The sequence below is a fragment of the Rhizobium sp. C104 genome, assembly GCF_022354505.1.
GTDB lineage: Bacteria > Pseudomonadota > Alphaproteobacteria > Rhizobiales > Rhizobiaceae > Rhizobium > Rhizobium redzepovicii.
Genome location: NZ_CP092348.1, coordinates 4,477,562 through 4,535,232, shown reverse-complemented (window position 1 = coordinate 4,535,232; position 57,671 = coordinate 4,477,562). Strand labels below are relative to the sequence as shown.

Below are 57,671 nucleotides of genomic sequence, written 5' to 3'. Positions count from 1 at the left end.
TCGCCGGCGCGCTGCACATGTCGCCCGCCAATGTCTTCAAGCATTTCCATACCAAAGTCGCCCTGGTCGATGCGATCGCCGGACGCCATCTCGACAATGCTACCGAGCGTTTCGCAGCCTTCGACCAGAACCTGCCCCCGAAGGAGCAATTGCTCCGCTTCGTCCTGCGCCTGCTGGAAGGCCATCTGCAGGACATCCACAAAAATCCCTACATCTTCGAAATGGTGCTTTCGACGATCGAGGCAAAACTCGAGGCCGGCAACCGTTATCGCGCCCGAATCGAGTTGAAGCTGGACGAAATCATCCGAGAGGGTATCGCGGAGGGACGCTATCAGTGCCGCGATCCCGAGCGCGCGGCACGCACGGTCGCAGACCTCCTGGCCTGCGTCCTGCACCCGATCCTGATTGCCCGCGACGACAAGGAAACTCTGGTGCATCGCGCCGAGGACATCGTCGGCTTTGTCGATGCCGCACTGCAAAATAACGCTTGCTAAGTGATGATTGCTGACTTACGTCACTTCGTAAAGCTTTTGTTAAATTCGGATAAAGGCATTTGCAGCCAGATCAATCCTGACGCTTTTACAAGCCTGCGCTCGGCCCGTGCCGAGCCCGTGGATCGAACCGCAATTGCCACCGCACAGGAAATTCAGAATGATACGGCGTGCCCTTCTCATCTCCTCGGCGCTGGCGCTCGGCGTGTTGCTCGCAGCCTGCAGCGACAACGCCAGCAAGCCTGCCGGCAACGCAGGCGCGGCCCAGCCGGCCTCGCCGGTCGGCGTGATCACGCTGAATAAGGGTAGTTTTCCGGTCACCACTATCCTTCCCGGCCGCGCCGAGACCTTCCAGACGGCCGATATCCGGCCGCAGGTGAGCGGCCTCATCCGCGAGATCGCCTTCAAGGAAGGTGGCGAGATCAAGAAGGGCGACCTTCTCTACCAGATCGAGGATGCGCCCTATATTGCTGCCGTTGAGCAGGCCAAGGCGGCGATCTCCAAGGCCGAGGCGAGTGTGCCGAGCGCTGAAAGCAATCTCGACCGCTACCAGCGCCTCGTCGGCAGCGGCGCCACTCAGATCGAATTCGAAACCGCCAAGACGACGCTGCTTCAGGCCAAGGCCGAAGTCGAGTCGGCGAAGGCCGCACTGTCCGCCGCGCAGATTGATCTCGACCACACCAGGATCATCGCGCCCTTCGACGGCATCATCGACCAGACCGCCTATAATGTCGGCAACGTCGTCTCGGCCAATCAGACGACGGCGCTGACGACGATCCGCCAGCTCGATCCGATCTATATTTCGCTGACGGAATCGAGCACCAACCTCTTGAAGCTGCGCGATGCGATGGCCGCCGGCGACATCAAGGGTGCAGCCAATGTCGTCTTCCACCTGATCCTCGAAGACGGCAAGGAATACAACCAGCAGGGCAAGCTCGACATGTCGAAGCAGGTGGTCAGTGAGACCACGGGCACCTTCATCATCCGCGTGCTCTTTCCCAATCCCGACCGGGTCGTGCTGCCCGGCATGTATGTCCGGGCGACCGTCGAACTCGGCGCGGAGAACGGTTATGCGCTGCCGCAGTTGGCAACGAGCCGCGACGCCAACGGCCGGCTGACGGCGCAGTTCGTTTCGGCCGAGGGCAAGGTCGAGACCCGTGCTTTCGAAACAGCTCGCCCTCCAACAATTCCTGGCTCGTGACCGAAGGCATCAAGGACGGTGATCAGCTGATCGTCAGCGGTCTGCAATCGATCACGTCAGGCATGCCGGTGAAACCGGTCCCGATGAAGATCACCGACAACGGCGTGGTCGTGGCTGCCGATCAGCCCGCGGCCGGTGACGCGCAGAAGCCCGCAGCGAATTAATCGCTTCGAGCCCCCGACGTCACCGTTCAGCCGCACAGGAACAACCGATGGCCAAGTTTTTCATCCGACGTCCGATTTTCGCCTGGGTCATTGCGATCACCATCATGCTCGCCGGCCTGCTGGCGATCTTCACGCTGTCGATCTCGCAATATCCCGACATCGCTCCGACGACGGTCCGCATCAACGCCACCTATCGGGGTGCGAGTGCCGAGACCGTCGAGAAATCGGTGACGACGATCATCGAGGATGGCATGACCGGCCTCGACGACCTGACCTACATGACCTCGACCTCGTCGACAGGTTCGGCCAGCATCCAGCTGACCTTCGGAACGAGCGCCGACCCGGATATCGCCCAGGTGCAGGTGCAGAACAAGCTGCAGCTGGTTCAGTCGCAGCTTCCGAGCGACGTCATCGATGCCGGCATCAGCGTCACCCGCTCGACCTCGAGCATCCTTCTGGTCGGCTCGCTGGTTTCCACCGACGGCAAGCGCAACTCGGTCGACCTCGGCAACATTCTGTCGACCTCGATCGAGGATCAGATCCAGCGCCTGGAAGGCGTCGGCAGCATCAACGTTTTCGGTTCGGGATATGCCATGCGCGTCTGGCTCGATCCCTTCAAGCTGCTGAAATATCAGTTGACGCCCAGCGACGTCACCGCGGCCATCCAGGCGCAGAACACCCAGGTTTCCGTCGGTTCGCTCGGCGCCCAGCCGGCCATTCCCGGCCAGCAGATAAACGTCACCATCACCGCGCAAAGCCAGCTGACCACCGTCGCCGATTTTGAGCACATCATCCTGAAGGTCGAGAAGGATGGCGCGACGGTCCGCTTGAGCGACGTCTCGCGCATCGAGATCGGCCAGGAAAGCTATGGCGGCAATTCGCGTTACAACGGCCAGCCCTCGACCGGTTTTGCCGTCAATCTCGCGATTGGCGCCAACGCCATCGATACCGCCGCCCGCGTGCGCTCGGCGCTCGATGTTATCGGCCGCGGCCTGCCGCCAGGTGTGGAGATCACCTATCCCTACGACACGACGCCCTTCGTCGAGCTGTCGATCGAAAAGGTCGTGCACACGCTGATCGAAGCGATAGTGCTCGTTTTCGTCGTCCTTCTCATCTTCCTGCAGAACCTGCGGGCGACGCTGATCCCGACGATTGCCGTTCCTGTGGTGCTGCTCGGCACCTTCGGGGTGCTGGCGGTCACCGGCTACTCGATCAATACCTTGACAATGTTCGCCATGGTGCTGGCGATCGGCCTTCTCGTCGACGACGCTATCGTCGTCGTCGAAAACGTCGAACGCATCATGTCCGAAGAGAAGCTCTCGCCGATCGAGGCGACGGAAAAATCGATGGGCGAGATCACCGGCGCCATTGTCGGCATCGCGCTCGTATTGACCGCCGTATTCATTCCGATGGCCTTCTTCGGCGGTTCGACCGGCATTATCTATCGCCAGTTCTCGATCACCATCGTCTCGGCCATGCTGCTGTCGGCGCTCGTCGCGCTCGTGCTGACGCCGGCCCTTTGCGCCACGATGCTGAAACCGGTCGGCGAACACAGGAAGCACCGTGTCGGCGACTGGTTCAACCGCAACTTCACGCGCTCGACCAACGGTTATATCGGCGCCATCGGCTATCTGTTGAAACGGCCGATCCGCGTCATGGTGGTCTTCCTGCTCGTCGGCGCCGGCTGCGCCTATCTCTTCACCCGCCTGCCGAGCTCCTTCCTGCCGCAGGAAGACCAGGGCGTGCTGCTGACGATCGTCACCACGCCGCCGGGCTCGACCACCCAGCAGACCCAGGCAGTGGTCGAGAAGGTCGAGAAATATTACCGTGAAAACGAGAAGGACGCGGTCGAATCCGTGTTCGGCGCGCTCGGCTTCGGCTTCAACGGATCCGGCCAGAACAGCGCCATCGTCTTCACCAAGCTCAAGGATTTCGCAAAACGCACCGATCCCAAGCTCAGCGCCCAATCGGTCGTCAACCGTGCGCTCGGCAATTTCTTTGCGATCCGCGAGGCGCAGGTTTTCGCCCTCCTGCCGCCGGCGATCCAGGGTCTTGGCGTATCGAGCGGCTTCTCCATGTATCTCGTCGATACCGGTGGCCACGGCAATGACGCCTTGACAGCCGCCTCCAAGCGGCTGATTCAGATGGGCAACACCTCGGGCAAGATCGTGGCGCTGCGCACCAGCAACAAGGAAGTCGAGCCGCAGATGCGAATCGTGCTCGATCAGGAGAAGATCGGCGCCATGGGCGTCGACATCGCCTCGGTCAATTCGATGCTGTCGATCATCTTCACCGGCCGCGACGTCAACGACTTCACCCTGAACGGCGAAATCAAACCGGTCTACGTCGAGGGCGATGCCCCCTTCCGCATGCAGCCCGATGACCTCAACCACTGGTATGCGCGCAACAACGACGGCGAAATGGTGCCCTTCTCCGCCTTTACCAAGACGGAATGGGTGAAGGGTGCGCCCTCGCTTGCCCGCTTCAACGCCGTCAGCGCCATCCCGCTCGACGGGGCTTCGGCTCCCGGAGTGTCGTCCGGCGATGCGATGAACCAGATGGAAGCGCTGACCGAACAGCTCGGCGGCGGGTATACGGTCGCATGGCAGGGCATTTCCTATCAGGAGCGCCTTTCCGGGTCACAGGCGCCGATGCTCTATGCGATCTCCGTTTTGGTCGTCTTCCTTTGCCTGGCAGCACTTTACGAAAGCTGGTCGATTCCCTTCTCGGTGATCATGGCGGTGCCCGTCGGCATTCTCGGAGCGCTGACGGCAGCAACGCTCTTCGGTCAGGCGAACGATGTCTATTTCAAAGTCGGCCTGCTGACGACCATCGGGCTGGCGGCGAAGAACGCGATCCTGATCGTCGAGTTCGCCAAGGACCGCATGGAAAGCGGCATGGGGCTCTACGAGGCGACATTGGAAGCGGCGAGATTGCGCCTGCGGCCGATCATCATGACCTCGCTTGCTTTCATTCTCGGCGTTGTGCCGCTGGCGATCGCGACAGGCGCGGGTTCGGCGGCACAGAACGCCATCGGTATCGGCGTTCTCGGCGGCATGCTGGCGGCGACGATGCTCGGAATTTTCTTCGTGCCGTCGTTTTTCGTCGTCATCCGACGCATCTTTGCCACAGGCGGCAAAAATGCGGCAGGAGTGTGATATAAATGCACTGTGATAATGCTGTCGGCGTTGCTACATTGCGCCCGACTGCTTCGGAATGGTGTTTTTGGTAAAACGAGGCGCGGCGGCCGATAGTGAAGCATGAAGCTTCGGACAAGAATTGACTTGCTCGAGTACAGGATGAAATGAATGGTATCTCTTCGTTTTGCCGCTACACCGGCATTATTGTTATTGTTGTCGGGCTGCGTTGTTGGCCCGGATCATGTTCCTCCTGAGATGCCGCTGCCCGCTAAATTCGGAGAGGGCGGAACGAAGAGTGTAGGCGATGTTGCTACTGCCGCCTGGTGGACCGCCTTCAACGACCCCAAACTGAATGGCTATGTCAAGGCCGGCCTCGATCAGAACCTAACTGTCCAGCAGGCGATCGAGCGCATCAATGCGGCCTCCGCCAACGTCACCACCGCCGGTGCCGGCGCCCTGCCGAACCTGACGGTCGGCGGCTCGCACACGATCAGCGGCCAGAAGGGCGAGCTGCGCACGCAGTTCGACACGCGCAACACCAGTGCCGGCGACGTCCAGCTGAGCTGGTTGCTCGATCTCTTCGGCCTCTACAAGCGCAGCACCGAGAGCGCGCTTGCTTCGCTCGATTCCGCCTACGCATCCGCCGATGTCGCCAAGCTGACCCTGGTGCAGGATCTCGTCTCGAGCTATATCGACGTTCGCTACTATCAACAGCGCCTGGCGCTCTCGAGAGCCAACCTGAAGTCGCGTCAGGAAACCTACGAGCTCACCAAATTCCAGCTTGAAGCCGGCGCCGCCTCGCGTCTTGACGTCGTCCAGGCCGAAGGCCTGGTACAATCGACGCTCGCCGAAATTCCCGGCCTCGAAACCAACATCCGCATATCAGCCCATCACATTGCCACGTTGCTCGGCCTGCCGGCCTCGGCCCTCGTCGACGAATTGCTGAAGGGTCATGGACAGCCCGTATTCCGGGGCGGCATCAACTCCGGCATCCCGGCAGACCTGATCCGCAACCGTCCCGACGTTCGCGTCGCGGAGCGCGATCTCGCCGCGGCAACGGCCAATATCGGTGTTGCCCAGGCACAGCTTTATCCGAGCATCTCGCTCAGCGGTTCGATCTCGCCGTCCTACATCAACCAGCGCGGCATCCATGGCGGCCTGACGCCTTGGTCCTTCGGTCCGACCCTCAACCTGCCGATCTTCGATGGCGGCCGCCTGCGCGCCAACGTCAAGTCTGCACAGTCCGACGCCGCGACCGCCTACCTCAACTGGAAATCGACGGTGCTGACCTCCGTCGAGCAGGTTGAGAACGCGCTAGCCGCTGTCCGGCGTGACGCCCGCACGGTCTCGGCACTCCAGGCCCAGGTGAAGACCACGCAGGAAACCCTCGAACTGTCGACTGCATCTTACAAGGACGGCGCCTCTTCGTTGCTCGACGTTCTCGACGCGCAGCGCCAGGTTTCGCTCGCCCAGGCAAGCCTTGCCCAGGCAGTTCAGCAGATGGCCAAGGACTATGTCTCCCTCAACATCGCGGTCGGCGGCGGCTATGCCCCCGGCGGCAAGACGACCGTAGCCAACACCACTGTCGTGGTAAAGCCGGCCAAGACCTGATCGGCTGCCTTGTGCCGTCTGGACATACACAGCCCCGCGATCGTCTCGCGGGGCTTTTTTCATATCGGCCGAGTTTGTATCGCGGATAATGCGCAATAAGATGAATTGGGAATCGACAAGCGAAAAGAGCTGAGGTAAAGCTCTGATTAAACGATTAATCAGAGCGCCGTCGATCATGGCTTCATCGCGTTCGGGACCGAACCTCAGCAGGATAGCGACGTCTCTCGGCGTCTCCGTCGCCACCGTCTCCAATGCGCTATCAGGCAAGGGCCGCGTCTCCGGCCAACTGGTCGAAAGGATTCGCGAGCATGCCGCCGAGCTCGGTTATGTCCCGAGCCAGGCCGGGCGGGCGCTCCGGACCGGCCGCAGCGGCGTTCTCGGCCTGGTGCTGCCCGATATCGCCAATCCGCTGTTCCCAAAGATCGCCCAGGCGATCGAATTCGCCGCCTCTGCCGCCGGTTACGGCGTGCTGATCGCCGATTCCCGCGGCGAGGTCGCCACCCAGACCGAGGCGATCAATCGGCTGGTCGAGCGCGGCGTCGACGGCATGGTCGTCATTCCCCGCCGCGCCACCCGCATCTCTTCGGCCGTCTGTCCTGTCGCCGTCATCGATACCCCATCGACGTCAGGCAACACAGTTGCTGCCGACCATTGGCAGGGGGCAGCGAAATCGCCAGCCATCTCGCCGGCCTTGGCCATCGCCGCATCCTCATCATCGGCAACAATCAGGAATCCAGCGTCCAGAACGACCGCGCCGATGGCATCCGCTCCAGCATGCGCCCGGACATGCATGCGGAAACACTGTGGATCGACAGGCTCGAGCGGGATAGCGGCAGCGGCTGCCCGCTCGGTCTCGCCGAAAAAGTCAGGCAGGGTTTCACCGCCTTCGCAGCCCTCTCCGACCTGCAGGCGCTACGGGCGCTGACAGAGTTGCAGCAGGCCGGCGTCAACATTCCCGCCGATGTCAGCGTCACCGGCTTCGACGATCTCATCTGGTCGCCGGTCGTTACGCCGTCGTTGACGACGGTTCGTATGGACATGGACGCTATTGCCGGGATTGCCGTGTCGGCACTGGTGGATACCATAAGGGCGAGCAGCATCCGGCAGGGCATGCTCGTGACCGCCGAGGTCGACCGTGTCCCCATGCAGCTGATCGTCCGCCAATCATCCCGGCCTTGCGGACCCGGCACAAAAAACCTCAGAGATGGAGAACATGTAAGATGAAAAAAGCGCTCATTGCCTCGGCAGCACTCGCCGCCCTATCTCCGTTCGGAGCAACAGCAGCGGACCGCACATTGACCATCTCGGTCTATGCTTTTGCACAAGACGATTTCAAAACTCTGGTCTATGATCCCTTCGAAGCCAAATGCGGCTGCAAGCTCGTGGTCGAGACAGGCAATAGCGTCGAGCGTCTGGCCAAGATGGAAGCGAACAAGGCCAATCCCGTCGTCGACCTCGCCGCCGTTTCCATGGCCGATGCACTGGCTGCCTCCCGTGCAAGCCTGATCGACAAGGTCGACACCGCTAAGCTCGCCAATTTCGCCAAGCTCTACGACGTCGCCAAGGATCCGAACGGCGACGGCATGAGCGTCGGTTACACTTTCTATGCCACCTCGATCGCCTATCGTTCCGACAGGATGAAGATCGACTCCTGGGCCGATCTCCTGAAGCCGGAATATGTCGGCCACGTCGCCTTTCCGAACGTGACGACCAACCAGGGGCCGCCGGCGCTCTACATGCTGGGCCAGGCGCTCGGAAAGGACACGCCCGATCTGAAGGGTCCGATCGAGGCGCTGGGCGAGAAGAAGGACGACATCGTCACCTTCTACGAAAAATCCTCGCAGCTCGTACAGCTGATGCAGCAGGAGGAGATTTGGGCAGCGCCGATCGGCCGTTTCTCCTGGGCAGGCTTTACCAAGCTCGACGTTCCAGTCGCCTGGGCAACGCCGAAAGAGGGTCAGACCGGCGGCATGAATGTGCTGGTGCTGACGAAAGGTTCGAAGAACCAGGATCTCGCCTTGCAGTTCATGGATTTCTGGCTTTCGACCGACATCCAGACCAAACTCGCCGAAAAGCTGGTCGACAGTCCAGCAAACAGCGAGGTCAAGCTTTCCGAAGCCGCCGCCAACAACCTCACCTATGGCGAAGAAACGGCCAAGAGCCTCAAGCTGATCCCTTCGGCCGTCGCACTCGACAACCGCGCCGGCTGGCTGAAGTCATGGAACGACAAGGTCGGCCAGTAAGGCCTGCGTGAGAACCGGTCCCGGCGCCCTGCCGGGACCATCCTCTGTCCGCTCGAAAGGCGCCTCATGTTCCAGAACCGCGCAGAAGCCATGGCGCTGGCCTTGCCGGCAGCCGTCTTCGCGACCGTGGTCTTCCTGCTGCCCGTCGCAGTCTTGCTGTCGGAGGGCTTCCGTGCCGGCGGCGCCTGGACACTGTCGGCCTATGCCGGTTTCTTCTCCGAGACGCTGAACCGCACCGTTTTCCTGCGCAGCTTCCGGCTCGGCCTCGAAGTCACCGCCGTCTCGGCGGTCATCGGTTATGCCGCAGCCTTTGCTATTGTGAACCTGCCGCCGACTGGCAAGGGTCGCATGATCGGCCTCATCACCCTGCCGCTGATGATCTCGCCGGTGGCGCGCACCTATGCCTGGATCGTCATTCTCGGCCGCACCGGCATCGTCAACCAGGCGATAACGGGCCTCGGCCTCAGCGGCGAGCCGCTGCGGCTGCTGTTCACCGAGACCGCCGTGTTCATCGGCCTCCTGCAGCTCTTTCTGCCGCTGATGATCCTCTCCTTGATCAGTGCGCTCGAGAACATGCCGAAGGATGCGATTCCCGCTGCCCGCGTGCTCGGCGCCAACTGGTTCCAGGTCTTTTGGAAAGTCATCCTGCCGCTGACCAGGGAAGGCCTCGTCGTCGGCGGCACGCTTGTCTTCACCGGATCGCTGACCGCCTATATCACCCCTGCCGTGCTCGGCGGCTCCAAGGTGCTGATGTTGGAAACGCTGCTGTATCAGCAGGTTTCCGTCGCCAATGATTTCGTCTCGGCCAGCGTCATCGCCTTCATCCTGATCATCATGAGCTTTGCGGCCAACATCCTGCTGAAACGGCTTGCGACGGCAAGGAGCCGCCGATGACCCTGCGCCTGTTTTCGCCCATTGTGCTTTTCCTGCTGTTGGTCTTTCTGATCGGTCCCTTCCTGATCATCATCGCCGCGTCGCTGTCGGCAGGCGATACGCTGGCCTTCCCGCCGCAAGGACTGTCGCTGCGCTGGGTGATGAAGGTGTTCACCGTCGAGAGTTTCCGCGACAGCTTCGCCATGTCGATGTTCCTTGCCGTCTTCGGGACGCTCGCAGCCCTCGTCCTCGGCATCCCGGCCGCCTATGCCCTGTCGCGCTACCGGCTGCCGGCGGCCGAAACCGTCCGCACCGTCGTCTCGCTGCCGATCATCGTGCCCGGCATCATCGTCGGCCTGGCGCTGCTGCGTTATCTCGTCGTGCCCTTCGGCTTCAACATCACGCTCGCGCTCTTCTTTGCCCATACCGCCCTTGTACTGCCCTATGCCGTGCGCGTCGTCTCGGCGAGCCTCGACAATCTGCGCTCGGATATCGAGGAGGCCGCCGTCCTGCTCGGCTCCTCCAGGCTCGGCGCCTTCTTCCGCGTGGTGATACCGAATATCCGCGGCGGCATTCTTGCAGCCTTCATCCTCGGCTTTGTTACCAGCTTCAACCAGGTGCCTGTCTCCCTCTTCCTTTCCGGTCCCGGCGTCAGGACGCTGCCGGTCGACATGCTCGGCTACATGGAAACCACCTACGACCCGTCCATTGCGGCGCTCTCCGCCCTTCTCGCCTTTCTCTCCATCGGCATCGTCTTCCTCGCCGAACGTTTCCTGGGATTCTCGCGTTATGTCTGATGCCTATCTTCAACTCGACAAGCTGACGCTTGCCTATGGCGATACGGTTGCGGTCGGAAATCTCGACCTCGCGATCGGCAAGGGCGAACTGGTGGCGCTGCTCGGCCCCTCGGGCTGCGGCAAGACGACAACGATGCGCGCCATCGCCGGCCTGCTGACGCCTGCCTCCGGCCGCATCCGCCTCGACGGCGCCGATATCACCCGCGTCTCAGCCAACAAACGCGCCGTCGGCCTCGTCTTCCAGTCCTACGCGCTTTTCCCGCATCTGACGGTCCATGAGAATGTCGCTTTCGGCCTGCGTCTCAAAGGCATCTCGGGCGCCGATCTCGACGCCCGCGTCGGCGCTGGCCTCAAATCCGTCGGCCTCGCCGCCTTCGCGAGCCGCAAGCCGGCCGAACTCTCCGGCGGCCAGCAGCAGCGTGTGGCCCTCGCCCGCTCAATGGTGATGGAGCCGAAAGTGCTGCTGCTTGACGAGCCGCTCTCCAATCTCGATGCCCGGCTACGCCTCGAAATGCGCGCCGAATTGCAGCGCGTCCAGAAGGAAACCGGGGTCACCATGATCTTCGTGACTCACGATCAGGTGGAGGCTTTGGCGCTCGCCGACCGCATCGTCGTCATGCTGAACGGCGGCATTGAGCAGATCGGTACGCCTGAGGAGATCTACAATCATCCCGCCTCCGCCTTCGTCGCCGATTTCGTCGGCTTCGAGAATGTCTTTGCGCTGAAGGATGGAAAGCTTGCGACGCCGAACGGCCCAGTCGCGCTTTCCGCTCCGGTCGCAGACGCCGGGGCGGGCCTCGCCTGGCGTCCGCGCATGGTGAACCTTGGCTCCGGTCCATTCCAGGGCACCGTGCGCGGCACCTCTTTCGCCGGCAATACCCGCGAATATCTCCTTGATACGCCGCTTGGGCCCATCAAGGCCGAGATCGATGCACGCCTGCCGCCGCACGAGATCGGCAGCGCGCTCGCCTTCGACCTGCCGGTTGCCGGTGCGGCCAACCTCAAACGGTTCGGGTGAAGTCATGGGCGTCTGGATCGATACAGACATGGGCTTCGACGACATCGCCGCCATTCTGGTGGTGGCACAGTCGGAATTCGAAATCGACGGCATATCGCTGGTCTTCGGCAATGCGCCGCTGCCCCAGGTGAGAAGGAACGCCGCCGGCGCAGCCACTGCATTCGGCTGGAAGTTCCCCATCCACACCGGCCGCGCCATGCCGGTTCTCGGCAAGCTCGAAACCGCCCAGGCGATCCTCGGCGCAACCGGCATCCCGACGAGCGGCAGGAGCCTGCCGGAGGCATCAGCCCTTGCCGAAAGCGATGCCTTCTCAGCGCTTTGCCGCTGGCTGGAACGTGACGGCCAGCACCGCATCCTGGCGCTCGGACCGCTCACCAATATCGCCGCCGTGGCGCTCGCCCGCCCCGACCTCGCCGCCCGCATCGACGACCTCGTCTGGATGGGCGGCGGCGTCACATTGGGCAACCACACGGCGTCCGCTGAGTTCAACGCACTCGCCGATCCCGAAGCTCTGTCGATCGTCATCGCCCATGGCCTGCCGCTGCGCATGGTCGACCTCGACCTCTGCCGCAAGGTGCTGGCAAAGCCGGAGGATACCGAGCCGGTGCGCAATGCCGGCGGCACCAATGCCGAGCTGATCGCCGATCTATTTGCAGGTTACATTCGCATCGGCACCAGCCGCGGCCGTCCCGGTATGGCGATCTACGATCCTTCTGCCGCGGTCGCCTTCGTGGCTCCCGATATCGTCGGCTTCCGCCCCGCGCGCATCGACGTCGAGCTTCAGGGCAGCTTGACCCGTGGCCGCACCGTCGTCGAGACCCGCGCCACGCACGCGGCTTTCAATGCGCAATTCGCCGCCGAAATCGATGCCGATAGGGCGCGCGGGATCATTCTCGCCGCCTTGGTCAACGAGGCCCGCAAATGAACGCCACCCCTCGCCAAGAACCCGCCGATCTTAACGATCCCGCCTTGCGCGCCCGCGCCGTCGCGGCTGCACGCGGCGACGCCCCCTTCGATGTGCTGATTACCGGCGGCCGGCTGCTAGACGCGGTGACAGGCCTGATCCGGGAGGCCGATATCGGACTCGTCGGCGCGCTGATCGCAAGCGTCCATGCCCCGGCAAGCCGCACGGATGCGGCCGAGATCATCGATGCGGCGGGCAGCATCGCAACACCCGGCCTGATCGACACCCATATGCATATCGAAAGTTCGATGGTGACGCCGGCCGAATATGCGCGCGCCGTGCTGCCGCGCGGCGTCACCACCATCGTCTGGGATCCGCACGAATTCGGCAATGTCCATGGCCTTGATGGGGTGCGCTGGGCGATCGAGGCGGCACGCTCACTGCCGCTGCGCATGATCCTGCTCGCCCCCTCCTGCGTGCCGTCGGCACCGGGCCTGGAATTGGCCGGCGCCGATTTCGATGCCGCCGTCATCGCCGAGATGCTGCGCTCGCCGGCCGTAGGCGGCGTTGCCGAGGTCATGAACATGCGCGGCGTCATCGACGGCGATCCGCGCATGAACGCCATCGTCAATGCCGGTCTTGCCACTGGCAAGCTCGTTTGTGGCCATGCCCGCGGCCTTGGGGGTGCCGACCTCAACGCCTTCATGGCAGCGGGCGTCACCTCCGACCACGAACTTACTTCCGGCGCCGACCTCGCCGCCAAGCTTTCAGCCGGCCTGACGATCGAGCTGCGCGGCTCCCACGACCATCTGCTGCAGGAATTCGTCGAGGTGCTGAACGGTCTCGGCCACCTGCCCGCGACCGTGACGCTCTGCACCGACGACGTCTTTCCCGATGAACTCGATCAAAGCGGCGGCCTCGACGACGTCATCCGCCGCCTCGTGCGCTACGGCATGAAGCCGGAATGGGCGCTCTGCGCTGCGACCTTCAACGCCGCTCAGCGCCTGAAGCGCTCCGATCTCGGCCTTGTCGCCGCTGGCCGCCGCGCCGACATCGTGCTCTTCGAAGATCTTGAGGAATTCCGGGCGCGGCTGGTCATCTCAAGCGGCCGCATCGTCGCCCGCAACGGCAGCATGCAGGTCGACATCCAGCAGCTCGACACGGCGCCGCTTGAAAATTCGGTGAAGCTGCCGCAATTCACCGAGGATGATTTCCGCATCCCGTCGAGAGGCGAACGCGTCCGGGTCGCCACCATCGACCGCCCGCGTTTCACGCAATGGGGTGAGGCGGAGACGGAGGTCACGAATGGCTTCGTGGTACCGCCGGCCGGCAGCGCCATGATCGCCGTCGCCCATCGCCACGGCAAGGCCGACCGCATCCCGCGCCTCGGCTTCCTCACCGGCTGGGGCGACTGGCGCGGCGCCTTCTGCACCACCGTTTCGCATGACAGCCACAACCTCACCGTCTTCGGCGGCAATGCGCGCGACATGGCGCTCGCCGCCAACGCCGTCATATCAGCCGGCGGCGGCATGGCGGTCGCCAAAGACGGCGCGATCGAGGCAATCTTGCCGCTGCCGCTCTCCGGCCTGGTGACCGACGCATCGCTGAAGGACACAGCTTCGGCCTTCGCCGGCATCCGCAAGGCCATGGAAAAAATCGTCGACTGGAAACCGCCCTACCGGGTCTTCAAGGCCTGCTTCGGCGCCACGCTTGCCTGCAATGCCGGCCCGCACCAGACGGACCGGGGGATTGCCGATGTGGTGACGGGCAAGGTGCTGGAAAGCCCGGTGCTGGAGGTTTTGTAGGGTCGGGGCGCACAGACCGCAACCAAGGGATTGCGGTGCAGTCCCTCATCCGCCCTACGGGCCACCTTCTCCCCGAGAGGAGAAGAGGAGTCGAGACGTCGCAGCAACCCTCTTCTCCCCAGCGGGGAGAAGGTGGCCCGAAGGGTCGGATGAGAGGGTGCGGCAAACGCTTAAGTTTCCCTTTTCAACTCCCGCTCCACCAACGCCACCCAATAAGCCGCCCCATACCCAAGCGCCTCATCATTGAAATCGTAAGCGGTGTTGTGATGCAGCGCCCCGTCCACTGCCGGGCCGTTGCCGAGCCAGACGTAGCAGCCTGGCGAATTCTGCGCGAAGAAGGCAAAGTCGTCGCCTGCTGTCGACGGCGGAAAGCTTGTCCGCACCTTCCCGCCGAACACCGCGCCGGCGGCGGCAAGCGCTCGGGAGGTCGCATCCCCATCATTGACGACGGGCGGAATGCGCCGCTCGAAACGATAATCGGCCGATATGCCGTACATGGCGGCCGTTCCGCTGGCCAGCCGACCAATCTCGCTCTCCAACTGATCGCGCACATCGGGCGAATAAGCTCGCGCCGTCCCGCCGATCTCTACGATATCGGGAATGACATTCAAAGCCTTCGGGTCGCCCGCCTGCAGGAAACAGGCGCTGACAACCGCCGGCTGCAGCGGATCGACCACCCGCCCGACGATCGTCTGCAGCGATGACAGGAAGGTGGCGGCGGCCGTGATCGGATCGCGGCCGAGATGCGGCTTGGCGCCGTGCGTGCCGATGCCGCGAAAGGTGATGCGCCAGCTGTCGGAGGAGGCGAGCTGCGGCCCCTCGACCACGGCAATCTCGTCGACCGACAGTCCCGGCATATTGTGCAGCCCGTAGACAGCGTCGCAGGGAAAAGCTTGAACAGCCCCTCCTCCACCATGCGCTTCGCGCCGCCACGGCCCTCTTCGGCCGGCTGGAAGATGAAATGCACCGTGCCCGAAAAACCCCGCGTCGCCGCCAGATGACGCGCGGCACCCAGCAGCATCGTGGTGTGGCCATCATGGCCGCAGGCATGCATCTTTCCGGGTACGGTCGATTTATAAGCCCGCTCCGCCGTTTCAGGCATGGCGAGCGCATCCATATCGGCCCTGAGCCCGATCCTGCGCGTGCCGTTGCCGACTGTGAGCGTGCCGACCACGCCGGTGCCGGCCAGCCCGCGATGCACCGTGATATTAGCCTCCTCGAGAAGCCTCGCGACGATGCCGGCAGTGCGCTCCTCCTCGAAGCCGAGTTCGGGATAGGCATGCAGATCGCGGCGCAAAGAGATCAGGAACGGCAGATCGTCCTTGATCCGGGCGGGGATGCTCATGAGCCTGAATGTCCTGTCAAGCGTAACGGGCGCCCATCGGCGCCCGCGTCAGATCATCCTTTGTTCATCAAACAGGCCGCAAGTTCAACCATCAAGTCTCTTCGACGAACACCTCTTCGCGCTTCTTCTTGACGCTCGGCAGGAAGACCACGATCAGCACGGCGACCGCGATCGCCAGCAGCGTGGCGCTGATCGGCCGTGTGACGAAGGTCATCGGATCGCCGCGCGACAGGATCATCGCCCGCCGCAGGTTCTCCTCAAGCAGTGGCCCGAGCACAAAGCCGAGCAGGAGCGGCGCCGGCTCGCAGCGAAGCTTTGCCAGCACGTAGCCGATCAACCCGAAGAAGGCGACGGCATAGAGGTCGTAGACATTGGCGTTGACGCTGTAGACCCCGATCGAGCAGAAGGCCATGATGACGGGGAAAAGCACGTAATAGGGCACGGTTAAGAGTTTCACCCAGAGCCCGATCAGCGGCAGGTTGAGGATAACCAGCATCAGGTTGCCGATCCACATCGAGGCGATGATGCCCCAGAACAGCGCCGGCTGCTCGGTGGCGACATTCGGTCCCGGGACGATCCCCTGAATGATCATCGCGCCGACCATCAGCGCCATGACGGGATTGGCCGGAATGCCGAGCGTCAAAAGCGGAATGAACGAGGTCTGCGCCCCTGCATTGTTGGCCGATTCCGGCCCCGCCACGCCGGCAACGGCGCCCTTGCCGAATTCCTCCGGCGTCTTCGACAGGCGTTTCTCCACCGTATAGGAGGCAAAGGAGGCAAGGATCGCGCCGCCACCCGGTAGAATGCCGAGCGCCGAACCGATCGCCGTGCCGCGAATGATCGGCGCAATCATTTCCTTGAATTCCTGACGAGACGGTAAAAGGCCGGACACCTTGGCCATTAGTACGGTACGTGTCGACTCGCCTTCGAGGTTGCGGAGGATTTCCGCCACGCCGAAGACACCGACGGCGAGCGCCACAAAATTCAGCCCGTCGGCATATTCGCGGATGCCGAGCGTGAAGCGCGGCGTGCCGGTATAGATGTCGGTGCCGACCAGACCGAGCAGCAACCCGAGCGCCACCATCGCTAAGGCCTTGACGACGGAGCCGTGCGCAAGCGCGATCGACGAAACGAGGCCGACGATCATCAGCGAGAAATATTCCGCCGAGCCGAATTGCAGCGCAATCGCGGTGAGCGGCGGCGCGAAGATCGCAACGAGGAAGGTCGAGACCGTGCCGGCAAAGAACGAACCGAGTGCTGCGATCGCAAGCGCTGCCCCCGCCCTGCCCTTGCGCGCCATCTGGTAACCGTCGATCGCGGTGACGGCGGAGGAGGATTCGCCCGGCATGTTGATGAGGATCGCCGTCGTCGAACCGCCGTACTGGGCGCCGTAATAGATACCGGCCAGCATGATCAGCGAGGAGACCGGTTCGAGCTGGAAGGTGATCGGCAAAAGCATGGCGATCGTCGCCGTGGCGCCGATACCGGGCAGCACCCCGATCAGCGTGCCGAGCAGCACGCCGATCAGGCAGAAAAGCAGATTGTCAAGAGTGCCGGCTGTCGCAAAACCGAGCGCGAGATTGCTGAAAAGGTCCATCATCGCCTCCTAGAACCGGACCCAGGGGCCGAAACGCTCGAACGGCAGGCCGAGGCCATAGCTGAAAACCGCAACCGAAAAGACCGTCAGCAGCAGCGAAAGGATGATCGCGAAGAACACGTTCATCTTTTGCGATGCGAAGCAGGCGATGAACGCGGTAAAAAACAGCGCCGGCGCAAATCCGAGCCCGCGCACCGTCAGCCCGAAAAAGACGGGCGCTGGCAGGATGAAGAACATGCCGCGCCAGGCGAAGAGACCGATCGGCTCTCCCTCGACGCGCAACGCCTGAATGAAGATGATCGCGCCGAGAAGCACGAGCACGCAGGCCAGCACCAGCGGAAAATAACCGGGTCCCATGCGCACCGCCGTGCCGAGGTCGAGCCCCAGCGACTGGATGGCGAAGAAAGCGCCGGTCGCGACGAAAAGCCCGCCGCAGATCGCATTGGTCGTATCGAAACTGATGGATTTCATGGTGTCTCCTGGAGTTGGAGATGGAGCGTCGTTGCTGCAGCGATTTCCCCTCATCCGCCTGCCGGCACCTTCGCCCCGCAAGCGGGGAGAAGAGGATCCGCCGCCGGCCTCTGCCACTATTCTTCGGGCAGGTCCTCTCCCCGTTCAGGGTCGAAAGGACGGGTCGAGACCAGTGGCTCGACCCCGGTCGGGTTAGGGTGAGGGGCTATTCCTGGCACATCCCTCACTAGTCCGCATATTCCCCCGCAGCCTCGATCACGGGCTTCCAGCGGGCTATCTCGCTTTCAAGCTTGGCCTTCAGCGCAGCCGGCGTCGCATCGGCGTCGGAGGATGGCGTCGTGCCGAGCTCGGCGAAACGGGCACCGACATTCGGGTCCTTCAGAGCAACCTGCAGCGACTTCGACAGGCGTTCGTTGATGGCGGCCGGCGTGCCCTTCGGCGTGTAGATGCCGTGCCAGATGCCGACTTCGAAGCCTGGCAGGCCGGCTTCAACTGCGGTCGGAATGTCCTTCATCACGTCGAGGCGCTTCGGCGAGGTCACGGCATAGGCCTTGATCGTGCCGCCCTGGATCTGCTTGGTCGTGTTGGTCGTCTGGTCGCACATGACGTCGACCTGGCCGCCGAGAAGGTCGGTCATGGCAGGGCCGGTGCCCTTGTAGGGAACGGTCGTGAGCTGTGTCTGGATGGCGCTCATGAACATCATGCCGCACAGATGCGAGGCCGCACCGATACCGGCATTCGCGACCGTCACCTTGTCCTTGTTGGCCTTGACGTATTCGATCAGGGCCTTGAGGTCGGTCGGCTCGAAATCCTTGCGCGCGACGATCGTCATCGGCACCTCGGTGACGAGGCCGACATAGTCGAAGGCACCGAGCGTGTCATAGGCGAGCTTGCGGTAGAGCGTGGCGCTGGTCGCCATGCCGATATGGTGAAGCAGGATCGTGTAGCCGTCGGGATCGGCGCTCGCCACGCGGCCGGCGCCGAGCGTCCCGCCGGCGCCGCCGACATTTTCGACGACGATCTGCTGACCGAGATCCTTCGACATGGATTCGGCGACGAGGCGCGCGACGGTGTCGGTCGGGCCGCCGGCCGCAAAGGGCACGACCATGGTGATGGTGCGTTCGGGATAGGTCTGCGCCGAAGCGGCGCCGGCGAGAAGAGAGACTGCGGCAGCCGCGGTCAGGCCAAGCATGGCCTTCAGAATTTTCATCGTTTCCTCCCTGATGAAACAAGCAAGCCCGCCGACACATCCTCCGCGCCGGGCATGACCTATTTGCCGCCGGGAAAAACCGACCCGCAATCAGTGCGGCCACTTTTGACAGACGATTTTGCGTCAGTGCGATGCAGCATGGGTCGATTTGGAAACAAACGGCTTGTGCGATGGGTGGATTTCCACCCATAACGAACACAGGCAACCGCCGAGATTAGTCCTCGGTGGTCAGCATCCGCTTGTCGAGGCCATATTTCTGCATCTTTTCGTAGAGGGTCTTCCGGGAAATGCCGAGTGTCTCATAGACCGGCTTGAGGCTGCCGCCATGCGCCACCAGCGCGCTGGCAATGACACCCCGCTCGAATTCGGCGACGCGCTCCGCAAGCCCGGTCGCCTCGCCGGTCTGTGGGCCGCCATCGTCGAGACCGAGAACCAAACGGTCGGCCGCATTCCTCAGTTCACGCACATTGCCCGGCCAGTCGCGCTGGGCGATGTCGGAGATCACCTCGGGCGGCACGGCCACCTCGTCGCGGCCGTAGCGGGCGGCGGCTTCCCGCACCAACTGCAGAAAGAGCAGTGGAACGTCCGCCCGCCGCTGCGACAGCGACGGCACATGCAGCGTCGCAACGTTCAGCCGGTAGAACAGGTCGGCGCGGAAACGCCCCGCCGCCACCTCCGCCTCGAGATCCACCTTGCTAGTCGCGATAAAGCGCACGTCAAGTGCCACCGTCTCATTCGATCCCAACCGGGAAATCATCCGCTCCTGCAGCACCCGTAGGAACTTTGCCTGCAGGTCGAAGGGCATGGAGCCGATTTCATCAAGCAGAATGGTGCCGCCGCGCCCGTGTTCGAATTTTCCGTAACGCGGCCTTACCGCGCCCGGAAAGGCGCCGACCTCATGGCCGAAAAGCTCGCTCTCGATCAGGTTCGCCGGCAGGGCGGCGCAATTGATTGCGATGAACGGCCGGCTTGCCCGGCCGCTGATATCGTGGAGCGCCCGCGCCACCACCTCCTTGCCGGCTCCCGTCTCGCCGACAATGAGCGTATCGGCATCGCTCGCCCCGATCGCACGGATGCGATAGCGCAGGTCCACCATCACCTGCGTGCGCCCCGGCAGCCGCGCCTCGATATCGTCGCGTTTGCCGGCGACCGCCTTCAGCAGCCGGTTTTCAAGCACGAGGCCGCGCCGCTCCATCGCCCGGCGGATGACGCCGGCGAGCATTTCGGGCGTGAACGGCTTCTCGATGAAATCATAGGCGCCTTCGCGCATCGCCTTCACCGCAAGCTGCACGTCGCCGTGGCCGGTGACGAGAATGACCGGCACCTCCGGATCGATCTCGCGGATCTTCTGCATCAGCGTCATGCCATCAATGCCGGGCATGCGGATATCGCTGACGACGACGCCGGGAAAGCTGTAGCCGATCAGTTCCAGCACATGGTCGCCGTTGGAAAAGGTCTCGACGCTGAAGCCTGATAGTTCCAGCGCCTGCGCCGTCGAACGGCGCAACTCCTCCTCGTCATCGACCAGAAGGATCTTCGCATCGTTCATTCCGCCGCCTCCGGCATCAGCCCCGCCGCCGATTGCAGCTCGATGCGGAACACCGCACCGCCGTCAGGATGATTGACGGCGGCAAGGCTGCCGCCGAAGTCCTTGACGATATTGTAGGAGATCGAAAGCCCGAGGCCGAGACCCTTGCCAACGCCTTTGGTCGTGAAGAACGGGTCAAAGATGCGCTCGCCGATTGCCGGTGGCACGCCCGGCCCATGGTCGCGTACCGTCAACACCACCTTGCCGGCTTCCTCGAAGGCCGAAATCTCGATGCGCCTGTCGTCCAGGCCTTCCACGGCATCGGCCGCATTGGAAATCACATTCACCAGCACCTGCTGCAAACGCACCGAGCCGGCACGCACCACCGGCGGACGCGGCCCGAGATCGAGCAACAGCTCTGCTTCCGCCGCCTTCAGCCGCCAGGCGATGATCTCGAGCGTATCGCGCATAGCCTCGTCGAGCGAAACAGGACCGAGCTTCTCGTTCGGCTTACGGGCGAAGTTGCGCAGGTGACGGCTGATCGATGCCATCCGGTCGATCAGCCCGCCGATGCGCCGGATATTGTCCCGCGCCTCCTCCGTCCGACCGCGATCAATGAGCACCGAGGCGCTGTCCGTATAGGTCTTGGCGGCGGCGAGCGGCTGGTTGAACTCGTGGGAAAGGGCAGCCGACATCTGTCCGAGACCGGCAAGTTTTCCGGCCTGGATGAGGTCGGCCTGGGTCTGGCGCAGCTGCTGCTCGGTCAACCGCCGCTCGGCTATTTCCTCTTCGATGCGGCTGTTGACGCGAGCAAGGTCGGCCGTGCGTTCCTCGACGCGCCGTTCCAGCTCGTTGCGGGCCTCGGCCTGCAACTGCATGCGCTCGGCAAGCCGCGCCCGCCGTTGGCGCAGAACTGCGACCGCAAGCCCGGCGATGCAGAGGATGAGAAAGACGGCCGCAAGCGCCGTGCGCGCCTGGGCGCGAATGGAACTCGTTTCCATCAGCACGTTCACCGTCCAATCTTCGGTCGGCATGTAGTGCGAGAGCACCAGATATTCGCTAGACCCGCGCTCGCCGTTAAGCGTCATCAGCTCATGCGGCTCAAAGCGCTGGCGCGACACCGGCAACTCTGTCAGCCTGGCATTGGCATAACGCCGCGACGCTTCCGTCCGTGCGATACGGTCAGCCGTCAGCGGCAGGATCGCCCCGTACAGCCATTCCGGGCTGCCCGACATGAAGATGATACCCTCCGGATCGGAAACGAAGATCTTGTATTCGCCGCCGCCCCAGGAGGCTTCGATCATGTCGATATCGACCTTGAAGACGATGACGCCACGAATATCCGCCTCCACCCTGATAGGCGCCGAGAAATAATAGCCGCGCTTTAGCGAGGTAGTGCCGAGTGCATAGAACCGCGCCTGCCGGCCTTCGATCGCGTCCTGGAAATAAGGCCGGTAGCTGAAATTCTGCCCGACGAAGCTTCCCGGTCCATCGTAATTGCTGGCCGCGATGGTCTCTCCATCAGGTTTGACCACATAAATGTCGGAGGATTTCAGCAGGCCGTTGATCTCCTTGAGATAGAGATTGGCCGCATCGCGCAAGACCGCATCCTCGGGTGCACTCACCAGTTCCTTGATGTCGTCGTGATCGGCGATCAGTGCCGGCAGCGCCTCGTAGCGGTTGAGGTGACCGCTGAGGGCCGAGACGGCAAGGCGCAACGCCGTTCCCGCCTGCGCCGAGGCTTCCCCCATATAGGCGCGCGTCGCGATCGCGCTTCCATAGGTGAAGAAGGCGAAGATGATCACCGGCACCACCAGCAACGCCGCTATCGCACGATATCTCGAAGACAGATCCGGCTCCTCCCCTTTCCGCCTCCACTCCCCAGTGAGGCATACCCAAGTCTAATAATACCGGCAGCGATTTCCAAGGGCCGTCGAACTTGACACCCGGCAAAGGCCGATATCCTATTGCTGCATCGCAAGGGAACCCTATCATGAGTGACGACAACACGCCCGCCGATAGCAAGCTCACCAGCTCCAAGCGGCGCTGGGCGGCTGAGGGCAAGTTCCTGACTGGTCGCATAGCCCGCCCTGAAACCGAGCGCCTGCCGCCCGGCCAGCACCTCGTCAAGAACTGGCCGGTGCTCGATCTCGGCCAGCAGCCCGTCATATCCACCGAAACCTGGCGTCTCGAAGTGCGCGGCCTTGTCGAAACCCCGCTCACCCTCACCTGGGCCAACTTCCACGCGATTGAGCAGAGCACCAAGGTCAGCGATATCCACTGCGTCACCACCTGGTCGCGCTACGACAACAAATGGAAGGGTGTTTCCACGCGCGATCTGCTCGATCTCGCCATGCCGAAGCCGGAAGCCGCTTACGTCATGCTGACGAGTTATGATGGCTATACCACCAACCTGCCGCTTGCCGACTTCGCCGCCGAGGACGCGATCCTAGTGACATCCTGGGAAGGCCTGCCGCTGACGCCGGACCACGGCGGCCCGATGCGCCTCGTCGTGCCGCATCTTTACTTCTGGAAAAGCGCCAAATGGCTGCGCCGCATCGAACTGATGCCGGAGGACGAAGCCGGCTTCTGGGAAAAGAACGGCTATCATATGTATGGCGATCCGTGGCGCGAGCAGCGCTATTCCGACGATCGAGTCTTCGGCCGCAGAAAGCGGCCCAGCGCAAGGACACCAAGCCCGAGCATCAAGGCGAGCGCCGTCAGCGACGCCATGCTGGCGGGATGAAGCGGCACCTTGCTCCAGCGTGGATTGACGAGACCGGCGGTGTTGAAGGCCTCGCCGCTGAACCGGCAGGTGATGAGCGCAAGCCCGCGCCGCACCATGTCGGCGTCGACCGCGGAAATGATTTCACTCGCCACAGCCCGCTCCCCTGGCATCTCGCGCATCGCCATCAACACAGCTTTCGTCGCCGCGAGGTAGGCGTGGGCGCATTCGTTGAAGGGACTTTCCTCGTCGGCCACGCTGCCCGGCATCCGCCCCCAAAGACAATAGGAATATTGGATTTCGGCATAGTTCAGAACGCGGCGGAAGGGCTCGTTTGTATCGACTGCGCGGGACACAGGCCGATAATTCGGCCGCGATAGTGCGAAATCACCGCCATCTCGCCATGCGAAATTTCTGGGATATCGAGACCCGCTTGGCTGCCGCCGGCGCTGCGACTATGAGCAAGGGCGTTTTCAGCAGGCATGCAAAAGAAGGCGGCGGCAAAGGCCGCCGACAGGATTGATATGGCTCTGCTGCTTTTCATGGTCGCTTGAAAACCCAAGGGCGCCGGCAAAACGGCGCCCTTCATTGCGTTCAGCGGAGTGCCGTTGCCGGCCGGCTCCGCTGGCCGCCCTTCGCAGCAAGCCGCTTTTCCGCCAGCGCCCCGAAGCCAAGGCCAAGTGTTGCCCAGAGGATCGCATGCATGGCGAGCGTTGTCGTCCGGAAACGCCAGAGCACCATGGCCGAGAAGTTCTCCGGCACCTCGTTGATCGGCGGCAGCAGATAGAGCACGAGCACGATGAAGACGAGATAGGCGATGCCGGCAATGATCGCGCCGTTCCAGAGGCCGAAACGCTCGGAAAGACGGCGCGACAGCGCCACCGCGGCAATCAGCGCGGCGAGCGAGACGACAATCATCAGGAAGAACAGCTCGGTCCTGACGCCGATCGTATCGGCATTGCCGACCGCCGGCGGGTTGGCCGGATATTTGATAGCGGGAACGAGCACGATCGCCACGTAGGCGAAAATGGCGATGACCGCCGAGGTGCCGCGCGCCGAAAGATTGCTGACGCGGCCGTGCACGAAAGCAAAAGCGAGCGCGAAAAGCCCGCCGACGGCGATGCTGTAAGCCATGACGCCGGTGAAAAGGCCGAGACCGGCCTGGGTGGCCCGGCTGACGATTTCAGGTTCGGCAGCTTCGCCGGCCGCCTGGGCGCTCGCCTCCTCGAAAGCGATCGCCGCATCGACCAGCGGCTCGCCGAAGACATGGGCGAAAGCGAAAACGAGGATGCCACCGAGCAGCCCCGCGAGCATGCCGCGAAGGAGAAGGTTTCCAACCATGTCAATATCTCCCTAGTGGCAGGGAAAGCCAAGGAGATGGCGGGCGTCATGCACGAATTCGTGCACATACATGCCGTTGAACAGCGCCATCGCGCCTTCCTCGGTGCCAACGAAATAGATGGCGATAAGCATCAGCAGGCCGCCGAAGATCGCCCAGGGCAGGATTTCGCCGACGGGGATCGGGGCCGGCGCCGCGGCGGGCGCGAAAGTGGTGTCAGACATGTATTCCTCCGGAATGACGCGTTCAGTCGAAAGAGTGTTTGTGCGGTAAGGTCTGACTTCCAGCGTGAAAAAGCTTCAACACGCTGGTCACAGTGGCGCGACCGCGCCGGATTTCCACCGGCTTCCAAACCCGCAACAACACGGTTATATCTGCTCGCCGAAGAGACTGTCAACGAAACTTCACGAGCCGGCAAAGGGCCGTCCCACTGCACCCCGGGAGATCGGAAGACTGTGAATACGCGCCTCACCTGGATCTGCCACGGCGCGACGACGGCGAGCCGCAAGACGCTGTTCCCACTTGACGAACCGCTGGAAGGCAAGGCGGCGGAAGACGCCGGCCGGATGGCTGCCCCACCCCGCGCCGACCGTATCGCCACCAGCCCCGCTTTGCGCGCCCGCCAGACCGCTGACGCGCTCCGCCTCGAAGCCCGGATAGATCAGGCGCTGCGTGACTGCGACCATGGCCGCTGGGCCGGCAGGTCGATCACAACGATCGAGGCCGAAGAGCCGGAGAACCTCGTGGCCTGGATGAGCGATCCGGAAGCGGCCCCGCATGGTGGCGAAAGCCTTCTTGATCTCAGAACACGCGTCGCCGGCTGGATGGACGGTGAATCCGCCCTCGGCGGCCATGTGATTGCCATCAGCCACGCGGCCGTGATCCGGGCGGCGGTCGCCCATGTGCTTCAGGCGCCGCACTCCTCCTTCTGGCGGAGCGATATCGAGCCGCTCGCCATCGTTTGCATGACCAGCAATGGCAGCCGCTGGTCTCTGCGCTTTCCGTATTAGCGGCTCCTCATTTTATCCAGCCTTACACAAGCAAATCGCGTCATCTCTATTGAACCGGGTTTGACCGGGACTACTTCCTTTCCCAAGGAGATGGAAGAATGACATATGATTGGAGTGGGGAGCGCACGCGTCGTCTGCGTTTGATGCGTGTCGCCACAATCACGGTTCTGGTCGGTCTCATCGTCAGCGTTCCGCTGCTGATCGTCACCGCCTGAAGCACGAGAAAAGGCGAGCGATGCACCAGCACGCTCGCCTTCGTTCTTTCCCGTCCCGGCTCAGCATCCTCAGTCCCTCAACGGTGCAGCAACAGGCTGCCGCCTCCAAAAATTCGCCTTCTGGTTTCAACGAACATTTCAGACTTTCATGATAGTTCGGCAGATGGTGGAGATGGAGAAGGCCACATGCCGGTGTTTTTCCAGAGCAGGGCCGGAAGGCAATGCGTATCGATCGTCGGGCTTGGGATAACTCTCTGGCTCCTCGGCGCGCTTTTGCAGCTTGACGACAGCCTTGTCTTCTTCATGACCGGTTTCGGCGAATACGGCGCCGACAAACTCGTTCTGGCGCTTGGCATCGCCGGCGCCATGAGCTTCATCTATTCGGTGCTGCGCATCGCCGACCTGCGCAAGGAAACGGAACTGCGCGCCGCCGCCCAGGCGAAGGCCGATTGGACCGCGACCCACGACCATCTGACCAAGCTGCCGAACCGCTACGCCTTCGAACGCAAGATCCTCTCACGGCCGATCAAGGACGACGAGGACCAGATCGAGGAGTGGGACGAGAACGTCACGCTTTTCTCCGTCGATCTCGACGGCTTCAAGAAAGTCAACGATCTCGTCGGCCACAAGGGGGGCGACATTCTGCTGATCGAGGTTGCCCGGCGGATCTGCGCGCTCGGCAATGCCGATTGCGTCTATCGATTCGGCGGCGACGAATTCATCATTGTAGCCTTTGCCCTGACAGCGCAGCGGGAGGAGCGCTTTGCCAAGCTGCTGATCCAGGCGGTCACCAGGCCGATCCATATCGATGGTTTTGCCGTCGAAGTCGGCGCCAGCGTCGGCTACGACCGCTGGGCCGAGGGAACCGAACCGCTGGAGGATGCCGCTCATCGGGCCGACCTCGCCATGTACGAGGCGAAATCACGCGGCCCCAACCATTATTTCGTTTTCGAACCGGCCATGCAGGACAAGGTCACGGAACGCGCAGCGCTGGAAACCAGATTGCGCGCCGCAATCTCCAGCAAGGCGATCAAACCCTTTTATCAGCCGCTGATCGACCTGAAGACCGGTCAGCTCTGCGGCTTCGAGGCCTTGGCGCGCTGGATCAGTGACGATGGCGTCAACATACCGCCGCCTGTTTTCATCGATATCGCCGAGGAAAACGGGATGATCACCGCATTGTTCGAGGATCTTCTCGCCCAGGCCTGCAGCGACGCACTCACCTGGCCGGACCATGTGATGTTGTCCTTCAACGTCTCGCCGGTGCAGATGGAAGACAGGCTTCTGACGTCGCGTATTCTCAAAGTCCTTGCGGCAAGCCGGCTGCCGCCGCAGCGCCTGGAGGTGGAGATCACCGAGAACGCGCTGATCCAGGATCCCGTCGTCGCCGCCGTCATCCTCGACGAGCTGCACGCGGCCGGCATCCAGATCGCGCTCGACGATTTCGGCACGGGCTATTCGAGTCTGGCCCAGCTCGCCCGTTATCATTTCGACAAGATCAAGATCGACAAAAGCTTCATCGCCACCTATCGCGGCGACGAACGCCAGGAAAAGATCGTCCGCGCTATGCTTGGCCTCGGCCGGAGCCTCAACATCAAGACGACTGCCGAAGGCGTCGAGGAGCACGGCCAGCTTGCCTTCCTGCTGCAGCTTGGCTGCGACATCGGCCAAGGCTATCTTTTCGGCAAGGCAATGCCCGCCGCCGAGGCGGGCATCTTCATCAGCGATCGCAATGCCAGTCTGGCCTCCACGGCCTGACGCTATGTCTTAAAAAACTTGGCGCAGGATCACGAAGAGCACGAAGGCGATCGCGATCGAGGCCGGCAGGGTCAGCACCCAGGCCATTAGCATATTGCGCACGGTTGACCATTGCAGGCCGGAACCGTTCGCCGCCATGGTGCCGGCGACGCCTGACGACAGGACATGCGTGGTCGAGACCGGCAGGCCGAGGTGATCGGCCGAAGCGATGGTGACCATCGCCACGACTTCGGCTGCCGCGCCCTGGCCGTAAGTCAGGTGCGTCTTGCCGATCTTTTCGCCGACGGTGACGACGATGCGCTTCCAGCCCACCATCGTGCCGAGGCCAAGCGCGATCGCGACCGCCACCTTCACCCAAAGCGGGATGAACTTCGTCGCGTTGTCGACCGCCTTGTGGTAGTTCGTCACCGCGCTGAGATCGCCGGCATCCATCGGTAGCAGCTTCTGCTTGTCGATCAGCTTCAGCGCCTCGCCGATCAGGTAGATGTCGTTGCGGACGTTGCCGACGAGATTGGTCGGCACCGCTTCGAGCGTCGGGAAGGCCGCGACTTCGGCGCTTGTCCGATGGATATATTGCTGCAGGGCCGGTGTCGTCGCGTCCGTCCAGATCTTGTTCTTGACCGCGTTGCTGACCTCCGCCTTGTAGTCCGTGACGGTAACGCCCGGCTTCACATATTTGGCGAGCGCGGATTCGACCTGGACCGATGCCGACTTGTAGGCCTCGAGATAGTTCACATCAGGCGTGCGGTTCAGCGCGAAGGCCGTCGGCACCAGGCCGATCAGGATGAGCATGATCAGACCCATGCCCTTCTGGCCGTCGTTGGAGCCGTGGGCGAAGCTGACGCCGGTGCAGGTGAAGATCAGGATCGCGCGGATCCAAAGCGGCGGCGGCTGGTTGCCCTTCGGTTCGGCATAGAGCGCATTGTTGCGCACCAGAAGCTTCATCACCAGCAGCAGAACCGCGGATAGACCGAAGCCGATCAGCGGCGAGATCAGCAGCGACAGGCCGATATTGGTCGCCTGCGACCCGTCGACACCGCTCGTCGCCGTGCCTGCCGGCGCCAGGAACTGATTGGCGAGGCCGACGCCGATGATTGATCCCACGAGCGTATGCGAGCTCGACGATGGCAGACCGAGATACCAGGTGCCGAGGTTCCAGACGATCGCGGCGATCAGCAGCGCAAAGACCATGGCAAGGCCGGAGCCGGAGCCGACCTGCAGGATCAGTTCCACCGGCAGCAGCGCCAGAATGCCGAAAGCGACGGCGCCGCTCGAGGTCAGCACCCCGAGGAAGTTGAAGAAGCCCGACCAGATGACGGCGAATTCGGCCGGCATGGAACGGGTGTAGATGACGGTGGCGACGGCATTGGCCGTATCGTGGAAACCGTTGACGAATTCGAAACCGAGCGCGATCAGCAGCGCAAGGCCGAGCAGAATCCAGGGAACGGCAACTGCGGTTGTCAGGTCGCGTCCGAGTGCATAGGCGACATATCCAAGACCGCAGACCAGAACGAGCGCGAAGAGCGGCAAGAACCATTTGCCTGATGAATTTGAGCTGTGGAGCGGGTGGGAAGTGTCGCTATGAACCTGGCTGGGGGCAATATCGGCCATGGCATAGTTCCTTATTCCGTTTTGCAAGTTTGCCTTTTGTTAATAGTTCCGCAGCATGAAGCTCTCGTGACGTGTTCGGGTCCGCTCCGTAACGCACTGACATCAGGCGATATTGGCCGTCGCAGACTTGCCGCCCGGCGCATCCTGTGAGATGCCGCGTCACATTCCCAGCCGGACAGGATGATATAGGATGTGCAGGGAGAAAACATGCGACGGGCGAACAGATGCCTTTCCGTCCGCTGCCCCGACCCTAAGTTCGGTCATCGTGACGACTGCGCGGAGCCCCGAAGATCATGTCATCGACCGACTTCCTCCTGACCTTCAATGCCGGCTCCTCCACGATCAAGATCGGCATCTTCGCCATGGATGGCGGCGAGGCGCGGCGAATCGGCAAGGGGGTGATCGATTTCCGCGCCGAACCGCGCTCGCTCGGTCTGAGCCAGGGAGCGCAGACGGTCGACATGCCGTTGAAGGCCGAGGTGACGGAAGACCTGCACGGCGTTATCGATGAGGTCCTCGGACTTCTCGCCGATCATTTCGACATTGCCGCCACCCGCGCCGCCGGCCACCGCGTCGTCCATGGCGGCGACCGTTTCACCGGTGCAATCGCCCTCGACGCAGCCGCAATCGATGGCGTCGATGCGCTGACGCCGCTGGCACCCCTGCATCAGCCGCAGGCGCTGCGGTTCATCCGAGCGCTCACGCATCTGAAACCGCATCTTGCCCAGACGGCGTCCTTCGACACCGCCTTCCATGCCACGCAGGACGATCTCGTTCGCCGCTTCGCCATTCCTCGTGCGTTGCATGCGGAAGGCATCAAGCGTTACGGCTTTCATGGCCTTTCCTATAAATTCATCGCCGGCGAGCTAACCCGCAAGGCGCCGCAAGCGGCAAAGGCAGTGGTCGCCCATCTCGGCAGCGGCGCCAGCCTCTGTGCGCTCGATCAAGGCGTCAGCCGCGACTGCAGCATGGGCTTTTCGACGCTCGACGGCATCCCGATGGCGACGCGCCCGGGCTCACTCGATCCCGGCGTCATTCTGCATCTAGCCGGTCAGCGGAAACAATCCTTCGAAGAGATCGAAGATCTGCTCTATCACCGCTCCGGCCTGCTCGGGGTCTCCGGCATCAGCGCCGATATCCGCGACCTTTTGAACGACACACGGCCGGAGGCGCGCCAGGCAATCGACCTCTTCACGCTGCGCATTGCCGGCGAAATCGGCCGCATGGCTGTAACGCTCGGCGGCCTTGATGCAGTCGTCTTCACTGCTGGTATCGGCGAGCATCAGCCGGAGATCCGCGCCGGCGTAGCGAAACGGCTCTCCTGGCTCGGCCTTGCGGTCGACGAAAAGGCCAATATCGCCAATGAATTCACGATCAGCACCGGGGAAAGTCGTATCACCGCCCACGTCATCGCCACCGATGAGGAGCAGGTTATCGCCGACGAGGCGCTGTCCATTCTTGGCACTGGCTGATCGAGATCAAACAACATGCCGGCGCCAGCCGGTAGAACAAGCGTTAAAGACGTTTTCGAACGGGAGAAACCCATGGAGAAGCATGTCTCGACCGCCGCCCTGACCGACGCCGAACTCACCCTGACCGACCGCTATTGGCGAGCCGCCAATTATCTCTCGGTCGGGCAGATCTATCTGCTTGCCAATCCCCTGCTGCGCGAGCCGCTGAAACCGGAGCACATCAAGCCCCGCCTGCTCGGCCACTGGGGCACGACACCCGGCCTCAACTTCGTCTATGCGCATCTAAACCGTCTGATCCGCGCCCGCGATCTCGACGTCATATACATATGCGGCCCCGGCCATGGCGGGCCTGGTATGGTCGCCAATACCTATCTCGAAGGCAGCTACAGCGAGCTATACCCTGACATATCCGAGGACGCCGAAGGCATGCGCAAGCTTTTCCGGCAATTCTCCTTCCCGGGCGGCATCCCGAGCCATGCAGCGCCAGAAACCCCCGGTTCCATTCACGAGGGCGGCGAACTCGGCTACGCCCTCGTCCATGCCTATGGCGCAGCCTTTGACAACCCCGATCTGATCGTCGCCTGCGTCGTCGGCGATGGCGAGGCCGAGACCGGGCCGCTGGCCGCCAGCTGGCATTCCAACAAATTCCTCAATCCTGCCCGCGACGGCGCCGTGCTGCCGATCCTGCATCTGAACGGCTACAAGATCGCCAACCCGACGATTCTCGGCCGTGCGGGTGACGATGACCTCCGGCGCCTCTTCGAAGGCTACGGCTACGAACCCTTCTTCGTCGAAGGACACGAGCCGCACGACATGCATCAGCAGATGGCGGCGACAATGGACCAGGTCTTCGACGGCATCCGCGAGATCCAGAAGCATGCCCGCAACGGTCAGGCCGCGAAGGGCTGCCCGCGCTGGCCGATGATCGTGCTGCGTAGCCCCAAGGGCTGGACGGGCCCGAAGGAGGTCGACGGCAAGAAAGTGGAAGGCTTCTGGCGCGCTCATCAAGTGCCGGTATCCAACTGCCGCGGAAACGATGGCCATCGTAATATCCTCGAGGATTGGATGCGCAGCTACGATCCGGAAGATCTTTTCGGCGCCGACGGCCGGCTCAAGCCCGAGTTGCGGGCACTCGCCCCTGCCGGCAAACGTCGCATGGGCGCCAATCCCCACACCAATGGCGGCTTGCTTCGCAAAGAACTCGATGTTCCCGATATAAGCGACTATGCGGTCGATATCGGCAAGCGCGGCAGCGCCATGGTGCAGTCGACGGAGATCCTCGGCCATTACCTGCGTGACACGATGAAGCGCAACGCGGAGGCTGCCAACTTCCGTATCTTCGGCCCCGATGAGACGGAATCGAACCGTCTCGGCAGCGTCTTCGAAGTCACCGACCGCATCTGGATGGAAGGTATCGAACCCTACGATATCAACCTCTCCCGGGATGGGCGCGTCATGGAGGTGCTCTCCGAACATCTCTGCCAGGGCTGGCTGGAAGGCTACCTGCTGACCGGCCGGCACGGCCTCTTCTCCTGCTACGAGGCCTTCATCCACATCATCGATTCCATGTTCAACCAGCACGCCAAATGGCTGAAGGTGACGCGCGAGCTCGAATGGCGAAAGCCGATCTCATCGCTGAACTATCTGCTGACGTCGCATGTCTGGCGCCAGGACCATAACGGCTTCAGCCATCAGGATCCGGGTTTCGTCGATCTCGTCGCCAACAAGAAGGCCGACATCGTCCGCATTTATCTGCCGCCGGATGCCAACACCCTGCTCTGGGTCGGCGACCATTGCCTGCGCACCTACGATCGCATCAACGTCATCGTCGCCGGCAAACAGCCGGAACCGCAATGGCTGTCGATGGACGAGGCGGTGAAACACTGCGAGGCCGGCATCGGCATCTGGCGCTGGGCGAGCAACGAGGAAGACACGATTTCTCCCGACCTCGTCATGGCCTGCGCCGGCGACGTGCCGACCCTGGAAACGCTCGCTGCCGTCGACCTTTTGCGCAAGGCCATTCCGGAACTGAAGATTCGCACCGTCAACATCGTTGATCTGATGGCACTGCAATCCAAAGATCAGCATCCGCACGGCCTGACCGATGAGGCCTTCGATGCGATCTTCACATCAGACAAGCCGGTGATTTTCGCCTATCACGGCTATCCCTATCTTATTCACCGGCTGACCTATAAACGCACCAACCACCGCAACATTCATGTCCGCGGCTTCATCGAGGAGGGCACGACGACGACACCCTTCGACATGACCGTCCTCAACCAACTCGACCGCTTCCACCTCGCCATCGAAGCGATCGAACGCGTCCCGGGTCTCAAGGAGAAGGCGTCGGATGCACTCACCGCCTTCCGTGGCCAGCTTGCCAAGCATCACGACTATGTCAGGGAGTATGGCGAGGACATGCCAGAGGTGCAGAACTGGACGTGGCCGGCGGCATAACGGATCCGAGCTCGGGAATGCGTCGTAGGTCAATGCCCGAAACCTATGCGCGCTCGAGCCGAACCTTCTCTTTCACGCGCCAGACCCGCGGCGTTTCTCCCGTATATTTGAGAAAGAAGCGCGAGAAATAGGCGGGGTCGGCAAAGCCGAGCCGGAAGGAGATCTCCTGAACGCTGCTGAGCGTAAAAACGAGCTGCCGTTTTGCCTCCTCGATGAGTTTGCCGGCGATCAACTCGTGTGGGGTACTGCCGGTCGTCGACCGAACGATGCGGGTGAGATGCGTCGGCGAAATTCCAAGCTCGCTGGCGTAGAAGGAAGCGGGCTTGTGCGATCGAAAATGTTGTTGAAGAAGCTCGTTGAGTATCTCCATGCGCCGCTCATTCTCATTCGACACAAGCTCATAACTGTTTCCCTCATGGGAAATTCTCGCCGTCAGCCGCAGCGCCAGAGCAACGTAAGCGCCGAGCGTCTCGTTGCGGCCGCTGCGGCGATTTTCGAACTCGTCGCCCAGCCGCCGCAACGTCTGCATGACATAGGCAGCCTCGGCATTGTCAGGATCGAGCGGTGTCAGATGCGGCGTCGCCAGCCATTCGCCGAACTGGCTTCGGTCGCCGAGCGGGTGATGGGACCGCAACAGGGTGATGACGAGACCGTCGATATCGCGCGAAAAGCGAAAGCCGTGGTTGAGCCCGGGCGGCACGGTGATGATTGCCGGCGGGCGGATGGTATGACTTCTTTCGCCGAAGATCGCATCGCCCGAGCCGCTTTCGATGTACAATATTTGAAAGAAGCTCTCATGGCGGTGCAGGCAGATTTCCCATTGATGCAAGCTGCTGCGGGAGCGAATTGTTTCGCAATGCAACCAAAAATCCGGGCCTCGCGCGGTATTTTCGCCATAGAGATCGTAGGTCGGTACAGGCCTGCTCATCGGGCTCCTCCCGCGCAATGTTCGATTAGTGCAATTTTTTGGCCGGGATGTCCATTGCTGCGGCAGGGACCGCGCGGCAGAATCTGACAAAACGCAAAAATGGGAGGACGCATTTGCGAACCCAGGTCGCCATCATCGGTTCGGGGCCATCCGGCCTGCTGCTCGGTCAGCTTCTGACCGAGGCCGGCATCGACAATGTCGTTCTCGATCGCGTTCACAAGGATTACATCCTCGGCCGGGTGCGCGCCGGCGTTCTGGAGGAAGGCACGGTCGGGCTGCTGGATCAGGCCAAGGCGGGAGCGAGGCTGCATGCCGAAGGCCTGCCGCATGACGGCTTCTCCTTGGTTTTCGACGGTCGTGACCATCACATCGACCTGCACGACCTGACGGGCGGCAGGCGCGTCACCGTTTACGGACAGACCGAGGTGACGCGCGACCTGATGGAGCGCCGCGAAGCAAGCGGCGCCCTGTCGATCTACGATGCCGCCGATGTCGCGCCGCATGATTTCGACGGCCGCTCCACCTTCGTCACCTACACCAAGGACAGCGTCGCGCAGCGTATCGATTGCGACTTCATTGCCGGCTGCGACGGCTTTCACGGAGCGAGCCGCAAGGCCGTTCCCGAACGGGCGATCAGGCGCTTCGAAAAGATCTATCCCTTCGGCTGGTTGGGCCTGCTTGCCGACGTAGCACCTGTCAGCCATGAGCTGATCTACGCCAACCATCCGAGGGGCTTTGCGCTCTGTTCGATGCGCTCGGCCACGCGCAGCCGCTATTACATCCAATGCGGGCTCGACGAGAAGGTAGAGGACTGGAGTGATGACCGCTTCTGGGACGAAATCAGAAGGCGTCTGCCGGCGCATCATGCCGAAGCGCTGATGACGGCGCCCTCCTTCGAGAAATCGATCGCGCCATTGCGCTCCTTCGTCGCCGAGCCCATGCGTTTCGGCCGGCTCTTCCTCGTCGGCGACGCCGCGCATATCGTGCCGCCGACCGGCGCCAAGGGGCTGAACCTTGCGGCCAGCGACGTCCATTATCTTTTCTCCGGACTGATCGAGCATTACCGCGAAGGCTCGGACCACGGCATCGACACCTATTCGCAGACCGCGCTTGCCCGCGTGTGGAAGGCGGTGCGGTTTTCCTGGTGGATGACGACGATGATGCACCGTTTTCCCGATAGTGGCGATTTCGACCAGAAGATCCAGGAGGCGGAGCTCGATTATCTCACCCATTCCCGTGCGGCCTCGACGGCGCTCGCGGAAAACTATGTGGGACTGCCATTCTGACAGGAAGATTTGAGACTGGTGCGAACCATCGAGGTCCGCATATTGAAAGGGAGGAATCAAAACCATGAAGAAGCTCGTTCTCGCCGCGCTTGCGGCAATCGTGCTCAGCAGCGTTGCCCATGCCGACACCATCAAGGTCGGCGTCATCGGCCCGTTCTCCGGTCCGTTCGCCCTTCAGGGCAAGAACTTCAAGGCCGGCATCGACGCCTATGTGGCGGTCAACGGCAGCAAGGTCGGCAACGACACGGTCGAGATCGTCTATCGCGACGTGCCGCAGGCCGATCCTGCCCAATCCAAGGCTCTGGCGCAGGAACTGATCGTCAAGGAGAAGGTCCAGTATCTGGCCGGCTTCTATTTCACCCCCGATGCCATGGCGGTGACGCCGATCCTAAAGCAGGGCAATGTGCCGATGGTCATCATGAACGCCGCCACCTCGGCGATCGTCACCAAGAGCCCGCTGGTCGTGCGCACCTCGTTTACCACCTGGCAGACCTCGACGCCAATCGCCAAGGTCGCCTTCGACGCGGGCGTCAAGAAAGTGATCTCGGTCGTCAGCGATTACGGCCCGGGCATCGACGCCGAGAATGCCTTCAAGACCGGCTTCGAAAAGGCCGGCGGCCAAGTGGTCGAGGCGATCCGCATGCCGCTCGCAACCAACGACTTCAGCCCGATCATGCAGCGCATCAAGGATTCCGGCGCGGAAGGCGTCTTCGCCTTCCTGCCCTCCGGCCCGACGACGCTTGGCTTCGTCAAGGCCTACAATGAAAACGGCCTGAAGGCCGCCGGTATCAAGTTCTTTGCGCCGGGAGATCTGACGCAGGAATCCGACCTGCCGGCGCTAGGTGACGCCGCACTCGGCATCCAGACGACCTTCCATTATGCCGTATCGCACGACTCGCCCGAGAACAAGGCTTTCGTCGAGGCCGCCGCCAAGGCGATCGGCAACAAGGCCGAACTCTCCTTCCCGCGGTCAGCGCCTATGACGGCATGTATGTCATCTACAAGATGATCGAGGCGACGGGCGGCAAGCAGGATGCCGAAAAGGCGGTCAATGCGGTGAAGGGTCTTGCCTGGGTAAGCCCGCGCGGCCCGGTTTCGATCGACCCCGAAAGCCGTCACATCACGCAGAACATCTATCTTCGCGAAGTCGCCAAGGCCGATGACGGGACCTACATCAACAAGGAGGTCCAGACCTTCGAGAAGCAAGGCGATCCGGGCCTGGCCGCCGCCAAGTAACGTCCGGCATCGTGATAGGCGGCGGACGCGGGGCAACCCGCGCCCGTCGCATCGTAGCAAGGTATTTCCATGCAGACAGTCTTCAGCATAGCCGTCGACGCTTTTGCCTATGGCATGGTGCTCTTCGTCATATCGATCGGACTTTCCGTGACCATGGGGCTGATGCGGGTCGTCAACCTGGCGCACGGCGCCTTCGCGATGATCGGAGGCTATATCGCCTCCTATGCCGCCCGCGATCTCGGCCTCGCTTATGCGGTAGCGGTCATCGCCGCCATCGTCGTCACGATCCTCGTCGCGATCCCGCTGGAGCGCTTTCTCTACCGCCGGATCTACGGCGCGCCGGAGCTGACCCAGGTGCTGATGACGATCGGCATCACCTTCTGCGTCATCGGCATCGCCAATTACGCGATGGGGCCGACGCTGAAGACCATACCGCTTCCGGCCGCGCTGCAGGGATCAGCCGATCTCGGCTTCCGCACCATTCCCGTTCACCGGCTTTTCGTCATTCTTTGCGGCCTGGCTGTTGCACTGGGGCTCTGGTTTGCGATCGAAAGGACCAGCTTCGGCGTCAAGCTGCGCGCCTCCGTGGACGATGCGGCAATGGCTGCGGCACTCGGCGTGCGCACCGAGATCATCTACGCAGTGAGCTTTGCCGTCGCCGTCGGGCTTGCCGCTTTTGGCGGCGTGGTCGGCGCCGAACTCCTGCCGGTCGAGCCCTACTACGCGTTGCGCTACATGGTCACCTTCCTGGTCGTCGTCTCCGTCGGCGGCGCGGGTTCCATTTCGGGCGCGCTGATCGCCTGCCTGCTGCTTGGGGCAATCGATACGACGGGACGTTATCTGATGCCTGAATTCGGCGAATTCTTCTTCTATCTCGCGGTGATCGCGATCATTTGTGTTTTCCCGCGCGGCCTTGCCGGAAGGACGAAGTGAGATGGTGCTCGTGGTGAACAACGAAAACGGACGTCTTCGGCATCGGCGCGGGGCTCTCGGCCACGATCTCATCGGAATAGCGGTGATGACGGTCATCGCTGCAATCGGCTATTTCGCCTTCCCTGATAATCTGGCGCTTCTGACCCGGATGATCACGATCGCGCTGCTCGTCCTGTCGCTCGATCTGGTGACCGGTTATTGCGGCGTCGCAACGCTCGGCCATGCCGCGCTCTTCGGCTCCGGCGCCTATGCCGCCGGGATCCTGTCGGCGCATTACGGCATCAATGATCCGCTGCTGATGATGCTAGCCGGCATTGCAGGCGGCGCCATTGCCGGGCTGCTCAGCGGCGTAATCATTCTGCGGGCGCATGGGCTGCCGCAGCTTGTGCTGTCGATTGCACTCATCAACCTCTTCCACGAATTCGCCAACAAAGCGTCGTCATGGACGGGAGGCAGCGATGGACTTTCCGGCATCGCGCCGGATCCGATCTTCGGCATTTTCGAGTTCGATCTTTACGGTCAAACCACCTTTTTCTTCGGCATGGCGCTGCTGCTTGTTGTCTTCGTGCTGCTCAGAATCCTGGTCCGCTCGCCCTTCGGCATGCTCTGCCGCGGCATAAAGCAGGACCCGCTGCGCATCCGCGCCATGGGTGCTTCGCCGAAGGCGGCGCTCATCAGGATGTACGTCATTTCGGGCGCCGTGGCTGGGGTCGGCGGCGCCTTGAATGCGATCTCGACGCAGGTCGTCGGCCTCGACAGCCTGTCTTTCACCCAATCTGCCGAAGCGTTGGTCATGCTCGTGCTCGGCGGTACCGGCTCTCTCTTCGGCGCGCTCTCCGGCACGGTCATCTTCATGCTCTTCGAGGACTATGTCTCGGCCGCCAATCCCTTCCACTGGCTGACCATGGTCGGCGCGCTGCTGATCGCCGTCGTGCTTTTCGCGCCGAAAGGCCTGTTCGGCACGGCTGCCGCCTTCGTCCGCCGTCGCAAGGAGGCACGCGCATGAGCCCGGTCTTCGAAGTTGTCAATCTCAGGAAAGCCTTTGGCGGCCTTGCCGTCACCCATGATGTGTCGCTGGCGATGTCTCCAGGCGACCGCATCGCGCTGATTGGCCCGAACGGCGCTGGCAAGACCACTTTCGTCAATCTCGTCACCGGCAACCTCGCCGCCGATTCCGGCGAGGTCCGCCTCGGCGGCGAGAGGGTGACGAAGGTCGATGCTATCGGCAGGGTCAAACGCGGTCTGGTGCGATCTTTCCAGGTGACACGGCTTTTCCAGGATATGACACCGGCCGAACATGTCGGGCTCGCTGTTCTTCAGCGGGACGGACGCAGCGGACGTATGTTCGGCAATTTCCTGCATATGCCCGAGGTCATGGCGGAGGTCGACGATCTCCTGGGAAAGCTCGGGCTGACGCCGCTGATGCATCGCAAGGTCAGCGAAATCGCCTATGGCCAGCAGCGGCTTCTCGAGATCGCCGTGGCGCTGGCGCTGAAGCCGAAGGTGCTGCTGCTCGACGAGCCGGCAGCCGGCGTGCCGCAAAGCGATACCGGCCGCATCGAGCAGGCGCTTGCCGATCTGCCTGCCGATCTCGCCGTCCTCATGATCGAACACGATATGGACCTTGTCTTCCGTTTTGCCAGGCGCGTCATCGTGCTGGCGGCCGGCGCCATCATCTTCGATGGCCGGCCTGAAGACGTTACTAAGGATGCGCGCGTGCGCGAGGCCTATCTCGGGAGCTATGCCAATGCCAGCCCTGTCGCTTGAGGTCGAAAATCTGTCGGCCGGGTATGGGCCGACGCGCGTGCTCGAAGACATTTCCTTCTCCATACCGGCCGGCGCCCGGCTTGCCGTGCTCGGCCGCAACGGCATGGGCAAGACCACGCTGCTCGCGACGCTTGCCGGCCAGACCAGGCGCTATGAAGGCTACATCCGCCTCGGCGATTCCGATGTCACCACCGCGCCAAGTGCCGCACGGGCGCATAAGGGTCTCGGATACGTTCCGCAGACGCGCTGCGTCTTCCCGACGTTGACGGTCGAGGAAAACCTCTTCGTCGGCCTGAAGGCGCGGCCGAAAACGGCGCTTGAGGAAGCCTATGCCATGTTCCCGCGCCTGAAGGAGCGTCACCGCAACCTCGGCAGCCAGCTCTCCGGCGGCGAGCAGCAGATGCTCTCCACCGCCCGCACCATTCTCGGCCGCCCGTCCGTGCTGCTGCTCGACGAGCCGCTGGAGGGCCTGGCGCCGGTTATCTGCGAGGAACTGATGGCCGCCTTCGCCGTGCTCGCCAAGACAGGCGACATGACCATCGTGCTTGTGGAACAGCGCATCCAGAGCGCGCTTGATTTCGCTGATCAGGTCGTCGTTCTCGAACGGGGCAGACTAGCCTGGGCGGGAACGCCTGCGAACCTCACCAAGGATCATGAGGCTGTCGAGAGCCTGCTGGGCGTTGGCGGTCTGCATTGATTGATAGCCGGCCGAAGTCGGGGCCGTCGGTGACCCCGCTCCGCCTTCCAGATTGAGCTTGGCCATTCATGCAGTATATCGTCATCACGACGTCATCATCGACCTGCCAATATTATCCTGACCGAAAGTTTCCTGCCGACCGAATTGATGGATCGCCTGAAGAGGCGAGAAACATGATGGTCGACCGTGCCGCAGCAGCGCAGGACAAGACGTAAAACCCTGGTTCCTGCACCTTCTTTACTTGGGTGTTTGAGCTACAGCCGGCCGAAAATTCATGGGATTGACCGGAACTGCTCTGACCCTCCCAGCAATTTGGGTTGCCATACACCCGACAGGGTTGCATAGTCGAATTTAAAATCACACGGGAGGTAGAAATGGCAAATCACAAGCCGGTCGCAGGTGACGTATACCAGTCTATTTTCAACATCGACAACCCGATCGACGGCAACATCCTGGACAGCACCAGTTCCACAGATGCCGACGGAGATCGGGTGCGTCTCAACTTCGTGAACGGACAGCGAATTCCGCAGCCGGCCGATCCGGATGGACCCGCCACGACGACGACAATCGAGGGAAAATACGGCACGCTGACCGTCTATTCCAACGGCAACTACACCTATGAACTCGATCACTCCAACCCGGTGGTTGCAGCGCTCGGCCCGGGCGATCAACTCGTGGACCAATTCAATTTCAAGATATCGGATGGCAAAGGCGCCACCGACTTCGGCTTGCTCAATATCGCGGTCGACTTGCCGGAACGCGGCGACGTCTTCGTCAATTTCGAGGATGTCGGCAAACACGACTTCCCCACGGGTTACAAAGGCTTCGATTGGGGCGCTTGGCACGATGGTGATGATGCAACGGTACATAAGGAAGCCGACGGCAACCATTACCTCGCAGGGGGCGTGTTCTGGACACCCATCCAAGCCGCTGATGGCGGCACCTTCCAGATCGAGCAATTCAGCGTGGCAAACGGCACATCGGACTACGACAACGTTTTAACGATCGAAGGCAAGCTGAATGGCGATACCGTATTCCTGGTCACGGTCAACGTGACCGCCGACAGCATTCATGACCCGCAAGTGATCGATCTCAGCGCCTACGGCGAAATCGACTCTCTCGTGCTCGACACCGAGCCGGTCATTACCGAAACGAGCGGCCCGGATTATTATGGCGCACAATACGACAACTTTCATTTCATCGTTTGAGTGTCGTGCCGGATGAACAAATGGTGCGGCCTTCCGACCCGCATCGCAAACGAGGTGATGTTCCAGAGGTCAGGGGGCCGAAGCGGTTTGCCATGGTGAAGAATAACCACGAGCGTTACCCGCGGGAAGCATCCTCACACTGTAGCCGCCTGCCTAGTACCAATTTCTTGCGATAGCGGACGGACCTGCGTGTTTGCTAGCATGAGAATGTCCGAGGAGGACACGGGTGCTGGGACGGAGGAAATGATGCAGCCAGTCGGGGTCAAGTTAGCGGCGGTGACGTTCTCGCTTGCCGTATGGGCTATTATTATCGCTGCCGCATCCAACCTTTGGACGATGAAGCTGCCAATATTGCTTCTGACGCAATAGTCCTGTCTTCGGCGCTAAAGCATGTCGCGCAAAAGTGTGCCGCGGTTTTGCGGCAACGACATGCGTGAAAACTAAGAGCTAAAGCCGTCGCATGAATCAAGTTTGACGCGATGCGCCTTAGCGGAAATCCTGCTGATCGGAAGCTGACCGGCTTTGCCGGCCGCAGGCCTGTTTGCGCTGCTGCCGATGCACTGCCGCGGCTGCCGGCACCGGCTCGAAGCAAGCCGCAAAAATCGCCAATTCTGCAATGAGAGTTGGTAGCGGAGGAGGGATTTGAACCCCCGACACAAGGATTATGATTCCTCTGCTCTGACCTACTGAGCTACTCCGCCACTGGTCAAACGATACCTGCTCGCGAAGCGCTGCGGGCTCGTGGGATGAGCGGCTTATAAGGTGCGCTTCGGCTTTGTGTCAAGCGCATGATGGAGAAAAACGCTGGGCTTTTCCGCCCGCCCTCTCCTATTGGTTTCAGGCGGCGACGGGGCTGGCCAGCAGGGCCTTCAGCGAGGCCTCGGCCGAGGGTTCGCGCTCGGAGCGGTCGATGAAGCCGCCGCCGAAGACCCGGGCATTGTCGCCGGGCGCGGAATAAAGCGCGCAGGCCTGGCCGGGGGCTATGCCCGCCTCTCCGACCGTCAGGTCGACATAGGTGCCCGTGGCATCGACATGCAGCACGGCGGGCGCCGGCGCCCGTGTCGAGCGGACCTTGGCGTAGCAGGCAAAACCGTTGCCGGAGGCAGCTTGCACAAGCGTCTCGTCGCCCAGCCAGTTGACGTCGCGCAGGTAGACGCGATGGGTTTCCAGCGCCTCCTTCGGTCCGACGATGACGCGGCGCGAGCGGGCGTCGAGAAAGACGACGTAGAGCGGCTCGCCGGTGGCGATGCCGATGCCGCGGCGCTGGCCGATGGTGAAGTGCAGGATGCCCTCATGGGTTCCAAGGATCCGGCCATCGAGATGGACGATTTCGCCGGCGAGCGCCGCATTCGGCTTCAGCTTGGTGATGATGTCGGAATACTTGCCCTGCGGCACGAAGCAGATGTCCTGGCTGTCGGCCTTCTTGGCGACGACGAGGCCCATCTGTTCGGCGAGCCTGCGGGTCTCGGCTTTCGGCAGGCCGCCGAGCGGAAAGCGCAGATAGTCGATCTGTTCCTGCGTCGTGGCGAACAGGAAATAGCTCTGGTCGCGGTCGGCATCGGCCGGGCGGTACAGCGCGCGGCGGCCGGGATGCTCCGGCGACGGGTTCGGCCGTGAACGGATATAGTGGCCGGTCGCCAGCGCATCGGCGCCGAGTTCCTTGGCGGTCGCCAGCAGGTCGGCGAACTTGACGGTCTGATTGCAGGAGACACAGGGGATCGGCGTTTCGCCGGCAACATAACTTTCGGCGAAGGGATTGATCACCGTCTCGCGAAAGCGCTTCTCGTAATCGAGCACGTAATGCGGGATGCCGAGCGTTTCGCAGACGCGGCGGGCATCGTCGATATCCTGGCCGGCGCAGCACGAGCCGGCGCGGTGAACGGCGGCGCCGTGGTCGTAAAGCTGCAGGGTAATGCCGAGCACGTCGTAACCCTGCTGTTTGAGAAGGCCGGCGACGACGGATGAATCGACGCCGCCCGACATGGCGACGACGACACGGGTCTCTTCCGGCTGCTTGTCAAAATCCAGTGTGTTCAACGGTGGTGCCAAATTCTGCGTGGGTCACGATCCGCCCTTGCGCTGCAATTGCGGCGGATTTGCCGATATCAGGCGGGATCGGCCGCCATTTCTCGATGAGCAATCGATATAGAAAGGATTGTACCGGGACGCAAGGGGCGGCCTCGGATAGAGAATTTTTGGAATTCCCGGCAAAGCAAGGCGCAGCCTGGCCACGCCTTGGAAGCGGGGGTGCGGCTCAGGTACCGATCAGCTTGTTGCAGGCGAATGCGACGCTCGGATTGGCGATGATGGCGGTCAAGAGCGCCAGTCCGATTATCGAGAATGAATAGCGTTTCATAGACATCCTCCTTTCCAGCCCAGGTGAATTATGACGGTTCGGCCGCCATTCTCAAAATGACGAATGCTTGAGCGGGGGAGCCGGCTCGCCAGGAAATCATTCGATAGAATAATTTACACGCCGTGGAACGTTTCGCTCGATCATGCGTTGCAGGTGGTGAATGTCGCAATCGAATTACTGCGGAGGGTTTCATGGCCAGGTTCGGAACGACAGCGGATTACAGCAGGATCAGACACTGGATTGAGGAACGCGGCGGCCATCCCGCCCGTGTCAAGGACGCCCGGGATAGCGAAACCGTCGGCATCGATTTCTCGTCGGCGCCGATGGAAGAAATTTCCTGGGACGAATTCTTCCAGGGTTTTGACGGCAGCCGGCTCGCTTTTCTACATCGCACCAAGGCAGAGGACGATGCCGCCCGCCTCGGCCGGATCGTCCGCCGACGCAAGCACCACTGAATTCCATTCCTAACGCAGCAAAAACCCGGCGCCGTCCAGCGCCGGGTTTTTGCTGTTTTCCTTGGGAGGAAGAAACTTAAAGCGCGTCGCAGTTAACTTGATTCATGCGACGCGCTTTTAGCTCTTCGTTTTATGTATGTCGTTATCCGGGAACCGCTGCGCACTTCCCGCCGATGCATTAGTCGATATTGAAGGTGAGCAGCTTCGCCTGGCGGATCGCCTGGTGGGCGGTCAGCTGCCCAAGCACGGCGTCATCCACCTCGCCGTCGACATAGAGCAGCGCGATGGCGTCGCCGCCCTGCTTGTCGCGGCCGAGCTGGAAGTTGGCGATGTTGACGCCGGCAGCGCCAAGCGTCGTGCCGATGAAGCCGATCATGCCGGGAACGTCGGTGTTGGTGATGTAGATCATATGCGAGCCGACATCGGCATCGAGGTTGATGCCCTTGATCTGGATGAAGCGCGGCTTGCCATCCGAAAACACCGTGCCGGCGACCGAACGCGTCATGCTCTCGGTCGTCACCGTCAGCTTGATATAGCCGTCGAAGACACCCGTCTTGTCGCGCTTGACCTCGGAAAGCACGACGCCCTTTTCCTTGACCATGATCGGCGCCGAAACCATGTTGACGTCGGCGACCTGCGGGCGGATGAGGCCGGCAAGCACCGCGCTCGTCAGCGCCCGGGTGTTCATGTTGGCAGTGATGCCGTCATAGAGGATCTCGATTTCCTTGATCGGCTCTTCAGTGACCTGGCCGACGAAGGCGCCGAGAACATCAGCAAGGCGGATGAAGGGCTTCAGGATCGGCGCTTCTTCAGCCGTGATCGACGGCATGTTGATGGCGTTGGAGACCGCGCCCTTGACGAGGTAATCGGCCATCTGCTCGGCCACCTGGAGAGCGACGTTTTCCTGCGCCTCGGTCGTCGAGGCGCCGAGATGCGGCGTGCAGACGACGTTCGGCAGCCCGAAGAGCGGGCTTTCCTTGGCGGGCTCGACTTCGAACACGTCGAAGGCGGCACCCGCGACGTGGCCGGACTTGATGGCTTCGGCCAGCGCTGCTTCATCGACCAGGCCGCCGCGGGCGCAGTTGATGATGCGCACACCCGGCTTGGTCTTCGCCAGCGCTTCCTTGTTGAGGATGCCGCGTGTCTTGTCGGTCATCGGCACGTGCAGCGTGATGAAATCGGCCCGAGCGAATAGCTCGTCCAGCTCGACCTTGGTGACGCCCATCTCCTCGGCGCGCTCCTTGGAGAGGAACGGGTCATAGGCAACGACATGCATCTTCAGACCGATGGCGCGGGCGCAGACGATCGAGCCGATATTGCCGGCGCCGATGACGCCGAGCGTCTTGCCGGTGATCTCGACGCCCATGAATTTCGACTTCTCCCATTTGCCGGCCTGCGTCGAGGTATCGGCTGCCGGAAGCTGGCGGGCGACGGCGAACATCAGCGCGATCGCGTGTTCGGCCGTGGTGATCGAATTGCCGAACGGCGTGTTCATGACGATGATGCCGCGGCGCGAAGCGGCCGGAATATCGACATTATCGACGCCGATACCGGCGCGGCCGACGACCTTGAGGTTCGTCGCTCCCTGGATGATCTTTTCCGTCACCTTGGTGGCGGAGCGGATGGCGAGACCGTCATACTTGCCGATGACGTCGAGCAGACGGTCCTTGTCCTTGCCGAGCTGCGGTTCGAAATCGACTTCGACGCCGCGGTCGCGGAAGATCTGGACGGCGGTTTCCGACAATTCGTCGGATACGAGAACGCGAGGTGCCATTGTGGCCTCCTTCAAAAGTGTTCAGCGATGGATGAAATCAGGGATGCCAGAGCATGATGCCGAAAAGTGTATGCGGTTTTCGGACGACATCATGCTCTTATTCTTTGATCCACTCCGCCCTGTGGCGGAGTCGGACGCGATCACGTCAGGCGGCCGCCTGAGCGAGCTGCGCCTTCTGGGTTTCGAAGGCCCAGGAAAGCCAGGGCATCAGCTTCTGCATGTCGGATGCCTCGATCGTGGCGCCGGCCCAGATGCGCAGGCCGGACGGCGCGTCGCGGTAATGGCCGACGTCATAGGCAACGCCTTCCTTTTCCAGCAGGCCGACCAGGCCCTTGGCGAAAGCCGCCTGGCCGTCTTCGTCGAGCGCCGCGATGTCCTTGTCGACGATCTTCAGGCAGACGGAGGTGTTGGAGGCCGTTTCCGCCTTGACGGCGAGATTGGCGATCCAGTCGTTTGACAAGACGAAATCATGGATGACTTTGGCGTTGGCATCGGCGCGCGCAATCAGCGCCTTGAGGCCGCCGAGGCCCTTTGCCCAGACAAGCGCATCGATATAGTCCTCGACGCAGAGCATCGACGGCGTGTTGATCGTCTCGCCCTGGAAGATGCCTTCCGTCAGCTTGCCGCCCGAGGTCATGCGGAAGATCTTCGGCAGCGGCCAGTCGGGCGTATAGGTGGTGAGACGCTCGACGGCGCGCGGCGAAAGAATGATGACGCCGTGCGCGCCCTCGCCGCCCAGAACCTTCTGCCAGGAGAAGGTGACGACATCGAGCTTGGCGAAATCGAGTTCCTGCGCGAAAGCGGCCGAGGTGGCATCGCAGATCGTCAGACCCTTGCGGTCGGCAGGGATGAAATCGGCGTTCGGCACGCGTACACCCGAGGTAGTGCCGTTCCAGGTGAAGACGACGTCGCGGTCGAAATCGACGGTCGAAAGATCGGGAAGCTCGCCGTAACCGGCTTCGAGCTTGCGCACGTCCTTGAGCTTCAGCTGCTTGACGACATCGGTCACCCAGCCGGCGCCGAAGCTTTCCCAGGCAAGCATGTCGACGCCGCGTTCGCCGAGCAGCGACCAGAGCGCCATTTCGACGGCGCCGGTATCGGACGCCGGAACGATGCCGATGCGGTAATCCGCCGGCACGTCGAGAATTTCACGGGTAAGGTCGATGGCCTGTTTCAGCTTGGTCTTGCCGACTTTCGCGCGGTGCGAACGGCCAAGGGCCGCGTCGGAAAGAGCGTCTAGCGACCAACCGGGACGCTTCGAGCAGGGGCCAGAAGAAAAATGAGTATTATTCGGACGGATGTCCGGCTTTGCGGTCTTCGCCATGATGCTATCCTCTCAGATAGAAAGCCCTTCGTTGGGGAAGGGTGTCCCGCCGCCGTGTGTATGGATAGCAGGCGTCTTAGTCAAGATCGAAGTGTCGCAGAGAGAGGATATTTTGACGCAGGCACGCTTGACGCAGCAAAGCCGCCCGGGCGGGCGGCTTTTCTGATGGGCGCGAATTGAGCTTACTTGTAGACCGCCGGCTGCAGCGGAATTTCCGGCGGCGGTTCGTAGCTCGCCTGGGCGCATCCGCCGAAGAGGTAGCGGCCACCGACGCGGACTTCATGGGCGCTGAGGCCCTTGTCTCGGCCCGGACCGCCATTTTCGGCATAGCCGAACATGTTGCCGCCATCGATATGCAGGTAGCGGTAGCCGACATCGGCCTTGAAGTTGCAGGTCACGTCGACCGAGGCGCCGGCCATGAGGGCGTAAGTAAAGCGCCAGTTGCCCTTGCCGCCATGGGTGACCTGATCGTCGCAGAAGCTGCCGTCATCGGCGCAGGCGACGTTGCGCAGGTTCTTCCACTTCACATAGGAACCACCGATACCGGCGCCGACATAAGGCGTGACATAGCCATAGGTGCCGAGATCGACATAGGCGTTGGCAAGCAGCGTGTAGGCGGTCAGCGAAGAGCGGTCGGTCGACGTGCAATCCACCAGCGGGAAGCCGCACTGCCCCACAGTCGAGCCCTTGAAATCAGCCTGCGTCAGATAGTCGAAGGTCAGATCGGTGCGCAGATAGCTATTGATCTGATAACCAACGCCGCCGCCGATCGTCCATGCGTCGTCGAGGTCAGCATCGTCGAAATCGACCTCGGTAGCGTTGCTGCCCTGGAAATAGCGGGCGCCGCGCAGATCGGTGAAGGCATAACCGACATCGCCGCGCAGGTACCAGCCGGTCGCTTCGCTGACCGTGACTTCGGGCGGCTGCTCCGGGATCGGTTCGGCAGGGGCGAGGTCCGCGGAATAGGCGTTTGTCGCGATCAACAATGCGGCGAAGATGCCGGACAAGCTTCTTTTCATGGATCCCACTCCAAAATTCGTTGAGACGGCAGGCTCAAGTCGCTGCCAAACTGATACGCTTCGGATGGATAATGAACGGGAAACGTTAAAAGCTGCTTAACCACGATTATTTACCGTAGATCCTGAAGCTTCCGGTAGAGGAAACATGAATTGCCGCGGTAAATCTTTGAAGAGACGCCCTTATGAAGGCGATTTGGCTGGTTAACGGAATTAACAAAAGAGCCGACACCTCCCACAATCTTTGTCTTGCCGTGGCACGACTGTGAGCATCACTGGCGGGTGATAAGTTGGCGAGAACGTTAACCCCCACCCACCCTCTTTCCTGTGCTCGTCACAGGAATCCAGTGCGCCCAAGTCCTTGGGCGCGGAAAACTTCCTTAATTTGCATGGGAGTCATTCACGGCACCGACGCGCCGCGGCTGGATTCCTGTGACATCCCTGGGGCGAAGCCTGAGGCCACAGGAATGAGGGCAGATGGGTTTATACTTGCGCTAGATTTCTGCCGTAGAGCGTAGCGCCGAACGACGCTGCGCGAGCAAGCACGCCGACCAGCCCTCATGTATCTCCAAAGAATCAGGCGGCAGTCCGCACGTTCGAGATCATGCCGATCAGCTCGTTGACGATTCGCTCGATCTGGGCGCGGTCGTCGCCCTCGGCCATGACGCGGATCAGCGGCTCGGTGCCCGAGGGGCGAATGACGAGGCGGCCGTTTTTGGCCAGTTCGGCTTCGGCATCGGCGATCGCCTTCTGCACCTGGATATCCTCCAGCGGCTTGCCGCCGCTGATGCGGACATTGCGCAGCAGCTGCGGCACCGGCTCGAAGCGGCGGCAGACCTCGCTGACGGTCCGGCCGGTCCGCTTGACCGCGGCCAGGATCTGCAGCGCTGCGACCAGACCGTCGCCAGTCGTGCCGTAGTCCGAGAGCACGATGTGGCCCGACTGCTCACCGCCGACATTGTAATTGTGCTGGCGCATATGCTCGACGACATAGCGGTCGCCGACCCGCGTGCGGGCAAGCGCCATGCCGCGCTCGTCGAGGAACCGCTCGAGGCCGAGATTGGACATCACGGTGGCGACGATGCCATTGCCGCGCAGCTGCTGGCTCTCGGCCCAGCTCTCGGCGATGACGGCCATCAACTGGTCGCCGTCGACGATCGAGCCGTTTTCATCGACGATGATGACGCGGTCGGCATCGCCATCGAGCGCGATGCCGATATCGGCGCGCACTTCGTCGACTTTCTTCTGCAGCGCGACCGGGCTGGTGGAGCCGCAATTGAGATTGATGTTGGTGCCGTTCGGCTCGTTGCCGATAGTGACGACCTCGGCGCCGAGCTCCCAGAGCACGGCCGGCGCCACTTTGTAGGCGGCACCATTGGCGCAGTCGATCGCGATCCTCAAACCCTGCAGCGTCACGTCGCGCGGCAGCGTGCGCTTGGCATGTTCGATATAGCGGTCATGCACGCCATCGACGCGTTTGGCGCGGCCGATATCGTCGGATTTGGCAAGCTGGGCGTTCAGGTCCTTTTCGAGCAGATCCTCGATCTCGGCTTCGAGGTCGTCGGAAAGCTTGTAACCATCAGGGCCGAAGAGCTTGATGCCGTTATCCTCGTAAGGATTGTGCGACGCCGAGATCATCACGCCGATATCGCAGCGCAGCGAGCGCGTTAGCATGGCGACGGCAGGCGTCGGAATCGGCCCGAGAATGAAGGCGTCGAGGCCGGCGGCCGTAAAGCCAGCGACCATGGCGTTCTCAAGCATATAACCGGAAAGGCGCGTATCCTTGCCGATGACGACGCGGTGGCGGTGGTTGCCGCGGCGGAAGATCGTGCCGGCGGCAATGCCGACCCGCATGGCGAGATCCGGCGTCATCGGGAAGACGTTGGATTGGCCGCGAATACCGTCCGTACCGAAATAGCGTCTCTTCATCTGCACTCCTGCGCTTTCCGCGCGCCATTCAAGGCAGCGCACCGTTCCAAGCGAATCCGGCTTCCATGGAATGTCGTCAATCCAGGAGCGTGATTCACGCTTGCCTCAATTCAGCGGAATGCCACAAAATGCGGCGATCGGCACGTAAATTAGCAAGAAAATGATTATATCCCGTTACCAAATAGAAAAGGCCGGATCTCCCCGCTGGGGAAATCCGGCCTTGTTCACAATCGTGCAAGCCGCTCAATGCGGCTGCGGTTCAAGGCCGGCTTCGGGCTCATCACCCTTGGCGGCAGGCCGTGCGCCGGCTTTTGGAACCGCCGAGCCGCGGCTTGGCGGTGAATCATCGCCGAGATCGCGCGACGGCTTCTCGCCGCGAATCAGCGCCTTGATCTCTTCACCGGTCAGCGTCTCGTATTCGAGCAGACCTTCGGCAAGAGCGACGAATTCGTCGTGCTTATCCGTCAGGATCGTGCGGGCCTGCGTATAGGCTTCGTCGATCAGGCGGCGCACTTCATTGTCGATCTTCTGCGCGGTTGCTTCCGAAACATTCTTCGATTGCGAAACCGAGTGGCCGAGGAAGACCTCCTGCTGGTTCTCGCCATAGGCGACTTGACCGAGCTGGTCGGAGAAGCCCCATTGCGTGACCATGGCGCGGGCAAGCTTGGTGGCCTGCTCGATGTCGGAAGAGGCACCCGAGGTGATGTTCTCCTTACCGAAGGTAAGTTCTTCGGCGACACGGCCGCCCATCATGATGCAGAGGCGCGACACCATCCACTTGTAGCTCATCGAGTAGCGGTCGCCCTCGGGAAGCTGCATGACCATGCCGAGCGCACGGCCGCGCGGAATGATCGTCGCCTTGTGCAAAGGATCGGCGACGGCGACATTGAGCGCGGTGATGGCGTGGCCGGCCTCATGGTAAGCAGTGAGCTTCTTTTCCGCCTCGGTCATGGCCGAGGATCGGCGCTCGGCGCCCATCATGATCTTGTCCTTGGCGTCTTCGAATTCCTGCATGGTGACGACGCGCTTGTTGCGGCGGGCCGCCATCAGGGCGGCTTCGTTGACGAGGTTCATCAGATCGGCGCCGGAGAAACCGGGCGTGCCGCGGGCGAGAACCTTGAGATCGACATTCGGCGCCAGCGGAACGTTGCGGGCATGCACCTTAAGGATGCGCTCGCGGCCGACGATATCCGGGTTCGGAACCACGACCTGACGGTCGAAACGGCCCGGACGCAGAAGCGCCGGGTCGAGCACGTCGGGGCGGTTGGTGGCGGCAATCAGGATCACGCCTTCATTCGCCTCGAATCCATCCATCTCGACCAACAGCTGGTTCAGCGTCTGCTCGCGTTCGTCGTTGCCGCCGCCGAGACCGGCGCCGCGATGGCGGCCGACGGCATCGATTTCGTCGATGAAGATGATGCAGGGCGCATTCTTCTTCGCCTGCTCGAACATATCGCGCACACGGCTAGCGCCGACGCCGACAAACATTTCGACGAAGTCGGAACCGGAAATGGTAAAGAAGGGCACGTTGGCTTCGCCGGCGACCGAGCGGGCGAGCAGCGTCTTACCGGTGCCCGGAGGGCCGACGAGCAGCACGCCGCGCGGGATCTTGCCACCGAGACGCTGGAACTTCTGCGGATCCCGCAGGAATTCGACGATTTCTTCGAGATCCTGCTTGGCCTCGTCGACACCGGCGACGTCTTCGAAGGTGACACGGCCATGTGCTTCTGTCAGCAGCTTGGCCTTCGACTTGCCGAAGCCCATCGCGCCACGCGAGCCGCCCTGCATCTGCCGCATGAAGAACAGCCATACGCCGAGGATGAGCAGCATCGGCAGCAGCGTTCCGAGGTAGCTCAGAAAGCCGGAGGAACCATCGGTCTCCGGACGCGCAGTGACAGCAACGTTTTTGGCCTGCAGGCGATCGAGCAAGCTGTCGTCGATAACGGGCGAATAGGTCTGGAAATTATTGTTATTCTCCAGATATGTTCCGCTCAGCCGGTTGCCGGTGACCACGACGTCCTTCACGCGGCCCGCATCGACCTCACGCAGGAACTGCGAATAAGGGATTTCGCGGGAGCCCGTCTGCGCCGGCGCCGTCTGGAACATACTGAATAGGGCGATCAGCAGAAGCGCTATGATCGCCCACAAGGCGAAATTACGTAAGTTAGGGTTCATTGAACTCCCCAGCACTGGAACAGCCGCCTCATGGCGACCGTCTTATTCGTTTCTAACATAGGGTTGCGCCGTGCGATTGCCAAGGCGACACCCCAGGTCAGATGGTTTTTCCGTCAATACTTCTTAAAGGCGGCCTCGCATAGGGCGCCGTCGCGAAAACCGCCGAAAGCCTGTTGGCAAAGATGAAATCAAATCGTGTCAAAAAGCGGTCGAAGGGTGCGAAATAGGGCGTGAGGTGGATCGCTTCGGCGGTTTCCGCAGATAGAGGGACCTCTTGCGCCGATATGGCCGGCGCCGAGGCGATTGCACGCTTCCATGCGGCCTTGGGAAGGTGCCCGATATGATGCTCCCTTATTCCTGTGCTTGTCACAGGAATCCAGCTACCGCGCGTCCGCGCGGTGATTGACCCCATAAAGTGCAAACTGTCTTTCGCGGCCAAGGACTTGTTCGCACTGGATTCCTGTGACAAGCACAGGAATGAGGGGGAGTGTGTAGCGGTGGTTTCTATTATAATCGGAGCCGCCGACCCATTGCGCGCCACAAACCTCCCATCCCACACGCCCGCCTCCCCGGGCTGCAAGACCAGCGGCAAGATCCCGCGGCTTTCGCGCGTGAGGTAAAGCCCGTCCCGTCTGAGATCGAAGACCACCCGGCCGACCGTCATCCGCCCCGGCTCCCCGCCGGCGGCAAATGAGAGAAGGCGCTCAATCTGCGCCCTCCCCGGCGCAAACGGTTGCCCACCGAAAATGGCCGTGAGACGACCGAGCACATAGTCGAGAACGGCGCGATCCTGCCGCAATCCGTCAGGCACCACCTGCCCGAGCAGGCCGCCGTGAAGCTTGAAATGGTGATCCAGCCATTCGGCTCCCTTGGCCGAAACAGCCAGTCGCTCGTCCCAGACGGCACTGACATTCGCCTCGGCACCGGCATCGGCCAAAAGCTGCCGGCGCACCCGCACACGCTCGTGCTTCACATCTTCATTGCTCGGATCGTCGATCCACTTCACGCCCCGCTCGTTGAGGAAAGCGCGGATGTCCGCCCGGCTGGAAAAGAGAAGCGGCCGCAAGATCCAGAAACGCCGATCGAAGAGCACCGCGTCGGCAATGCCTGATGAAACCTGCTCCGTTCGCACGCCGCGCATGGCAAGTGTTTCGCGCTGGTCGTCGAATGTGTGTCCGGTGACGATGAGATCGGCGCCAAACGCTTCCGCCGCTTCGGCGAGCAAGCCGTAACGCGCCTCGCGGGCCGCGGCCATGATGCCGGTTTTCGGCTTGTCGCCCTGCCAGGTCATGCTGGTGTGGGCAATGCCTAGCGACGCGCAGAGGGATGCGACTTCTCGCGCCTCGTCTGCGGAGCCGGCGCGCAACGCATGGTCGACGGTCGCAGCGCATAGGGAAATTTTGAAATGGGGCGCGGCCTTCACGGCTTCATCGAGAAGGAGAAGCAGGCCGGTGGAATCGCTGCCGCCTGATATGGCGACGAGAATACGTGCGGGGCTTTGAAGCGACGTGAGAAACTGGAGGATCGCCTCTCGCGGCGATCGGGCTTCCGGAGACATGCCGGAAGACCTTAACAGGCGAGGCGCTTCTGTTCGCTCGCAACCTTGCTTATGACGGCACGCGAAGCCTTCGGATAACGCTTCGAGACTTCGCGCAACGTCGCGCAGGCCGTCTCGGTATTGTCGAGGGCGGCCAGCGACATGCCGAGTTTCAACAGCATCTCGGGCGCCTTTTCGGATGTGCCGTATTTCTGGTGCGCATTGAGGAATGTCTTGGCCGCCTCATTGTACTTGCCCTGCGAATAGAGCGCTTCGCCGAGCCAGAAATTAGCGTCCGCCGCCCGCGCGCTGCTCGGGTAGCGGGTAATGTATTGGGTGAATTCCTGTTCGGCGGTGCTGTAATCGCCGGACAAGACATGTCCATAGGCCGCCTTGTACTGGTCCGCCTCACCGCCGAGCGAGGCAGTCTGCTGCGGCGCTCCGGGATTGGCATCGGGTATCGGGCCGGAGCCCACGCCCGCATTTGCATCAACGGTTCCGCCGACCGGATTGCCGTTCTGATCGAAATCGATCGAGCCGAGCTCCTTCGGCGGCTGGCCGAGGCCAGTATTGCTGGGCACGTTGGTGGAGGGAGCCGTCTCGGCTCCCTGCGGTGCTTGGATCACCCTGGCAACGTCATCGCTGCCGGACGCTGCGGGAGCGGTATCGGTCTCGCTCTTTTTCACAGGAGCTTTGGCACCGCCGCCGCTGGCACCCGTCTTTTCCAACTGTTGGAAGCGGAATTCATTGTCTTCCTGCTGCTTGCGGATCGTTTCCTGCATCTGCAGCAGCTGGAAGCTCATCTCCTCGATCCGGCCATTCAGCTGCCGAAGCTGCTCTTCGAGCTGCTGCACGCGCATCTCGGCATCGCCGCTCTGCACCTTGACAACAGGCGGCGCCGCTTGGTTTTCCGCGGACCGGCCGCCGAGATGCAGCCCAAAGAACGAGGCGGAATAGGCCGCCCGTTCGCTCCCGGTCACAGCCGCGAGGCACAGCATGCCTGCCACGACAAGTTTCTTCATATGTATCGTCCTGTCCCAGTGATTCTTCGCACCTCGATGGCACGAACAGGAGATTTTTCCAATTGCTGTCAAAAAGCAACGGAGTCTGGCCAAAGTGTGGTCAAAAAGAAAGGCGGTCCCCGAGAGGACCGCCTTCCGAAAGTGACCGAAATCGGCAGATTACATGCCGGCGCCGCCGAGAACCGTGACCGCGCGGCGGTTCTGCGACCAGCAGGAAATATCGTCGCAGACGGCAACCGGACGTTCCTTGCCGTAGGAAATCGTCTTCAGGCGCTGCGCCGGAACGCCGCGCGAAGCGAGATAATCCTTGGCGGCAGCCGCACGGCGGGCGCCGAGCGCGAGGTTGTATTCACGCGTGCCGCGTTCGTCGGCATGGCCTTCGACGGTGATCTGATAATTCGGGTAGCGGGCGAGCCACTGGGCCTGGCGGTCGAGCGTCTGCGAAGCATCGGCGCGGATCGACGAGGAGTCGGTGTCGAAGAAGATGCGATCGCCGACATTGACCGTGAAGTCCTGGGCAGAGCCCGGCGTTGCGGCACCGGCGCCGAGGCCGATATCGCCAGCGTTATTCGGCATGCCGCCGTTCTTCTTGGCGCAGCTCGCAAGAGCGAGACCGGCGACAAGCGCGATCATGACGGGGTTGCGGGCGAAATTCTGCATGCGGCTCATTGCCGGGGTATGAATTCGGCTCATGGCCGGTCTCCTTGCGGGTTCATCAGGGTTTCCGGACAGTAACCGCACTCGGTTAACCGCCCCTCAAAGATTATGGTTAACAATTTATTGATTTGTCCCGTAGTCGCCGGGTTCCCATGATTCTGAGGCGACATGAAGGCATTCCCGCGCCTGCTACTCCAGAAGCGGCGACCAAGCCGGGTCGGAACCGTAGCTCGGCGTTTTGACGAGTTGTTCATTATAGCCGGTCAGATCGATCGAATAGAGCTGCGGCCCGCCAGCGCCTGCCGCCTGGCGGAAGAACATCAGCACGCGGCCGTTCGGCGCCCAGGTCGGGCCCTCGTTGTGGAAGCCGGTCGTCAGGATGCGTTCGCCAGAACCATCCGGTTTCATCACGCCGATCGAGAACTTGCCGCCGGCCTGCTTGGTGAAGGCGATGAGATCACCGCGCGGCGACCAGACCGGCGTCGAATAGGAGCCGTCGCCGAAGGAGATACGGGTCTGGCCCGAACCGTCGGCGTTCATCACGTAAATCTGCGGCTTGCCGCCCCGGTCGCTCTCGAAGCTGACGCGGGCACCGTCGGGCGAATAGGAAGGCGAAGTGTCGATCGCAGCCGTCGAGGTCAGGCGCGTCGTCGTGCGCGAGCGCAGATCCATCGTATAGATGTTGGAGTTGCCTTCCTGCTGCAGGCTCATGATCACCTTCTGACCATCGGGCGAAAAGCGCGGCGAGAAGGTCATGCCGGGAAAATTGCCGACGACTTCACGTTGCCCGGTTTCGAGCTGCAGCAGATAGACCCGCGGCTGCTGGTTGGCAAAGGACATATAGGTGACTTCCTGCCGGCTCGGCGAGAAGCGCGGCGTCAGCACGAGATCGCTGCCATCCGTCAGCATACGCACGTTGAAGCCATCCTGATCCATGATCGCCAGCTGGCGCTTGCGCTGCTGCTTGGTGCCGGATTCGGAGACGAAGACGACGCGGGTGTCGAAATAACCCTCTTCGCCGGTGATCTGCTTGTAGATCGCATCGGCGATGATGTGAGCCACCCGGCGCCAGTTCTCCGGCTGCGTATAGAATTGCTGACCGGTCATCTGCTGCCCGGCGAACGGGTCCCAGAGCCGGAATTCGGCGCGAAGACGGCCATCCGCTTCCTTGGTAACCCGGCCGGTAACCAGTGCCTGCGCATTGATGACCTTCCAGTCTTCGAAGCGCGGCGCGGCATCAGGATTGGAAATCTTTTCGATGAAGGCGGTTTTGTTGATCGGTGCGAAGAGACCGGACCGCTGCAGGTCTGCGGCGATGACTTGCGAGACCTGCGCGCCCAAATCACCCTGGAAGTCGGTCACCGCAATCGGCATCGGCTGGACATTGCCTTTTCGGATGTCGAGGGTAACCAGCGCGTTGGCCGGCGTTGCAAAGACGGCAGTGGTTATCAGACCGACTGCAACCAAAATGGCGCGAAAAAGGAACACTTTGTCATACCAAACAGCCTTTCAGCATCTATGGAGTCGGATCGCCGGATTCAAAGCGCAGGACGACTTCGTTCCAGGATTCGTATTTTTCTTTCGGGAGCATCGGGAATGGCAATGAGCGCTTCACCGCCCGGAGAGCCGGAGCCGACAGGCTTTTTCGAGCAGCTTCGTTGCCGCCCGAGGCTATTGCCTCGGGTGAACCAACGATCGCCCCATTCTTGTCGAGCCGCAGATGGACGGTGATCACAACTCTGCCGCCCCTCGCCTGCCCGGGAGGAACATTGAAGGAGGAAGCAATTGCGTGCTGTAAATCCAAGGCTGACTTCTTGGAGGTCGCCGCGTCCACCGACTGTGCCAACGCCTCAGGCGCACAAGCCAGAATCGCTCCAAGCATGATAGCGGCTGCAAAAGGCTTGTTGCCATGGGACAGATCCGTCAGCATCTAGATTCCCATAGAACTCGGATCGAAATTCAGGTCGAACTCATTCCAAGCCTCATACTTGTCCTTCGGAAGCATCGAGAAGGGGGCGGACTTCATGACAGCTCTATAGGCCCCGCCTTCCAACGCACGGCGTGTGGCATCGCTGCTACTGCCGCCCGATGACTCGACTTCTGGCTGACCAATAATATTGCCATCCTTGTCGAGTTTCATATGCACTTTGATGACCATGCCGGAAAGGCCTTCCATCCCAGGCGTGACAAGCCAATTGCCCTCGATCAAGCCGCGCACCGCATCTTCTTCGCTCTGGCTGAGTTTGGAACCACCATTGCTCTTCTTCGCACCAAGCGACGCTTCCTGCGTCGAGCGCTTGGCGCCACCGGCGGAAGGATCGGTCTTGTTCAGCAAGATCGAAATCTCGTCGGCATTGAAGTCGCTCTTCATCGACGAGGCGGATTT

General features: G+C 62.0%; 41 protein-coding genes, 1 tRNA gene, 6 pseudogenes and 1 riboswitch (2 of these 49 running past the window's edge). Of the genes and pseudogenes, 24 read left to right on the top strand and 24 right to left on the bottom strand.

The features are described 5' to 3' along the window. The 11 genes and pseudogenes from MF410_RS23310 to MF410_RS23260 all read left to right on the top strand — a co-directional run. Positions 1-494 carry the 3' portion of a TetR family transcriptional regulator gene (locus MF410_RS23310; protein WP_097629288.1) on the top strand. Its footprint begins 109 nt before the window's first position, so 494 of the gene's 603 nt are visible here — the last part of the coding sequence; its start codon lies beyond the left edge, outside the window; its stop codon occupies positions 492-494. A gap of 157 nt (positions 495-651) precedes the next feature. After that, positions 652-1,856: pseudogene (locus MF410_RS23305) on the top strand (efflux RND transporter periplasmic adaptor subunit). Positions 1,857-1,903: 47 nt separating this feature from the next. Beyond that, positions 1,904-5,014 (top strand): efflux RND transporter permease subunit, encoded by a 3,111-nt coding sequence (locus MF410_RS23300; RefSeq protein ID WP_097629286.1) that lies wholly within the window; start codon positions 1,904-1,906, stop codon positions 5,012-5,014. A 150-nt stretch (positions 5,015-5,164) separates the two neighbouring features. Beyond that, positions 5,165-6,607, top strand: a complete 1,443-nt coding sequence (locus MF410_RS23295; protein ID WP_097629285.1) for an efflux transporter outer membrane subunit — start codon at positions 5,165-5,167, stop codon at positions 6,605-6,607. Positions 6,608-6,782: 175 nt separating this feature from the next. After that, a pseudogene (locus MF410_RS23290) lies at positions 6,783-7,826 on the top strand (LacI family DNA-binding transcriptional regulator). 1 nt (position 7,827) lies between these two features. Then, complete coding sequence (locus MF410_RS23285; RefSeq protein WP_239620087.1) at positions 7,828-8,850, top strand: ABC transporter substrate-binding protein; 1,023 nt, start codon at positions 7,828-7,830, stop codon at positions 8,848-8,850. Between the two features lie 66 nt (positions 8,851-8,916). Next, the gene (locus tag MF410_RS23280) at positions 8,917-9,744 is read left to right on the top strand and encodes an ABC transporter permease (RefSeq protein ID WP_097629283.1); all 828 of its coding nucleotides are present in this window, start codon (positions 8,917-8,919) and stop codon (positions 9,742-9,744) included. Beyond that, positions 9,741-10,520, top strand: coding sequence for an ABC transporter permease (locus tag MF410_RS23275; protein WP_097629282.1), 780 nt, complete (start codon positions 9,741-9,743; stop codon positions 10,518-10,520). Before MF410_RS23280 ends, MF410_RS23275 begins: the two co-directional genes overlap by 4 nt. Continuing rightward, complete coding sequence (locus tag MF410_RS23270; RefSeq protein WP_097629281.1) at positions 10,513-11,538, top strand: ABC transporter ATP-binding protein; 1,026 nt, start codon at positions 10,513-10,515, stop codon at positions 11,536-11,538. The genes MF410_RS23275 and MF410_RS23270 overlap by 8 nt, the downstream gene beginning before the upstream one ends. Positions 11,539-11,542: 4 nt before the next feature. Continuing rightward, positions 11,543-12,463, top strand: coding sequence for a nucleoside hydrolase (locus tag MF410_RS23265; RefSeq protein WP_097629280.1), 921 nt, complete (start codon positions 11,543-11,545; stop codon positions 12,461-12,463). Next, positions 12,460-14,247 (top strand): adenine deaminase, encoded by a 1,788-nt coding sequence (locus tag MF410_RS23260; protein ID WP_097629279.1) that lies wholly within the window; start codon positions 12,460-12,462, stop codon positions 14,245-14,247. The genes MF410_RS23265 and MF410_RS23260 overlap by 4 nt, the downstream gene beginning before the upstream one ends. A 170-nt stretch (positions 14,248-14,417) precedes the next feature. On the opposite strand, the pseudogene MF410_RS23255 reads toward MF410_RS23260, so the two are convergent. The 6 genes and pseudogenes from MF410_RS23255 to MF410_RS23230 all read right to left on the bottom strand — a co-directional run bounded on the left by MF410_RS23255 (position 14,418) and on the right by MF410_RS23230 (position 22,212). Beyond that, a pseudogene (locus tag MF410_RS23255) lies at positions 14,418-15,592 on the bottom strand (M20 aminoacylase family protein). A 91-nt stretch (positions 15,593-15,683) separates the two neighbouring features. Further along, complete coding sequence (locus MF410_RS23250) at positions 15,684-17,189, bottom strand: tripartite tricarboxylate transporter permease (protein ID WP_097629277.1); 1,506 nt, start codon at positions 17,187-17,189, stop codon at positions 15,684-15,686. 9 nt (positions 17,190-17,198) lie between these two features. After that, positions 17,199-17,660, bottom strand: coding sequence for a tripartite tricarboxylate transporter TctB family protein (locus MF410_RS23245; protein ID WP_088937727.1), 462 nt, complete (start codon positions 17,658-17,660; stop codon positions 17,199-17,201). Between the two features lie 226 nt (positions 17,661-17,886). Beyond that, positions 17,887-18,870 (bottom strand): tripartite tricarboxylate transporter substrate-binding protein, encoded by a 984-nt coding sequence (locus tag MF410_RS23240; protein WP_097629276.1) that lies wholly within the window; start codon positions 18,868-18,870, stop codon positions 17,887-17,889. 214 nt (positions 18,871-19,084) lie between these two features. After that, the gene (locus MF410_RS23235) at positions 19,085-20,419 is read right to left on the bottom strand and encodes a sigma-54 dependent transcriptional regulator (RefSeq protein WP_097629275.1); all 1,335 of its coding nucleotides are present in this window, start codon (positions 20,417-20,419) and stop codon (positions 19,085-19,087) included. Further along, complete coding sequence (locus MF410_RS23230) at positions 20,416-22,212, bottom strand: sensor histidine kinase (protein WP_275593019.1); 1,797 nt, start codon at positions 22,210-22,212, stop codon at positions 20,416-20,418. Before MF410_RS23230 ends, MF410_RS23235 begins: the two co-directional genes overlap by 4 nt. Before the next feature lie 179 nt (positions 22,213-22,391). Between MF410_RS23230 and MF410_RS23225 the strand changes: the two are divergent. Then, positions 22,392-23,051 (top strand): annotated as a pseudogene (locus MF410_RS23225) (sulfite oxidase-like oxidoreductase); the annotation flags it as partial. Here MF410_RS23225 and MF410_RS23220 read toward each other — a convergent pair. From MF410_RS23220 to MF410_RS23210, 3 genes and pseudogenes are all read right to left on the bottom strand, one after another. Beyond that, positions 23,039-23,667 (bottom strand): annotated as a pseudogene (locus tag MF410_RS23220) (hypothetical protein). The pseudogenes MF410_RS23225 and MF410_RS23220 sit on opposite strands and share 13 nt — an antisense overlap. 50 nt (positions 23,668-23,717) lie before the next feature. After that, the gene (locus tag MF410_RS23215) at positions 23,718-24,464 is read right to left on the bottom strand and encodes a CbtA family protein (RefSeq protein ID WP_097629272.1); all 747 of its coding nucleotides are present in this window, start codon (positions 24,462-24,464) and stop codon (positions 23,718-23,720) included. 12 nt (positions 24,465-24,476) lie between these two features. Then, the gene (locus MF410_RS23210) at positions 24,477-24,686 is read right to left on the bottom strand and encodes a CbtB domain-containing protein (protein WP_097629271.1); all 210 of its coding nucleotides are present in this window, start codon (positions 24,684-24,686) and stop codon (positions 24,477-24,479) included. Positions 24,687-24,698: 12 nt separating this feature from the next. Then, positions 24,699-24,841: riboswitch (adenosylcobalamin (AdoCbl) riboswitch) on the bottom strand. Between the two features lie 76 nt (positions 24,842-24,917). On the opposite strand from MF410_RS23210, the gene MF410_RS23205 reads away from it, so the two are divergent. Both MF410_RS23205 and MF410_RS23200 read left to right on the top strand, forming a co-directional pair. Beyond that, positions 24,918-25,472 (top strand): histidine phosphatase family protein, encoded by a 555-nt coding sequence (locus tag MF410_RS23205; RefSeq protein WP_097629270.1) that lies wholly within the window; start codon positions 24,918-24,920, stop codon positions 25,470-25,472. 401 nt (positions 25,473-25,873) lie between these two features. Further along, positions 25,874-27,445, top strand: a complete 1,572-nt coding sequence (locus tag MF410_RS23200; protein WP_097629269.1) for a bifunctional diguanylate cyclase/phosphodiesterase — start codon at positions 25,874-25,876, stop codon at positions 27,443-27,445. Between the two features lie 9 nt (positions 27,446-27,454). Here MF410_RS23200 and MF410_RS23195 read toward each other — a convergent pair whose 3' ends face one another. Further along, positions 27,455-29,056: an inorganic phosphate transporter gene (locus tag MF410_RS23195; RefSeq protein ID WP_097629268.1), complete on the bottom strand. Its 1,602-nt coding sequence runs from the start codon at positions 29,054-29,056 to the stop codon at positions 27,455-27,457. 293 nt (positions 29,057-29,349) lie between these two features. Between MF410_RS23195 and MF410_RS23190 the strand changes: the two genes are divergently transcribed. Both MF410_RS23190 and MF410_RS23185 read left to right on the top strand, forming a co-directional pair. Beyond that, positions 29,350-30,528, top strand: coding sequence for an acetate/propionate family kinase (locus MF410_RS23190; protein ID WP_097629267.1), 1,179 nt, complete (start codon positions 29,350-29,352; stop codon positions 30,526-30,528). 72 nt (positions 30,529-30,600) lie between these two features. After that, entirely contained in the window at positions 30,601-32,985 is a 2,385-nt protein-coding gene (locus MF410_RS23185; RefSeq protein ID WP_097629266.1) for a phosphoketolase family protein, read from the top strand. 43 nt (positions 32,986-33,028) lie between these two features. On the opposite strand, the gene MF410_RS23180 is transcribed toward MF410_RS23185, so the two are convergent. Then, positions 33,029-33,913, bottom strand: coding sequence for a helix-turn-helix domain-containing protein (locus MF410_RS23180; protein WP_239620084.1), 885 nt, complete (start codon positions 33,911-33,913; stop codon positions 33,029-33,031). A gap of 113 nt (positions 33,914-34,026) precedes the next feature. Between MF410_RS23180 and pobA the strand changes: the two genes are divergently transcribed. The 7 genes and pseudogenes from pobA to MF410_RS23145 all read left to right on the top strand — a co-directional run bounded on the left by pobA (position 34,027) and on the right by MF410_RS23145 (position 41,040). After that, complete coding sequence (pobA, locus tag MF410_RS23175) at positions 34,027-35,199, top strand: 4-hydroxybenzoate 3-monooxygenase (protein WP_097629264.1); 1,173 nt, start codon at positions 34,027-34,029, stop codon at positions 35,197-35,199. Positions 35,200-35,263: 64 nt separating this feature from the next. Then, positions 35,264-36,435, top strand: a pseudogene (locus MF410_RS23170) (ABC transporter substrate-binding protein). A 69-nt stretch (positions 36,436-36,504) separates the two neighbouring features. Then, positions 36,505-37,368 (top strand): branched-chain amino acid ABC transporter permease, encoded by an 864-nt coding sequence (locus MF410_RS23165; protein WP_097629262.1) that lies wholly within the window; start codon positions 36,505-36,507, stop codon positions 37,366-37,368. A gap of 1 nt (position 37,369) precedes the next feature. After that, positions 37,370-38,374: a branched-chain amino acid ABC transporter permease gene (locus MF410_RS23160; RefSeq protein ID WP_097629261.1), complete on the top strand. Its 1,005-nt coding sequence runs from the start codon at positions 37,370-37,372 to the stop codon at positions 38,372-38,374. Beyond that, positions 38,371-39,135, top strand: a complete 765-nt coding sequence (locus MF410_RS23155) for an ABC transporter ATP-binding protein (protein ID WP_097629260.1) — start codon at positions 38,371-38,373, stop codon at positions 39,133-39,135. The genes MF410_RS23160 and MF410_RS23155 overlap by 4 nt, the downstream gene beginning before the upstream one ends. Further along, positions 39,116-39,832 (top strand): ABC transporter ATP-binding protein, encoded by a 717-nt coding sequence (locus tag MF410_RS23150; RefSeq protein ID WP_097629259.1) that lies wholly within the window; start codon positions 39,116-39,118, stop codon positions 39,830-39,832. Before MF410_RS23155 ends, MF410_RS23150 begins: the two co-directional genes overlap by 20 nt. Before the next feature lie 356 nt (positions 39,833-40,188). After that, positions 40,189-41,040, top strand: coding sequence for a VCBS domain-containing protein (locus MF410_RS23145; protein WP_275593034.1), 852 nt, complete (start codon positions 40,189-40,191; stop codon positions 41,038-41,040). A gap of 624 nt (positions 41,041-41,664) precedes the next feature. Here MF410_RS23145 and MF410_RS23140 read toward each other — a convergent pair. Together MF410_RS23140 and mnmA are read right to left on the bottom strand one after the other, a co-directional pair. Next, positions 41,665-41,741, bottom strand: a tRNA-Met gene (locus MF410_RS23140). A 136-nt stretch (positions 41,742-41,877) separates the two neighbouring features. Further along, positions 41,878-43,077 carry a tRNA 2-thiouridine(34) synthase MnmA gene (mnmA, locus tag MF410_RS23135; RefSeq protein ID WP_097629257.1) on the bottom strand — a complete coding sequence of 400 codons (1,200 nt, stop codon included), beginning with the start codon at positions 43,075-43,077 and terminating at the stop codon, positions 41,878-41,880. Between the two features lie 510 nt (positions 43,078-43,587). Between mnmA and MF410_RS23130 the strand changes: the two genes are divergently transcribed. Next, positions 43,588-43,851, top strand: a complete 264-nt coding sequence (locus tag MF410_RS23130; RefSeq protein ID WP_097629256.1) for a hypothetical protein — start codon at positions 43,588-43,590, stop codon at positions 43,849-43,851. Positions 43,852-44,029: 178 nt separating this feature from the next. Here the strand turns inward: MF410_RS23130 and serA are convergent, their stop codons facing one another. From serA to MF410_RS23075, 11 genes are all read right to left on the bottom strand, one after another. Further along, entirely contained in the window at positions 44,030-45,625 is a 1,596-nt protein-coding gene (serA, locus tag MF410_RS23125) for a phosphoglycerate dehydrogenase (protein ID WP_097629255.1), read from the bottom strand. Between the two features lie 145 nt (positions 45,626-45,770). Continuing rightward, positions 45,771-46,949, bottom strand: coding sequence for a phosphoserine transaminase (locus MF410_RS23120; RefSeq protein ID WP_097629254.1), 1,179 nt, complete (start codon positions 46,947-46,949; stop codon positions 45,771-45,773). Between the two features lie 182 nt (positions 46,950-47,131). Next, a complete protein-coding gene (locus MF410_RS23115; RefSeq protein ID WP_097629252.1) occupies positions 47,132-47,968 on the bottom strand; it encodes an outer membrane protein in 837 nt (278 codons plus the stop codon). 573 nt (positions 47,969-48,541) lie between these two features. Continuing rightward, positions 48,542-49,894 (bottom strand): phosphoglucosamine mutase, encoded by a 1,353-nt coding sequence (glmM, locus tag MF410_RS23110; RefSeq protein ID WP_097629251.1) that lies wholly within the window; start codon positions 49,892-49,894, stop codon positions 48,542-48,544. Positions 49,895-50,137: 243 nt separating this feature from the next. Beyond that, positions 50,138-52,069 (bottom strand): ATP-dependent zinc metalloprotease FtsH, encoded by a 1,932-nt coding sequence (gene ftsH, locus MF410_RS23105; RefSeq protein ID WP_003590353.1) that lies wholly within the window; start codon positions 52,067-52,069, stop codon positions 50,138-50,140. Between the two features lie 97 nt (positions 52,070-52,166). Then, positions 52,167-53,627 (bottom strand): tRNA lysidine(34) synthetase TilS, encoded by a 1,461-nt coding sequence (gene tilS / locus MF410_RS23100; protein ID WP_097629250.1) that lies wholly within the window; start codon positions 53,625-53,627, stop codon positions 52,167-52,169. 11 nt (positions 53,628-53,638) lie between these two features. Next, positions 53,639-54,628 (bottom strand): tol-pal system protein YbgF, encoded by a 990-nt coding sequence (gene ybgF / locus MF410_RS23095; RefSeq protein WP_097629249.1) that lies wholly within the window; start codon positions 54,626-54,628, stop codon positions 53,639-53,641. Between the two features lie 159 nt (positions 54,629-54,787). After that, positions 54,788-55,321, bottom strand: a complete 534-nt coding sequence (pal, locus tag MF410_RS23090) for a peptidoglycan-associated lipoprotein Pal (RefSeq protein ID WP_097629248.1) — start codon at positions 55,319-55,321, stop codon at positions 54,788-54,790. A gap of 153 nt (positions 55,322-55,474) precedes the next feature. Then, positions 55,475-56,773 carry a Tol-Pal system beta propeller repeat protein TolB gene (gene tolB / locus MF410_RS23085; protein WP_239620081.1) on the bottom strand — a complete coding sequence of 433 codons (1,299 nt, stop codon included), beginning with the start codon at positions 56,771-56,773 and terminating at the stop codon, positions 55,475-55,477. A gap of 28 nt (positions 56,774-56,801) precedes the next feature. Continuing rightward, the gene (locus MF410_RS23080) at positions 56,802-57,215 is read right to left on the bottom strand and encodes a TonB C-terminal domain-containing protein (protein ID WP_097629246.1); all 414 of its coding nucleotides are present in this window, start codon (positions 57,213-57,215) and stop codon (positions 56,802-56,804) included. Then, positions 57,216-57,671: the final stretch of a hypothetical protein gene (locus MF410_RS23075; RefSeq protein WP_097629245.1), read on the bottom strand. It continues 684 nt past the right edge of the window; the window shows 456 of its 1,140 coding nt (coding positions 685-1,140); the start codon falls outside the window, past its right edge — the gene reads right to left on this strand; its stop codon occupies positions 57,216-57,218.

Excerpts from the sequence above, each read along its gene's own strand:
- MF410_RS23300 (WP_097629286.1), top strand. The coding sequence starts at position 1,904 with ATGGCCAAGTTTTTCATCCGACGTCCGATTTTCGCCTGGGTCATTGCG.
- MF410_RS23295 (WP_097629285.1), top strand. The coding sequence starts at position 5,165 with ATGGTATCTCTTCGTTTTGCCGCTACACCGGCATTATTGTTATTGTTG.
- MF410_RS23285 (WP_239620087.1), top strand. The coding sequence starts at position 7,828 with ATGAAAAAAGCGCTCATTGCCTCGGCAGCACTCGCCGCCCTATCTCCG.
- MF410_RS23280 (WP_097629283.1), top strand. The coding sequence starts at position 8,917 with ATGTTCCAGAACCGCGCAGAAGCCATGGCGCTGGCCTTGCCGGCAGCC.
- MF410_RS23275 (WP_097629282.1), top strand. The coding sequence starts at position 9,741 with ATGACCCTGCGCCTGTTTTCGCCCATTGTGCTTTTCCTGCTGTTGGTC.
- MF410_RS23270 (WP_097629281.1), top strand. The coding sequence starts at position 10,513 with ATGTCTGATGCCTATCTTCAACTCGACAAGCTGACGCTTGCCTATGGC.
- MF410_RS23265 (WP_097629280.1), top strand. The coding sequence starts at position 11,543 with ATGGGCGTCTGGATCGATACAGACATGGGCTTCGACGACATCGCCGCC.
- MF410_RS23260 (WP_097629279.1), top strand. The coding sequence starts at position 12,460 with ATGAACGCCACCCCTCGCCAAGAACCCGCCGATCTTAACGATCCCGCC.
- MF410_RS23250 (WP_097629277.1), bottom strand. The coding sequence starts at position 17,189 with ATGGACCTTTTCAGCAATCTCGCGCTCGGTTTTGCGACAGCCGGCACT.
- MF410_RS23245 (WP_088937727.1), bottom strand. The coding sequence starts at position 17,660 with ATGAAATCCATCAGTTTCGATACGACCAATGCGATCTGCGGCGGGCTT.
- MF410_RS23240 (WP_097629276.1), bottom strand. The coding sequence starts at position 18,870 with ATGAAAATTCTGAAGGCCATGCTTGGCCTGACCGCGGCTGCCGCAGTC.
- MF410_RS23235 (WP_097629275.1), bottom strand. The coding sequence starts at position 20,419 with ATGAACGATGCGAAGATCCTTCTGGTCGATGACGAGGAGGAGTTGCGC.
- MF410_RS23215 (WP_097629272.1), bottom strand. The coding sequence starts at position 24,464 with ATGGTTGGAAACCTTCTCCTTCGCGGCATGCTCGCGGGGCTGCTCGGT.
- MF410_RS23210 (WP_097629271.1), bottom strand. The coding sequence starts at position 24,686 with ATGTCTGACACCACTTTCGCGCCCGCCGCGGCGCCGGCCCCGATCCCC.
- MF410_RS23200 (WP_097629269.1), top strand. The coding sequence starts at position 25,874 with ATGCCGGTGTTTTTCCAGAGCAGGGCCGGAAGGCAATGCGTATCGATC.
- MF410_RS23195 (WP_097629268.1), bottom strand. The coding sequence starts at position 29,056 with ATGGCCGATATTGCCCCCAGCCAGGTTCATAGCGACACTTCCCACCCG.
- MF410_RS23190 (WP_097629267.1), top strand. The coding sequence starts at position 29,350 with ATGTCATCGACCGACTTCCTCCTGACCTTCAATGCCGGCTCCTCCACG.
- MF410_RS23185 (WP_097629266.1), top strand. The coding sequence starts at position 30,601 with ATGGAGAAGCATGTCTCGACCGCCGCCCTGACCGACGCCGAACTCACC.
- MF410_RS23180 (WP_239620084.1), bottom strand. The coding sequence starts at position 33,913 with ATGAGCAGGCCTGTACCGACCTACGATCTCTATGGCGAAAATACCGCG.
- MF410_RS23165 (WP_097629262.1), top strand. The coding sequence starts at position 36,505 with ATGCAGACAGTCTTCAGCATAGCCGTCGACGCTTTTGCCTATGGCATG.
- MF410_RS23160 (WP_097629261.1), top strand. The coding sequence starts at position 37,370 with ATGGTGCTCGTGGTGAACAACGAAAACGGACGTCTTCGGCATCGGCGC.
- MF410_RS23155 (WP_097629260.1), top strand. The coding sequence starts at position 38,371 with ATGAGCCCGGTCTTCGAAGTTGTCAATCTCAGGAAAGCCTTTGGCGGC.
- MF410_RS23150 (WP_097629259.1), top strand. The coding sequence starts at position 39,116 with ATGCCAGCCCTGTCGCTTGAGGTCGAAAATCTGTCGGCCGGGTATGGG.
- MF410_RS23130 (WP_097629256.1), top strand. The coding sequence starts at position 43,588 with ATGGCCAGGTTCGGAACGACAGCGGATTACAGCAGGATCAGACACTGG.
- serA (WP_097629255.1), bottom strand. The coding sequence starts at position 45,625 with ATGGCACCTCGCGTTCTCGTATCCGACGAATTGTCGGAAACCGCCGTC.
- MF410_RS23120 (WP_097629254.1), bottom strand. The coding sequence starts at position 46,949 with ATGGCGAAGACCGCAAAGCCGGACATCCGTCCGAATAATACTCATTTT.
- MF410_RS23115 (WP_097629252.1), bottom strand. The coding sequence starts at position 47,968 with ATGAAAAGAAGCTTGTCCGGCATCTTCGCCGCATTGTTGATCGCGACA.
- glmM (WP_097629251.1), bottom strand. The coding sequence starts at position 49,894 with ATGAAGAGACGCTATTTCGGTACGGACGGTATTCGCGGCCAATCCAAC.
- ftsH (WP_003590353.1), bottom strand. The coding sequence starts at position 52,069 with ATGAACCCTAACTTACGTAATTTCGCCTTGTGGGCGATCATAGCGCTT.
- tilS (WP_097629250.1), bottom strand. The coding sequence starts at position 53,627 with ATGTCTCCGGAAGCCCGATCGCCGCGAGAGGCGATCCTCCAGTTTCTC.
- ybgF (WP_097629249.1), bottom strand. The coding sequence starts at position 54,628 with ATGAAGAAACTTGTCGTGGCAGGCATGCTGTGCCTCGCGGCTGTGACC.
- pal (WP_097629248.1), bottom strand. The coding sequence starts at position 55,321 with ATGAGCCGAATTCATACCCCGGCAATGAGCCGCATGCAGAATTTCGCC.
- MF410_RS23080 (WP_097629246.1), bottom strand. The coding sequence starts at position 57,215 with ATGCTGACGGATCTGTCCCATGGCAACAAGCCTTTTGCAGCCGCTATC.